Here is a 57,671-nt window from a genome sequence, read left to right on the forward strand (position 1 = left end):
GCTGGCCTGCTACATCTTCGCAGACTTCTTTTACAACTTTGCAGACAGTCCGCTGCTGGTAATCGACTATACTGATGTAGGTTTCCTGCTGCTGGCTATGTTCTTTGTGGCGCTGTATACCTTCGCCGCCTTCCTGGTAGCACTCTTCAGCTTACCTACCTCGAGTGTGTTTGAGCAAAAGAGCGAAGACCTGCTCAACTTCCAGCGCCTGAGCCAGTCTATACAGCAGGGCCAGAGCGAGAAACAGGTATACGACATGCTTTTTGAGAGCACCGTGAAGGCGGCCGATGCCAGCGCTGCCTGGCTCGAGATATTCAAAGGAGAGAAAAAAGATGAAATAGAGTTGTGCCATCAGCTCACCATAGAAGAAGAACAGATCAAGCGTATACGGCACTTGCTGCTGGCCTACAACATCCAGCACATCGACTACATCAACAATAACCTCGACCGTAACCCTGGCTTCCGGGACCTGACGCTGCCTTGGAAATCGCTGATCATTCTGCCGATCAAATCGAAGAAGCACCTCTTTGGGGTGCTATACCTGCTGAAGGACATTGAGCAAGGCTTTGACAGGGAAACGGTGAACGTACTGCGCACCTTCACCAACCAGACCATTCTCACGATCGAAAACCTGCGCCTTGTACATGAGTCACTGCAAAACGAGCGTTACAAAGAGGAGCTCAAAATTGCCTCGCTCGTACAGGATAGCCTTATCCCGAAAAAATTCCCGAGTGACAGCTGGTTCGAGATTTCCACGCATGCGAAAGCAGCCAAAGAAGTAGGTGGTGACTTTTATGACTTTCTGCAATTGAGCGAGTCACGCATTGCCATTATCATCGGCGACGTGTCGGGCAAAGGTATTTCGGCGGCCTTCCACATGGCCCAGATGAAGGGTATTTTCCATGGCCTGATGCAGCAGGATATGCCGCCTAGTGAGTTCATGAAACAAGCTAACAGCGCCCTGAGCCGATGCCTTGAGAAAACCTCTTTTATTACTTCTGCGCTATACATCATTGATTATCGCATGAAGGGCTTTATGTTTGCCCGCGCAGGCCACTGCCATACCCTGTACTACAACTCCATGATGGATGACACTTTCTATTTCCAGACGGACGGGTTGGGACTTGGTATCATTCGTGATAAAAGTTATAACAATCACGTTCGGGAAATGTATTATGACTACAACCCGAGCGATGTGATGGTGATTTACACAGATGGTATCGTGGAGGCTCGCAGCCCTGCCAACGAGGAGTATGGAGAGGACAGATTGCGCTATATGCTCACCCAGACCTACCACTTGGAGGCCGAGGATATCAAGTGTGCTATTATTAACGACCTGGAGGATTTTACCGGTCCCACAGAAAACCTATATGATGACCAGACGCTGCTTGTCATCAAGTTTAAGCCGACTCAACCTAGTGAATAGTTATACGTAAAGGATGCCGATGAAAATTACTAACCAAATCAAAGACACGACAATCATCATCACCCTGGATGGTGAACTGGACGCAAGCTCATCAGTTATGCTCGATGAAGCGCTTTCCGACCCCGAGATCATGACCTACAGCAAGATCCTGGTAGACTGCAAAGACCTGAACTACATCTCGTCTGCAGGCCTTGGGGTATTCATTTCGCACCTGCAGCGATTTGAGGATGCACAGATCAAACTCATTTTCTACAACATGCAGGACAAAGTGCGCAACGTGTTCGAAATCCTGGGCCTTGACCTGCTCATGACTATCGTTTCGGATTACGAGGAAGCCATGACCATTGCTGATGAATAATAAAATTACAGTTAGCTGTACTAAAAAAAATCTGAAGCAAATACGGGACTTCGTCACGGAGTATCTGGCAGGTTACAAACTGACAGATATCCTGATGAATCAGATCGTATTGGCTGTGGATGAGATATGCGCGAACCTCATCATCCACGCCAATCAGGAAGATCCTTCCAAATCCATTTCAATGGCCATAACGGAGAAGAGCGGGATGCTCAAATTCGAGATTACCGATAATGGCGTGGCTTTTCGCCGCTCAGAATACAAAGAGCCTAACATCGAAGAACATATCCGGATCGGCAAAAAGGGGGGCGTCGGCATCGCCCTCGTCAACCGCATCATGGATCGCGTGGAGTTCGAGTCAGACGATAGGCAGAACACCTGCCTCCTCTACAAAAAAATTAAATAGGGCTGAGCTGCACACTTTTAGCGCCCCTTGTCCGTTATCCGGAACGAAATCGCATGCAATAGGATTATAGTGGTACTTTTTGACTAATCTGTCAGAAAAATTAACTAAAATTGCATGATCTGACCTCGTCAGGACAAAACCAAGCGTTAGTTTATCATCTATTTATGCGCAGCAATCAACTACTTGTTGCGGCAGCGGCCCTCCTAATGGCTGGCTGTACCGCAACCAGGAAGAATGACAAGCAGGAACCTATCATTGCGACCATTGGCTCCCAACCTATTTACACATCCGAGTTTCAGTATGTGTATGAGAAGAACAACGGAGGCAATGAAGACGCCTATACTCGCCAGAGTGTAAGCGAGTACCTCGATCTCTATACCCGTTTCAAGCTGAAGGTGATGGAAGGCGAAAGCCGTGGCCTGGACACCACCACCGCTTTTAAGCGCGAACTGGAGGGCTATAAGGAACAACTCGCCCAACCTTACCTCACCGAAAAAAGTGTGACCGACCAGCTGGTGCAGGAGGCTTACGAGCGCCTGAAACAGGAGGTGAACGCATCGCACATACTTCTCGGTCTACCCAACGATCCAAGCCCGCAGGACACACTGGCAGCCTACAACCAGGCCCTGGAGTTGCGCAAGCGATTGGAGGCTGGAGAGGCCTTTGAAAAGCTTGCCCGTGAGTTTTCACACGACCCATCGGCAGCTGAAAACGGCGGTAACTTAGGCTACTTTACGGCCATGCAGATGGTATATCGCTTCGAAGACGCCGCCTACAAAACACCAGTTGGTCAGATCTCGATGCCGGTTCGCACCCGATTCGGCTATCACCTGATCAAGGTAAACGACAAGCGTGCCGCACAGGGCGAAGTAAAAGTAGCTCATATCATGGTACGTGCCACACCGGGTATGCCGAAGGCAGACTCGCTGGCAGCCAAGCAGCGCATCGATGCTATCTACAAGCGAGTGCAGCGCAACGAGAGCTGGGACCGCCTGGCCGCTGAGTTTTCAGAGGACGCCAACTCTGCCGCCAACGGCGGGGAGCTGCCCTGGTTCGGTACCGGCCGCATGATCCCTTCGTTTGAGGAGGTATCATTTGCCTTGAAAAAAGAGGGTGAAGTGGCCCCTCCGGTGCTGACGCCTTATGGCTGGCACATTATCAAGCTTGTCGGCAAGCAATCGCTTCCTCCGTTTGAGGACATGGAGCAGAACCTACGCAACAAGATTGCCAAAGACTCCCGCTCCGAGCTGAACAAAGCAGCCTTCCTGAAGCGCATCAAAACAGAAAACAACTTCAGCGAAGATGCCACTGTGAAAGCCGCTGCCTTGGGTAAGGCTACTGATGCCCTGATGCAAGGCAAATGGGACTATGATGCCGCTGATAGATCACTGAAGAACACACTGTTCACGATACAGGGCAAGCCTTATACCGTGGCCGACTTCTATAGCTATGTGAAGGCTGAGCAACGTCCGCGTATGGCGGGCACCCCACAGCACCACATGAGCTCGTTTTATGACAACTTCGTGCAGAAGAGCTTGTTGGCCTACGAGCGTGCCAACCTGGAGAACAAGTATCCGGATTACCGCATGCTGGTGCGTGAGTACCACGACGGCATCCTGCTGTTCCAGTTGATGGACGAGAAGGTATGGTCAAAGGCTGTAGAAGACACAGCTGGCCTCCAGGCGTACTTTGAGCAGAACCGTGATAAGTACCAGTGGAAAGAGCGTGCACAGGCCACCGTGATCAGCGCTGCCAATGCGGAGTTACTCTCTAAAGCACAGCAGCAGTTGAGTGAGCGCCGCTACGAGGTACGCAACGGCAAACCAGCCGATATTACTTTCGAAACGAACAGCGCCACCCCGGATCAGGCAAGTATAGCCCGACTGAACGAACTGGCTGACCGGTTAAGCAACAACCCGAACCTGACGCTGGAAGTGAATGGTCATGCCGATGCACGTGAAGCAGCTGGCAAGCGTGACCTTTCCGCAGAGCGCTCGCAGGCTGTAATGGCTTACCTGACTGCCCGTGGCGTAGCAGCAGACCAGCTCAGCGCCAAAGCACTGGGCAAAACCAAGCAAGCCGCCGCTGACAATACCGAAACAGGCCGCCGCCGCAACAGACGCGTGTCGTTCACGCTTTACTCTTCAGAGTTGAGTGCACTGGCTGACAACCTGAATGCTGGCAACCCGCTGGGTGTACAGATCGTCGAGAAAAAATTCCAGAAAGGCGAAAACAAAGCTGTGGACGCTGTGAAGTGGGAAAAAGGCTCTTACAACACCGAACTGAACGGACGCAAGTACCTGGTGATCGTGCACGATGTACTGGCTCCTGCTCCCAAGCAGCTGTCTGAAGTGAGAGGTCAGGTAACGGCTGACTACCAGAACTACCTGGACGAGCAGTGGGTAAAGCAGCTGCAGGAAAAGAACCCGGTTAGCGTTAACCAGACAGAGGTCGATAAAATTATCAGAAAATAAAGCGGGTCCGCAACGAGAGAACCGATAGAAGCCAACATGCATAACACAATCTATAAAACGAAAAACCTGGCCCTGCTACTGCTCAGCCTGATTACGGTATTTACAGCTACGGCACAGGCACCTACCCAGAAAAAACTGGACGGCATTATTGCCAAGGTAGACAACCATGTGATCCTGCGTTCCGAACTTGAATTCAGCTACCTGCAGTACCTGGCCCAGAACAAACAGCAGCCAAGCGAACAGAACGAGCCGTTGAAGTGCGAGATACTTAAGTCGATGGTACAGGAGAAGCTATTGCTGGCCCGTGCCGAGATTGACTCAGTTGTAGTGGAGGAAGCTGCCGTAACCGGTGAGCTGAACCGCCGAATTGATTATCTGGCCTCACAAGTGGGTGGTACCGAGCGTCTTGAGCAGTACTACAAAAAGAGCATTAAGCAGCTGCGCGACGAACTGCGCCGCACTGTTCGCAACCAGATGGTGTCTGAAAAGATGCAGCGTGATATCACTGAGAAAGTAACCGTTACCCCGAAAGAGGTGCGCCGTTACTTCAACCAGATCCCGGCTGACAGCTTGCCTTACTTCTCCAGCGAAGTACAGTTGAGCCACATCGTGAAGTATGCAGAGGTAAGCCGCCAGCAGAAGCAGGCTGCCCGCCAGCAACTGGAAGCTCTACGTGAGCGCATTGTGGCCGGAGAAGACTTTGCCACACTGGCACGCGAGTATTCGCAAGACCCGGGTTCAGCAGAAGCTGGTGGAGAACTGGGCTTCTTCAAGAAGAAAGAACTGGTACCAGAGTATGAAGCCGCTGCGCTGCGCCTCGAGCCAGGCCAGATGTCTAATGTCATAGAGTCCATGTTCGGCTTCCACCTGATCCAGATGATCGAGCGCAAAGGCCAGGAGTTCAACACACGTCATATCCTTATCAAGCCTGCCACCGCCCGTGTAGATGTGCAGGATGCCATCGCCGCCCTGGACAGTGTGCGTACGCTGATCGTGAATGACAGCATCAGCTTTGCCAAGGCTGCCAAAGATTTTTCGGACGACAAGAACACAAAAGACAACGGTGGTACCCTGATGAGCCGTATGACTGGTAGCTCTTACATCCCGATGGATGAAGTGGAACCAGGTATATTCTTCGTGATCGACACCATGAAAGTTGGTGACGTATCGAAGCCGGTTAGCTTCACAACGCCTGACGGTAGAGAAGCAGCCCGCATCATCCAGCTTCGTTACAAATCGTCTCCTCACCTCGCCAACCTGCGCGACGACTACCAGAAGATCGCCGCCGCCGCCCTGGCACAGAAAAGAGACAAAGCTGTGGATGAGTGGTTCCGAAAAAACATTGACACCGTATTCATTGAGATCGATCCGGACTACGATCGATGCAAAGTGCTTGACTTAACGCAATAGACACCCATGAAGCAGTATACCTCTGACAAAGAAGCAGCTGATGCGCTGCACCGCTCCTACCAGGACCTCACTTCCGAAATATCTAAAGTCATAGTAGGACAGGAAGAGGTCGTGCGCCTGGTGCTCACAGCCGTTTTTTGTCAGGGGCACTGCCTTCTGGTCGGTGTTCCCGGTCTTGCCAAAACCCTCCTCATCCAGACCATCGCCTCTTCGCTTGACATGTCCTTCAGTCGGGTACAGTTTACCCCGGATTTGATGCCAAGCGATATTGTAGGAGCCGAGACGCTGGACAAGGACCGCAACTTCAACTTTGTGACGGGCCCAATCTTCGCCAACATTATTCTGGCTGACGAGATCAACCGTACTCCCCCCAAAACACAGGCAGCCCTGCTGGAAGCCATGCAGGAGTATGCCGTGACAGTTGCCGGCAAGCGCTACGAGCTTCCACGCCCGTTCTTCGTACTTGCCACCCAAAACCCGATCGAGCAGGAAGGCACCTACCCCCTGCCTGAGGCACAGCTCGACCGCTTCATGTTCAACATCACGCTGGGCTACCCGAGCTACGAGTCGGAGCTGCAGATTGTGAAGAACACAACCGGCGCTGCCCGTGTGGCACTTGACAAGATCTTGCACGCTGATGACATCATGGCTTTCCAGCAACTGGTGCGCCGCGTACCTGTGGTGGACAATGTGGTGGAGTATGCTGTGAAGCTTGTTCACAAAACCCGCCCTAATACAGCGATAGGGTCAGAACGGGCCAGTCAATACCTGGAGTGGGGTGCCGGTCCGCGTGCCTCCCAGCATTTGATTATCGGAGCGAAGTGCAATGCCCTGCTCAATGGCAAGTACTCGCCTGATATAGAAGATGTGCAGGCTGTTGCACTCCCTATTCTGCGTCACCGCATCGTGCGCAACTTCAAAGCCGAGGCCGAGGGCATTACGGTTGAGCAGCTGATTCAGGAGTTGCTTTAATTGTTGATTGCTTATTGTTGATTATTTAAAATTTCTCAGGTATAGCTCAAGCCGACTAGATATTGTTTTCTAGTAAGATTGGAGGAGTGAACTTAACAAATTTTCAGTCATATAGGACGTCAACAATTCAGCAATTGAACAATTCAACCATTCAAGAGACAACAATTAACAACCAGCAATCAACAATTTACTGAACAATTTAGCAATCTAAGCTTATTGGTGTAATTTTGCGGCTGTACTGATTTTTGACACATTACCCTGAAACTTATGGAGGCGGCAGCGCTATACGTTCGCTTTAAAGACAACCTGGCCACTATCATTGGAGCCCTGAACAGCAGACTGGAAGTTCGCTCCATGCCTTACAATGTATCTATTCCGCTGGAGGTAGACCTGCTGGCTGACATCCTGCGCCTGCACGGCCTTGACTTCAAATCTGAAATAGCAGGTGCTGCTCGTCTGGAGGATTTTACCCGCTGGTTTGAGCAGAACGAGAACGCCGTAATGGATACTTTGCAGCGTGTACTGGAAGAAAAGCGAGCCTACATGAAAACAGCAGGCGGCGTTGTACTGCAAAAAGAAATGCTGATCCGAAGACTGGAGTATTTCAATGAAACGGCCCATACCCTGGAGGTGATGATGCGCCAGCAGCAACTTAACAGCCCGAAACACTTCAAGTACCCTTTCCTACTGAACCAATAGCCAGCGGCTATACCTGATAAAACAAAGCGCCCGCATACCTATACCTGCGGGCGCTTTGTTTTCTATATCAATCGAAGCTTACTTATTCCGGATGGAGGTATGCCCCTCTTTGGAGTGATCCAGGTCCAGGTCGCCTTTTGGCTGCTTCTTCATGCTGGAGTCCGCCTCCTCACCTACAGGGCCTTTGGCGACCGTGATGCCTCCATCAACCATATAAAGTGCACCCGTCACATACGAAGCCTCGTCCGAGGCCAGGAAGCAGTAGACGTTCGCTACCTCTTCCGGGCTGCCTCTGCGCCCCATGGGTGTGGCTACCTTCATGGTCTTCACCATCTTCTTATCCATCGGTCCGGTGCTTTTGTGCGTCCAGGCGGTGTCGATTGGACCCGGGCCTACAATATTGACTCGCACACCAAACTGTGCCTGCTCTACGGCCAGCCCTTTCATGAAGGCATGTATAAATCCTTTGGTTCCACCGTAGGGCGCATTCTGCGCTATACCGATCACACCGGCCTCCGATCCGGCCGACACGATGTTTCCTTTTGTTTTGTGCAGTTCAGGCAGCGCGGCCTTGCTCATGGCAAAAGCTGACTTAATATTGTTCTTGATCATGTAGTCCAGCGCCTCCTCTGTATAGTCCTGCAGCATATTCACCTCCGGAAAAACACCGGCATTGTTAATAAGGATGTCAAGTTGTCCATACTCCTTTACAGCCAATTTAACGCATTCCTTGGCATTGACTTCTGTGGAGATATCACCATTATAAGCGATTGCTTCTCCTCCTTCCTTCTGTATCTCCTTTACTACATCGTCTACGGGGTCCTCCGGAAAGCCTGCTACCACCACACGGGCACCTTCCTGCGCAAATTTCTTGCAGATGGCCTCTCCTATACCTGTACCGCCGCCTGTCACAATAGCGACCTTGCCTTCTAATCTGTTTTTCATAGTCAATTGATTAATGTTAAAGCACATGTATTGTATAAGCTTGTAACGGCCATGACCGCTGGTCGGTTAGCTCGTGACAGGACAAGGAAGATAATTTCCACATTTTTAGCTGGATAGCGTATGACAAACAAAGCAGGCGGAACAACGTCACATCTGATTCATTATAACTACACCATCGCTATGAGCTATTTATACAATACCTTGCCCGACGCCTTTGAAGAACAGCTGGAAACAGAACACCTGGTACTGAGGCCCTACGCAGAAGGAGACGAGCAGGAGTTTATGAGCCTTATTCAGGAGAACACAGCAGCCCTGAGTCCCGCCTTTACAGGTAGAGTGGCCCGGGTACGCGCACTCGAAGATGCACGCATACAGCTAGCCCAGTTGCGCAGCGACTGGGACAACCGCAAGCAGTTCGACTTTGGGGTCTGGCTTCGGGAGAGCAATACATACATTGGCGACATCACGCTCAAAAACATAGACCGTTCTGTGCCAAAAGCAGAGGCAGCCTTATACTTTACGAGTTGGTCTGAAATGCTGGACCTGGCACAGGAGGCGTTCAAAGCGGTGTTGCATTTTGCATTTGAGGACGTGAAACTCAATAAGGTATACATGCGCTGCACACACTATAATAATGTATGCTCACAGTTGGCCGAGAATTGCGGCTTCTTAAAGGAAGGGGTGCTGCGAAGCGACTTCAAGGGTGCTGACTCAGAAGAGTTGCTGGACCTGCGCTACTATGGCATGACCCGCGACGATTACGAGCAGGCAACGCAGCTCAAAGAGCGCGACACCCAGACTGCCGTGTAAACCGCTTTACTTACAGGGCTTTACTTACGGGGCTTCGCTACAAAAAAATCAGTGTCGAAAGTCAGGTATAGCGCATTCGAAAACTCCAGCTTTGGATTGTCAAGGTCGACCACAGGCTCTAACCGGAGTGTCAGGTATAGGTCTTCCATGATTTCGATGTCCTTCATCAGTCGCAGGATCAGCAGATGGCGGTCCTCCTGGATGTAGTCAGGATCTTTGTAAGTCGTGGACGCTGACTGAAAAAGCTTCCCCCCTAGCTCGGTGATATACCCGTCACCGCGCCAGTAGCTCAGCATCACATCCTGGTACTTGGTGTCTATACCTGCGTTGAGGTAGATAGCGCCTCCCTTAGTAAACGGAAGCTGGAATGTATTGGAGTAGTCGTTAAAACCCAGCAGATAATTCCTGGTGTATACCCGGTGGAGTACACGATGCGGCAGCATCCGTTCCAGCTCTATCCCCACTGCCGCATTGACCACGGTAAGCAAAGGCAACGGCGAACTATCGATCTGCCCGCCTTTGTGCTGCGCCGTAAACTGCACAGGTATAGCCAGGCGCAGGGTATCCCCTTCTGTCCTGCCAGGCCGGTTGAGCAGGCGTATGGCAGAGCTGACACCCCCAGCCACTTCTTCCCGCACAGGATCAGCCCGGTAGATCATTTTGCTCCAGTCAATCCAGGCATCCAGTTTGACACGATGCGTGTTCAGCAAAAACTGCAGCCCGTTCTCCAGCCTGTCGTTGATCACACGCTCAAAATCATAGAGCGGCTCTACATAATCGTGACTGACGTTACCTTCTAAAGTACCGAACACAAATGCCCAGTTTTCGCGCTGCCATTTTACGGTGAAGGTTGGCTGAAAGTCCTGGTAGCCCGAGCTGCCAAAGTCTTTCCATAGAAAAGCACCGGCATCTATACGCACCGAGGCAGACGGATAATAGCTTACCCGCGGCATCAGGTGGTAACCAAACAAGGTATAGCCATCGGCTATCCTGTTGAAGTACTCATTGTTTTTAGAAAAGCCAAAAGCATGCAGCCCAATTCTAATTTGATTAGCATTTTCAGGTTTGACGGGTATGGTTAGCTTGAGTGCGTCGTTGTTGAGCTGACTGTAGGCTAAAGGGCTGTAAAGCACAGCAAAGGCACAAAATAAAAGCCTGAAATATCTCATAAAAAAGGGAATAATATGGCACAAAAGCCTATCGATATATGTTGTAACAAGACGGCCATACTCAACTAAAATATTTAGCAAAATACCTGTTACTTTTTTTGCAAATTGATTTTGAACGTCGTAATTTCACATCAATATAAAGCTATTTAATTAAACACACATGAGCGTAAGCAACGAAAAACTAAAAGCCCTGCAGCTGACGATAGACAAGCTTGACAAGACTTACGGTAAAGGCACCGTAATGAAGCTAAGCGATAACAAAGTGGAAGACATTCCGGCTATCTCTACCGGCTCGCTTGGACTTGACATTGCTTTAGGAATTGGCGGTTTACCGCGCGGCCGTGTCATTGAGATCTACGGTCCTGAATCCTCTGGTAAAACCACGCTTACCATGCATGCTATTGCAGAGGCGCAGCGCGCCGGTGGCCTGGCTGCCTTCATTGACGCAGAGCACGCATTTGACAAGGTATATGCCGAGAAACTCGGAATCGATACAGAAAACCTGCTGATCTCTCAGCCTGACAATGGTGAGCAGGCCCTGGAGATCGCTGATCACCTGATCCGCTCCGGTGCGATCGACATTATTGTAATTGACTCTGTTGCCGCACTGGTACCGAAAGGCGAACTGGAAGGCGACATGGGTGACAGCAAGATGGGCCTTCAGGCTCGTTTGATGTCACAGGCACTGCGTAAGCTGACCGGTACGATCAACAAGACCGGCTGCTGCTGTATCTTCATCAACCAGCTTCGTGAGAAGATCGGCGTGATGTTCGGTAACCCGGAAACCACTACGGGTGGTAACGCCCTTAAGTTCTACGCCTCTGTGCGTCTGGACATCCGTCGTGTTGGTCAGATCAAAGAGTCTGCTGATAACATTACTGGTAACCGTACCCGTGTGAAGGTAGTGAAGAACAAAGTAGCGCCTCCGTTCAAAGTAGTAGAATTTGACATCATGTACGGCGAGGGTATCTCTAAAGTAGGTGAGATCCTTGACCTGGGCGTAGAGCTTGGCGTGGTGCAGAAGTCTGGCTCTTGGTTCTCTTACAACGGCGACAAGCTGGGTCAGGGCCGCGATGGCGTGAAGCAGATTCTGCTTGACAACCCAGAGCTGCAGGAAGAGATCGAAGCGAAGATCAGAGCGATCGTAAAAGGCGAGCCTGAAAAAGTGGCTGCTGCGCTGGAAGATCCAAGTGGCGCGGAATGAACATTATTCCCAGTTAACAAGTAATCAAAAAGGTGCTATGCTACATAGCACCTTTTTGCGTTTTAAGTTGTTGGTAGTGTGAATATAAGATATTACCTTAGTGTAAAGGCCTGAATTTGGTATAATAGTTGGATACAAACTGTAAACGACACCAGCCTTACCCGTTAGCTTATGAAAAGGATATTACCAATTATTGTGTTAGTGTTAGTTGCTCTCTCTGGCTTTGTGGCCAAGGAGTCGCTACGCACTGTCCCAAATGAAAGCTTCACAGCAGGAGAGCTGCTTAAATACAAAGTACACTACGGCCCCATCACAGCGGCCGAAGCTGTGATTGACATAGCGCCTGGCCTGCATCGCATTAACGACAGACCTACTTACAAGGCCACTGTGTACGGCAAAACAACCAGTTCATTCGACCTCTTCATCAGGATCCGTGACACCTGGCAGTCTTACATTGATACGGCTGCTATTTTGCCTCATCGCTCTTTCCGTAATATAGAGGAAGGCAGTTACCGCAAGCGTGAGACAGTGGATTTTAACCACTTCACAAACACGGCGCAGGTAGAGATGAAGAAAAAAAATAAGGACAAGAAGCAAAGCACGCATAAAATTCCAGCCGGCGCCCAAGATATCGTGAGTGGCTTCTATTACCTCCGCACACTGGATTATGACCGCTTCAAGCCGGGCGACAAGTTCACCATCAAAGGCTTTTTTGATGAGGAGGCTTTTGACATGGTGGTAACGTACCAGGGCCGCGAAACAGTTAACACTAAGGCCGGTTCTTTCAGAGCCATCAAACTGGTGCCTCGAATGCCTAAGAACAAGCTCTTTAAGGGAGAGGATGCGATCACGGTATACCTGTCAGATGACCGAAACAAGGTGCCGGTGCTGATATCGGCTGATATGTTTGTGGGCGCTGTAAAAGTGGACCTGTACGAACACAAGAACCTGAAGCATAAACCTGCCCTCGTGGCACAGAAATAAAGGACAAGCCAGCTCTAGTAGCTGGCTTTTTTTGTACATGAGCTGCCAATGTTAAGAAAATATTATGATTTGGTTATCTACGCATTCCATACCTGCCGAAATAATATCTTTGTCATGAAATGGATGCAGCCAAATGGCTTCCAACAATAGCTATACCTGCCTGTTCTGCTGACAGGCAACTCTAATCATAAACACGTGCAGACACCAACCCAAGCCCATTACAAAATACTGGTAGTTGACGATGACCCGGATATCGTGGAGCTACTGCAGTACAACCTGGCTCGCGAAGGCTACGACGTAGCCCAGGCCGAGAACGGCAAGAAGGCCATAGAGGTAGCGCATACCTTTAAGCCGAATGTGATTCTGATGGATGTGATGATGCCGGTACTGGACGGTATCGCCGCCTGCCGTCAGCTGCGCGAAGAGCAGGACTTCCGCCAGACACACATTATCTTCCTGACTGCCCGGTCAGAGGAGTTCTCCGAAGTTGCCGCTTTTGATGCCGGCGCTGACGACTTCATTACAAAACCCATTAAACCCCGTGCCCTGCTCAGCCGCCTGGCAGCCTACGCCCGACGCGATGCGCAGCAGGAAGAGCAGGAACAGGTGATCGAGATCGGGGGTTTGCGTATAGACCGCACCAGCTTCGCCGTGTACAAAGGCGAAGAAAAGATCACACTCCCAAAAAAGGAGTTTGAACTCCTGTCCTTTCTGGCAGCCACTCCCAACAAAGTATTTACACGCGAAGAACTGCTCAACAACGTATGGGGCAGTGATGTATATGTGATCGCCCGAACTGTGGACGTTCACATTCGCAAAGTGCGTGAGAAGATTGGGGAAGATCAGATCAGAACCATCAAGGGTGTTGGCTATAAGTTTAACACTGACTGATATATGAATTTAAACTCCCGTACGCTTGCCCTTTTGGTATCCCTGGCAGTGGCCCTTGTGCTTACTGCTTTTTTGGCTTTAGCCAGCTACTTTTCATCAAGGGGCCTAATGGCAGCGCTTGTACTGGTGTTCATCTGCTGCTTTCTGCTGATCTATTTCTCGTATGAGGCACTGGTGTTCCGTGAGATCAAAAACGTGTATTCCAGCCTGGAGAAAATCAAAAAACAGGAATACCGCAAAGCAGAGGGCCGTTCTCTGTTTACGGCTGACCCGCTCCGGAAAATAAAAGACGACATCTACCAGATTGCTGAGCGCAAGCAGCAGGAAATTGACGAACTCAGGCACCTGCAGGTCATGCGCCGCGAGTTTTTGGCTGATGTGTCGCACGAACTCAAGACTCCTATTTTCGCTGCGCAAGGCTTTATCCATACCTTGCTCGACGGCGCCATGGACGACCCCAACGTGCGCGATAAGTTTCTACAGAAAGCAGCCAATAGCCTTGATGGCCTTGACACCCTGGTGCAGGACCTGATCAGCATCTCGCAGTTCGAAAAGGGCGTTGTGAAAATGGAGAAGCAAGACTTTGACGCTGTGCAGCTGGTACGGGAGGTGTTTGAGCAGCTGGAGCAAAAAGCCAGTAACAGCCAGATAAAACTGCACCTGCTGGACCTGGAGCCAAACGAAAAGGTCATGCTGCACGCCGATCCCAACCGAATACGGCAAGTGTTTATCAACCTCGTGGACAATGCCATCAAGTATGGCAGGACTGGCGGTAACATCTGGGTTTCGTTTACAGAAGGTCGCAAGCGCTATACTATTACCGTAAAAGACGATGGTACAGGTATAGCCCAGGAGCATATCAACCGCATATTCGAACGCTTCTACCGCATCGACAAGAGCCGCTCCCGCGACAAAGGAGGCTCAGGCCTCGGCTTGGCCATCTCCAAACACATCATCGAAGCCCATCGCTCATTCATCGCTGTAAAAAGCGAGCTCGGAAAAGGAACTACGCTCCGCTTTAAACTACTCAAGGCGAGGGGATAGTTAGTGGTTAAATTGTTGATTTTTTTAAATAAATCAGGCATATCCTTAACTGCCTCAATAGTTAGAAAACTGCCTCAGAAGCCGCACCTTTATTCAGCATTATAAAGGAGTTTCAACAACTTAACCATTTAGCAATTCAGCTATTCAACAATTAACAATAAGTTACCAACAATCAGCTACCACCAAATTTGCGTATCTTTGCATGCTGTGTGGCTAAGGTATAGCCGCGCTTGTTAATGATACAGTTACGCATGAAATACCCGGTTTTTAAAGACCTGATCATATTTGAGAACGAGGACTTTCTGGTGGTGAATAAGCCGCCGTTTTTGTCCACTCTCGAAGACCGCACTCCCAATACCACCAACCTGCTTAAGCTCGCCAAGCAGCATAACCCGGATCTGCAAGCCTGCCACCGCCTTGATAAAGACACTTCCGGCTGCCTGGTGTTTGCCAAAAACCCGGAGGCTTACCGCCACATGTCCATGCAGTTTGAGCACCGCGAGGTGTATAAGGTATACCATGCCGTAGCCTGGGGCGTGCATAAGTTTGAAGACCAACTCGTGAACCGCTCAATACTGGCGGGTGCCAAAGGCGTAGCTAAACTTACCCCGCAGGGCAAACCAGCCGAAACATATTTCACGACGCTGGAAAGCTACAGTCGCCATACCTTGCTGGAGTGTATGCCGGTAACAGGCCGCTTGCACCAGATTCGCATTCACCTGGCTTTCCTGGGAGCACCGATTGTGGGTGATAAACTGTACGGCGGCGAGGACCTATACCTGAGCACGTTGAAACGTAAATTCAACCTCAAACAACAAACCGAAGAGCAACCGCTCATCAAACGATTTGCTCTGCACTCGCACACGATTGGCTTCAGACTCATGAACGAGGAGCCGATCAAAGTTGAAGCGCCATACCCGAAAGACATGGCCGTGCTGATCAAGCAACTACGGCAGTACAACTAGCGTAAAAAACAAAGGGGCCTGATGCGACATCAGTCCCTTTTTGCTTGTATAAGGTATAGCCTTTCTAACTCACCCGCAGCACAATCTTGCCGATATTCTTGTTGGCCTCCATGTAGCGGTGCGCCTCAGCCACATCAGACCAGTCAAATATAGAATCAACAACTGGCTTAATCGTGCCGTTCTCAAATAAAGGCATCGCAAAAGCAGCCATGTCCTGTGTGAGTTTGATCTGGTAGTCGCGGGTGCGGGAACGAAGCGTAGAGCCTATTACCTGCAGGCGCTTTACAAGTATCTGGCGCAGGTCAAACTCTTCTACCTTGCCACCGCCCAAGCTAGCCAACAGCACCATCCTGCCATCCAGGCGGAGACAGGCAATGTTTTGCTTAAAGTAAGGCCCGGCGATAAAGTCCACGATCACATCTACCCCCTCAGAATTGGTAAAGGCCAGTACCTCGTCCTCAAAAGGCACCTCCTTATAATCGATCGCTTTGTGAGCGCCTAAGTCCAGACAGGCCTTTACTTTCTTTTCAGAAGCAGTTACCAGCACCTGGGCTTGTAGGGCACGGGCCAGTTGTATACCTGCCGTACCTACCCCACTGGCTCCGGCGTGTATCAGTATGCGCTCACCTGCCTGCAACTTGCCTAACCAGGAGATCGCTTGCCAAGCTGTGAGGAATACCTCAGGTATAGCGGCGGCTTCTTCCATGCTCAGATTGCCAGGTATAGCCATGGCCATTTCTTCGTGTATCACGGCATACTCAGAATAGCCACCACCCGGTAGCAGACCCATGATTTTATCGCCTTTTTTGAAGCGGGTGCAGTTTATACCTGCTTCTACTACCTCTCCGGCTATTTCGAGGCCCAGCAGTGGACTTTCTCCCTTCGGAGGCGGGTATTTACCCTGTCGCTGCAAGGTGTCGGCACGGTTGAGCGCAGTGGCATGCACGCGCACCAGCAGTTCGTTAGGTTTAGGCAACGGCTGTTCGTATTCTCCCAGCATTAGTTGCTCTGGTCCGCCGGGCTGTTTTACAAGTATGGCTTTCATGTTGGTCAGTTTAGATAAATGGATGGCTATACCTGTAACAGGTATACCGCTACACTTTAAGACGCCTCTTAAAATTAGATGTTTCCGCATTATTCCCAAAACCGTGTCTACGGGTGGCATTAGCAGGATTGTGGAGCATTCAGAAAAATATTCAAAGAATTATATTACAAATACTTGACCTTTCTACGAAACCTTCGTAAATATACGAAAACATCGTAGAATTATGGAAAAGCTGACACAACAGGAAGAAGAAGCTATGCAGGCCATCTGGTCGCTTGATGGCGGTTTTATCAAAGAGTTTCTGGAGAAACTCGACGAGCCGAAGCCACCTTATACTACGCTGGCCTCTACGGTGAAGAACCTCGAGAAGAAAGGCTTTCTGCAGAGCGAGAAGTTTGGTAACACCTACTGCTATACCCCGAGCATCAAAGAAGAGGATTACAAGAAACGCTTCATGAAAGGCTTTGTGGGCGACTATTTTAAAAACTCCTACAAAGAGCTGGTGGCCTTTTTTGCCAAGGAAAAGCAGATCAGCGCCGAGGAGTTGAAAGAGATTATCGATATGATTGAGAACAAAAAGTCGAAATGATATGCCAGACTTGCTCCTATACCTGCTGAAAGCGAACGTGGCCCTGGTGCTCTTTTACCTGGCCTACTACTTGGTGCTGCGCAAACTCACGTTCTACCACCTCAACCGGCTTTTCCTGGTGTTCGGCATCTTGTTCTCTGCTGTATATCCATTGGTGGACCTTACCGAGTTATTCAGTAAGCACGAAGAGCTGGCCGTGGTGCAAAGCTATGCCGTGGTTATACCTGCCTGGACACCCTCCGCTATACCTCAGGAGGCTTCTGCATTCGACTACTGGCTTATACCTGTCGGGCTGTTTTGGCTCGGCTGCGGACTGATGCTGCTGCGGCTGCTCGTGCAATTTGTGTCGCTCTACAAGATTCACCGCGCCTCAGTACCCGCCTCGTATCAGGGCGTGGACTTCCGCAAAGTGTCAGGTATAAGTGAAGCCTTTTCGTTCTGGAAAACCATTTACCTGAACCCAGCACAACACCAGTCGCCCGAACTGGAGTCCATACTGCGGCACGAGCAGATACACGTGAACGGCTGGCATACTCTGGATGTGCTGCTGGCCGAGTTGAGCACCGTGTTTTACTGGTTCAACCCGGGCGTGTGGCTGATGAAAAAGGCCATGAAAGAAAACCTTGAATTTATAGCCGACCAGCATGTTGTAAATGCTGGCGTCGATAGAGTAGCATACCAATATCTCTTACTGAAAGTTGTGGGCGCCACACAACCTCAGCTTGCTAATCAGTTTAATTTCCCATTACTTAAACGACGAATTGCCATGATGAATAAAATGCCCACAAGCAAAGCCAACCGGCTCAGACTGCTGGTTGTGTTGCCCCTCGTAACTGTGTTGTTGGTTGCTTTTAGAAGCGCCTCGCAGGAGGGTATTACCACATTAACCGATGCTATACTTCCAACAGAGGAAACAGCACAGAATGAAGCAAGCCCGACTGACGAATATGCAGCCTTTTACACTCGCAATCCAGAAGTAAGCAAGTTTTCCTGGAAGTCAAACAATAAGATTGTCATAGCACTAAAGTCTGGTGACGAAGAGACCTATACCTTTGGAGACAAGCAAAGCATGGCGGCGGCTGAGAAGAAGTACGGAAAACTACCAAGCACACCGCCAGTTGTAAAACGTGATGCTCCAGACCAGGAAGCAAGAGCCAAGAAAGTAGCTGAAGAGCACAAAGCTTTCTATGCCCGCAACCCGCAGGTAAGAAAGCTCGAATGGGTGTCCAGCAAAGAGATCAGAGTACGCCTGGAGTCAACGGAAGAGATCTACAACATGGCTGATAAGAACAGCCGAGCTGCTGCTGAAAAGAAGTACGGCCCTCTCCCGTCAGGCCCTGGCCCAGCACAAGTTGTTACTAGGGCCGAGTTCGATTCTCAAAAAAATGACGCTGTACAACAACAGGATGGAGAGCGCATTTTTTCGCCGACGGACATTGGCTATTACCAGGACCGCAACAACCTGCCTGTGGAGTACACCAACTTTTTGAAAAGAAACCCAACTATCGACAAAGTGGGCTGGAAGATTCATCCAGAGAAAGGGCCACAAGCAGTAGTCTTGTTTTTGAAATCGGGGGCTACTGAAATGTATAACCTGAAGGACCAAAAAAGCATGGACAAAGCGAGAAGCAAGTACGGAGAATTCCCAGGATTGCTGCCTCCCCCACCGCCTGTGATGATAAAAGATGAATTACCTGCGCCACCGGTGAGAGCACCAGAAGCGCTACAAGCAGGCGACAATCTTCCTGACGCTGCCATGTATTTTGTTGACGGAGTAAAAACCAGCAGAGAGGCTGCTCGTAAAATTGATCCACAAACGATTCATAGCGTCCATGTAGTTAAAGGTAAAACGGCAGAGAAGACCTTTGGCAAAGGGGCTGCAAAGGGCGTGGTTTCGATCGTAACTGAGAAAAATAAAGACTCTAAACAGGTTCAGGAGTTCAACAAAAAGCTGCCAACACCACCAGCACCACCAGCTCCAGGAACACCTGCACCACCACCAGCACCAGAAGCGCCAGGTACACCACCACCGCCCCCTGCACCTGCCAAAGACGCCATACCTCCTGTGCCACCAGCACCTCCAGGAGAGCAATTGCCTCCCCCGCCACCGCCTGGTAAACCTAGCAAATACGAAGGTCCGGCTATACCTAAAGCTGGTGGTGCCCGCTTGGTAGAGAATGAAGATTACATAGTATATACTTTGTGGCCGGAAGAGATTACTAAGCGGGAGCTTGAAGTAGCAAAGCAAGCATTTAAGTCTAGCGGCTTCGATTTAAAATTCACAGAAAAGTACGTCGGCGGCAAAATAAATAGCTTAAGCATTGACTTGGCGTCTAAAAATAACGGCAACAATGCCCGTGCTACTCATACCTACAGTGCCGAAGCATTAAAAAGTGTGCAGGACGCTGATAACATTGTACTGGTAATTGGCAACAAGAAAACAGGCGAGGTTAGAATTGCAACTACACTAGCGCCGAGATAAACACAGGTATAGATAACAAACTAATTAACAGGCGGCGGTGCAGCTTTGTGCCGCTGCCTGTTTTTTTCAGTATTCCTCTGTGTTCCAGCATATTTCTACATCAAGTATTGCATATCAAATAAAGAGTTTCTATCTTTGTGACCATTTTTCAAGAACCCTCGAGAAAAAATTAATTGTTAAATAAATCGCTTACAACCACCAAAAATGGATCATTTAAGTTATAAGACCCTTACTGTCAATAAGAAGACAGCCAACAAAGGCTGGGTGATTATTGATGCAGGGCAAGGAAGCTTGGGTCGCGTGGCGTCTGAAATCGCCAAGATCCTGAAAGGCAAGAACAAGCCTTCGTACACGCCAAACGCTGACTGCGGCGACAACGTGATCGTTATCAACTCTGATAATGTACGTTTCACTGGTCGCAAGTGGGATCAGAAGTATTACCTGTCACACACTGGTTACCCAGGTGGTCAGCGCAAGACTTCTCCACGTGAGCTTAAGGCTAAATCCTCTACACTGCTTGTAGAGCGTGCTGTTCGTGGCATGTTGCCAAAAGGCCCACTAGGTCGCGAGCTATTCCGTAATCTTCATGTTTTTGCAGGAAGCGAGCATCCATTTGCAGCTCAGCAGCCTAAAGAATTAACCCTCAACATCTAATAATTAATGGAAGTTATCAATACATCTGGTAGAAGAAAAACCTCGGTGGCTCGTATCTACATGACGGCCGGGCAAGGGAATATCACTATTAACGGTAAAGATATCAAGGCGTACTTCCCTGACGAAGTACTGCAAACTATTGTGAATCAGCCGTTTCAAACCTTAGAAGTAATTGGCAAGTACGATGTTACTGCTAATCTAAAAGGTGGTGGTGTAAGCGGCCAGGCTGAAGCACTTAGACTTGCTATCGCGAAAGCACTGGTAGTAGAAAACGCCGAGACTAAATCTGCACTCCGCAAAGAAGGATTCGTAACCAGAGATCCTCGTATGGTGGAGCGTAAGAAGTTCGGTAAGCGCAAAGCGCGTCGTTCATTCCAGTTCAGTAAACGTTAATATTAAAGGTGTATCAACAACATGGCAAGTACTAATTATAAAGAATTACTTGAGGCAGGTGTTCACTTCGGTCACCTTACCCGCAAGTGGGATCCGAAAATGGCTCCGTACATCTTCATGGAGAAGAACGGTATCCACATCATTGACCTGAACAAGACACTGGTTGCCCTTGAGGAAGCTACTTCAGCTATCAAGAACATCGCCAAGTCTGGTCGCAAAATCCTTTTCGTAGCTACCAAGAAGCAGGCACAGGACATCGTAGCTGAAGAAGCTCGTCGTCTTAAAATGCCTTATGTAACTGACCGTTGGTTAGGTGGTATGCTTACAAACTTCGCTACTGTGCGTAAGTCGCTTAAGAAAATGTCTACTATCGATAAGATGGTGAAAGACAACACAGCTTATGCAGCTATCGCAAAGCGTGAGCGTCTGATGCTTTCTCGTGAGCGTGAGAAATTGGAGCGTGTACTGGGTGGTATCGCCGACCTGTCTCGTCTGCCAGCTGCTCTGTTCATCGTGGACGTGAAGCGTGAGCACATCGCAGTAAAAGAAGCACAGAAGTTGAACCTGCCTGTATTCGCAGTTTGCGATACAAACTCAAACCCTGAGACGGTAGACTTCCCAATCCCAGCAAACGATGACGCTTCTAAGTCTATCGCCCTGATCGTTTCTATCATGGGTAAGGCTATTGAAGAAGGTCTGTCTGAGCGTAAAGTGGACAAAGAAGAGACTGAGCGCAAGCGTTCTGAAGAAGAAGGCATCAAAGCCAAGCAGGAAGCTGACGAGCAATAATCTCGAATGCATATAGCATAGTAAATAAACTGAACATTGGGCCTTCAAGCTTCAATGTTCAGTTTGTTTTAGGGGAATCAGGAAGGAGAAAAGGAAATTCTGTCATAGAATTAAAGACTGCGAAAGTAATAGACCAGTTCCAGTTCTTCTCTTTGAAAAACCTCACAGTAGATAATTCTTAATTATTAATTCATAATTCTTAATTATAAAATCATGGCTATTACAGCACAAGACGTTAACAGACTTCGCCAGGAAACTGGTGCAGGTATGATGGATTGCAAAAAAGCACTTACTGAAGCCAACGGCGACTTCGAAGCTGCTAAAGATATTCTGCGTAAGCAAGGTCAGAAAATTGCCAGTAAGCGTGCTGACAACGCTACTTCTGAAGGTATCGTGCTGACGCAGGTGAGCGAAGATGGTGCTACTGGTGTAGCAGTTGCGCTGGCTTGCGAGACTGAGCCAGTATCTAAAGTTGAAGACTTCAAAAACCTGGCTAACGCCGTTCTGCAGACTGCTGTTTCTACAGGCGCATCTTCTAAAGAAGAATTGCTGGCAGCTCCTCAGGCTGACGGTCGTTCACTGCAGGACCACATCACTGACCTGATGGGTAAAATCGGTGAGAAGATCGACGTAGTTTCTTACGAGACTGTGAAGGCTGAGAAAGTTGTTGCTTACAACCACTCTAATGGTAAATTAGGTGTATTGGTAGCGATGAACAACACCAACGGTACTGATGTAACTGAAGTTGGCAAAGACATCGCGATGCAGATTGCTGCCATGAAGCCAATCGCTCTTGACAAAGACGGTGTTGATGCGGCTACCATCGAGCGTGAAATCGAGATCGGTAAAGAGCAGGCACGTCAGGAAGGCAAGCCAGAGCAAATGCTGGAGAAAATCGCTCAAGGTAAACTGAACAAGTTCTACAAGGAGAGCACTCTGCTGAACCAGGAGTTCGTAAAAGACTCTTCACTTACAATCTCTCAGCTGCTTGAGAAAACAAGCAAAGGTTTGACTGTATCTGAGTTCAAGCGTGTAGCTATCGGTTAATCCGCATTGCAACCATATTGAAAAAGGCGCTGAGTGATCAGCGCCTTTTTTTGTTCTGCCTATACCTAGAAGGTACTTCTACAACGATAAAGCCTGTTACCATACAGGCTTTATCGTTTTCATACAGCTCGAAGTCAATGCGGCTATACCTTAATCATTGCGTCTAACTGTCGACACGAAGGCATCACGCATGTCCTGAAAACGGTTGACAACAGCTTCGATAAACTCTTCGTCCAGCAGGGCGATGGCGCCCTCGTCGCCCGCCACTTCAGTTTCTTCTATTTTATAAATCTGCTCCAGGTTGGCTTTCTCTAGCTTCAGAATATACTTGCCGTTATAGGAGTGCATCGTGATTTTCACGTGCGGGTTAGGTATGTCGGCTACTACTCTCATAGGTTTATTTACTGGTTGGTTTAAATGTGTTGCTATGCTAACGTAAAATCAGACTTTAGGTACATGCCCCTACCCTGCCGCATCGGTGCGCTCCATCTCAATGCCCATCAGTTGCATAAGCTTGCTAGCATTGAAGCTGCGGCAGATGCCCCGCTGCAAGGTATAGTCGAACAGGATCTTGTCACCCTCGATGGTACTGTTAAAGCTAAAGTTCTCGACACTGCCCGGCAGTTCCTGCTCCATGGCGCCCAGTTCCAGGTCGTGCGTGGAGATGAGGCCAGAAGCGTTGCGGCGGTGCAATTGCCGAATCAGGGCCATGGCCCCGGCGTGGCGATCGCGAGAGTTGGTGCCTTTGAGTATCTCGTCGAGCAGGTAGAAGACCGGCTCCTCCCCTTCTGTCATATTCAGCAGGATGCGCAGGCGCTTGAGCTCCGCGTAGAAAGAAGAAGTATTCTCGGCCAGATTATCAGCAGTGCGCATGGCGGTGTATACCTGTGCCGGGGCTACTGTCAGGCGGCGGGCACAAACGGCTGCTCCCATAAAGGCGAGTACCATGTTGATGCCCACCGTGCGCAGGAAGGTCGTCTTGCCGGACATATTGGAACCCGTCACCACAATGGTTTTGCCTGCTCCCTGCATCTGGAAATCATTGGCGATTCGTTCTACTGTAAAGATAAGTGGGTGCGCCAGCCTTTCAGCATCAAACTGAAATGGTGTGCTGCTCAGCTCAGGTATAGCAAAGTGTGGCTGGGCATATTGGTAAGCTGCCATGCTGGTTAGAGCTTCAAAGTCTGCCAATAGCTTCAGCGCCTCTTCCACCTGATCCAGGTGCTCAGCTTTCCAGGACTCGATCCGGTAAATCCACACAAAATCCCACATCAAAATAGTGTTCAGGAAGAAGCTCATCAGCGTACTCAGTCGCCAGGAGAAATAATCGATGATGGTAGCTACTTTGCCAATAGCAGCGGAAGCGGGCGTATTGCCTCGGTAGAGCTTTGTTCGAATCTCCTCCAACATCGAAGCTTTGAAGGTATGGGGCTCAAGGTGGCGCAGCTGGTCAGTATAACTTTGCATAGCCTCGTACATGCCGATGCTCTTGTCATAGTAGTCGTCGCGTACTTTCTGGAATTTGAGCCCCAGCAAGTACTGGATAGCCAAAAAGCCCAATGCGATATAACCCGAATAGCCATAGAACCAGGCTGCAATCGATGCTAAGGTCAGCACAGGCAGTACAAACACCAACAACTTCAGCCAGGGATGCTCCTTATAAAAATGCTGTGCCCGTAGCCAATCGAAAAACTCTTTTGTGTTTTCGTTGAGGTGCTTGTAGTGCATCGGCTTCACGATCGCCTGCTGCAGCCATTCCTGCTGCTCGGGTTGGGCTAGTTCCGCCACTGCCTCCTGCCTACGCTTCACTTCCGAAGCGGGCGCTGCCTGTCGAAACCACTGTGCCAGCCGAAGCTTGCCAATGCTGGTTACGGAGCGGTTCATGAGTTGAAAGAGCGAGTCCGGACCAAAAATATCCAGGTCGGAAGTATAGGGATGATGGTCGTCTCTGAAGGCATCGCCGCCATCGAAGTTATGGAGCTTGCCATGTAGCCGGTCGATTTCCTGCAAGTTGAGCTTGCCGAGCAACTGCAACTGCTTATACCTGTAGTCGAGCCGGCTGTGCCAGCGCATGACCAGCACAAACAGAATATAAAACCCAACGATACTGATGATGCCTGCGCTGGTGTTGCCATCTCTGAAAAAGAGCCAGGCCGTAATAGCTCCCGCCACAAATACCACCACACGCAGCCACGAAACTGTTTTCGATTTACCGGCTGCTTTCTGCTCTTGTTCAGCGTAGGCTGCGGCCCGCTGCTTAAACTCGTTTTCTCTATTGTTCACGTATAGCTCTTCTGTTTGCAGGTATAGCTTAGTCGATCGTGGCGATGCACTTCAACTCAATGGCAATGGGCGTCGGCAGTTTGTTTATCTCCACCGTAGTGCGGCAAGGCTGGTTATCCTTAAAATACTCGGCATAGATGCGGTTGTAAGTGGCAAAGTCGTCTTTCATGTTCGTCAGGAAAACGGTCACGTCCACCAGGTTTGACCAGCTTGAGCCGGCATCCTCCAGGATGTAACGCACATTCTGGAACACGGAATGGCACTGCGTCTCAATGTCGTACGACGTAATGTTACCCGCCTCGTCCAGCTCTACACCCGGAATTTTCTTAGTGCCACGTTCTCTTGGTCCAACGCCGGACAGAAACAAAAGATTGCCCACACGGCGGGCATGCGGGTATAGCCCCACCGGCTCAGGGGCTTTCGATGAATTGAGTAGCTCTTTGTCGTTTGTCATACTCAAATATAAAACATTCTTGCCAGCATTCTGCGGTAAGCAGCTTCTTCCATACCTCTTAAACAAAAGAGCCGGCCTATAAACAGGCCGGCTTCTCTTATCTTAAACAAACTCTATTATTCAACCCAATCGGCGATAATAGGTTATAAATCAATTTGTTATTTTGTAAACTTCACATCGTTATACTTGGATGTGATGTTGATAGAACCTTTGGAAGTCGAGTTACCATACTTGCCCTTATACTCCGCTGAAGTATGGCCCTTCTCCAGGGTGGTAAACTTCACGAGGTTGCGATCCACTTTGAAGTCGGCAAACTGTACGTTCACATTAAAATCGAAGGCTGAATCATCCTCAAAGTGAAGCTGAATCGGAGCGAAACCGCCACTCACAGAAATGGTCTTGAAGTTTTTCTTCACATTGTCCACTCTAAACGAGCCGTATTTTATATCCATCTCCAATGCCTCAGAGAGATTGCCAATCTTCAGATCGCTGAACTTGGAGGAGCCATTTACACCATTGGTGTTGCCTAGATTTAAGGTAGAGTAAGCTAAATCTACACTGCCTTTGTTGAGGTAACCGATCGTATTCGGTGTGCTTTGGCAAAACGAGGCTTTAATGGAATTTGATGCATTCGCCAGGTTACCCACTTTAAATGCTCCATGACGCACATTCAGGTCTACTTTGCCTTTCATGTCTGGCAGGTATACGTTGCCGAAGCTGTTCTTTACCACCAGATGGTTATCTTCTGGCATGTTCACCGTGTAGTTGATCTCGAAGCTCTGGTGTCCGCTTTTGGAGTTAACAGACCCCATTTCGGTTTTAACCATGATTGTATTGCCACTACGGCTGTCGGTTACGTTGATCTTGTTGAGCATCTCCTGGGCGGTTTGCTCTGAGTTGGCACGGCTGATGATGTCTACCTTCACCTGTATCTCGTTGCGATTCCAGGTATTCACGTGCACGTTGCCGAACTTGTTGTCGATGTTCAGCACATCCGACTTGCTAACCTTATAGGTCTTGTCGAAGCTTTTACGCTTTTCTGAACTGTAGGTATAAACCTCAGCTTCCTGCCAGCCTGACTGATGCGGATGCTCCACCAGAGGAGGCGCTGGTGGCAAAGGAGGAGCAGGTGGCAGTGTCTGCTGCGCAGCTAGGGCTGGTGGCGCAGGCGGCATTTGGCTTGGACAAGGCTCTGGCGCATAAGGCTGTGCCATGGCCAGGGCTGGTAGTATCACCAAAAGCGTGGCTAGATGGTAGCGCAATGATTTAAATAGTTGTCGTTCCATTGTTCTGTGGTTCAGTAGTATCCTGTTCTTTTATAGCTTCTATTTTCTTGAGTACTTCCAACTGACGGTTCAGCACTTCGATCCGGATCTGCAGGTTCTGGATCATGGCCGCCATCACCTGGTCGGTGTTCGGCGTGGTATGTAATTGATTCTTGAGTCGGGTATAGCTGCTGTCGAGGCGGGCCAGTTCGCGGTCAATTTCACGTGTTTCGTCCAATCCGAGCACTTTCAGGTCGTATTCGCTCAGCTCTTCCCGCTTACTGTTGATTTGGCTGGTGTAGAATACCTCCACCTCGGCCAGTTCCGGCGCTACCTGGTACACTGAAGGCTGCTCACCCGCTGCGGCATTCGCAGCGATGGCGTTTGTTGCAGTCGGGCTATTCTGTTTCACTGTCCAGAGGGTAATGCCGCAAGCCAGCAAGAGCACGATGGTAGCGGCAACCCGCATGAACATGAAGTCAGCCGTGAAGTTGAGGCGCTCCCCGAAGTTGATGCTGATCACCTTCGCTTCTTTGCGGGGCTTCTCCTCTAGTGCCTTTTGTGTATTCAGCTCGGAACAGATCTCCTGCCAAAGCTCCGGTCTGGGCTCGAATACATCGAAGTCCTCCCGGTTTTCATTCACAAATTCCTTTAATCTATCTTTCATCTCTCTCTACTTTATCATTACCCATGGCTAGGCCATGGAATGTGTGTCTTTCATAATCTCCAGAAGCTTTTTGCGGGCCCGGCTATACTGCGACTTCGAAGTGGACTCGCTTATACCCAGTACCTCCCCAATCTCGGCATGATCGAAGCCTTCCAGCAGGTATAAACTCAGCACCACTCTGTAGCCGTCTGGCAGACGCTGTATGGCGCGGCGCACCTGCTCTACCTGCCACTCGGTGTCGTCATCATACTCCTCGTCAGGTATGTCACCGGCGATGCGGTCTTCGAGCGGCACCAGTTCCGAGCGACGCTTGCGCACCGCGTTAACTGAGGCATTGATCACGATCCTTTTGAGCCAGCTCCCGAATGAAGCTTCTGCTTTATAAGAATGCAGGTTTTTGAAGGCGCTGATGAAGGCTTCCTGCAGCACGTCCTCAGACTCGGCATAGTCGTTGGTGATGCGCATACTCACGTTAAACATGGCCTTGGAGTACAGTTTGTACAGTTCGTACTGGGCACGGTTATCCCCTTCCCTGCAGCGCTGCACCACCTGTGCATTTACATCCTGAAAAGTGCCTTTTTCCAAAATCGCCTCGTTTATCGTGTTCTTTGCCTTGTTAGTCGACTTATTCTCTTATTTCATCTTATATCTTTGCCTCCCCTTCCTACTTTCTGCACTAAAGACACAAGTGAATCCGTTGGGTTGCATCAAGTTGCAAAATATTTTCAAAAATTATCCGTTGCTCCCAGTTGCATTACAGCACTTCACTTATTTGTCAGGTATGGCCACAAAAAAAGCCAGCTCTGGATGGAGCTGGCTTCCTTGTCTGAATCAGGATTTTCTGGATTCCTTAGGATGAGCATGATTAGATTACCTTTTGTGGTAGATGTAACACTTATTTAATCATGAAGCAGTAATCTATCTTAGAAGACATACTCAATCCTGTCTATCTTTCGTAATCCTTGAAATCCTGATCCTTAATCCATAATATCAAACTTGATGCCTTGCGCCAGTGGCAGTTCGCGGCTGTAGTTGATCGTGTTGGTCTGGCGGCGCATGTAGATTCTCCAGGCATCGGAACCGGACTCTCGACCACCGCCTGTATCTTTCTCGCCACCGAAGGCACCACCGATCTCAGCACCGGATGTACCGATGTTCACGTTAGCGATACCGCAATCAGATCCCCAATGGCTTAGAAAGGCTTCTGTTTCGAGCATGTTGGTAGAGAAGATGGACGAAGAAAGGCCCTGCTTCACACCGTTTTGAATGTCGATGGCGATCTCTACGTCACCGCTATACCTGATCAGGTATAAGATCGGCGCGAAGGTCTCTTCCTGCACCATATGGTAGTGGTTCTCGGCTTCTACGATGGCTGGCGTCACATAGGTACCGGTTGCGTATTGCTCGCCTTCCAGCACCTCACCACCGATCAATAGCTTGCCACCTTCTTTCTGCACCTCCTCCAGCGCATTCTGGAAGGCCTTCACGGCGTCCTTGTCGATCAGCGGACCAACCAGCGTGGTATCGCTCAGCGGGTGACCGATCGGCAGGTTCGGGTAGATTTTGAGCAAGCGGTCGCGTACCTGATCAAAAATATTTTCGTGGATGATCAAGCGACGGGTAGAGGTACAGCGCTGTCCGCAGGTACCTACGGCACCGAACACCACGGCACGAAGGGCCATTTCGATATCGGCATTCTCAGTCATGATGATGGCGTTGTTGCCACCCAACTCTAACAGCGACTTGCCCAGGCGAGCGCCAACGGCCTCGCCCACTTTCTTGCCCATGCGGGTAGAGCCAGTAGCCGACACCAATGGCACGCGGGTATCATGTGCCATCAGACTGCCGATTTCAGCATCGCCGATGATCACATTGAAGATACCTTCCGGCAGTTCGTTGTCGGCCAGCACGTCGCGGATGATGTGCTGACAGGCAATGGCCGTAAGCGGAGTCTTCTCTGATGGCTTCCAGATGGTCACGTCGCCGCAAGCGGCTGCCAGCATGGCATTCCAGCTCCAAACCGCTACCGGGAAGTTGAAGGCTGAGATAACGCCCACGATGCCCAGCGGATGGTACTGCTCATACATGCGGTGCTGCGGACGCTCAGAGTGCATCGTGTAGCCATGCAGCTGGCGGGACAGACCCACTGCAAAGTCGCAGATATCGATCATCTCCTGCACTTCGCCGAGGCCTTCCTGCAGGATCTTACCCATTTCGTAACTCACCAGCTTGCCAAGCGCCTCTTTGTGCTCACGCAGCTTGTTACCGATCTCTCGTACAACCTCACCTCGTTTCGGTGCCGGTACGGTGCGCCACACCTTGAATGCTTCCTGAGCGGTGCTTACCACTTGTTCGTAGTTGTCGGCAGTGGCCATGTTCACGGTCGCAATCAGGTTGCCGTCGGCTGGAGAGTAAATGTCGCGGGTAGTGTTATTTTCGCCGCCCCAGTTCAGGCCAGTGCTGTAGGCTGGGTTCAGTTCTTTTATACCTAGCTGCTGCAGCACATCGGCAATCGCCTTCGTCAATGGCAGTTCATCTATGGTCTGTTTCATAATTTTACCTGTGTTTTGGGTTAAAGGTGTTGTAACTGTGATCTACAGCAGCGAGCTGACAGGCAGACCGCTCTGCTGCATGAAGATAGGCCTTTTTTCTCTTCTATTAAAACAAAAAAGCTTCTGCCATGCATGGCAGAAGCTTTTTATGTCGTGGTTAGGTCTTAGCGCTTCCCGATCGGGTAGTAGGCTTTCAGACCGTCAGGGTATACACCCTCAATATAAACAATGCCGGTCTCAAAGTTCTTCAGGTGGCGCTCCACATCGGAAGGCACGTTCACCGCATACTTATCGATACGGGTAATGATGAAGCCGTCTTTCATTCCAGTGTCACGGAACTTGCTTTTGGCTACATTCGCGATCTTGGCGCCACCGTCTATACCTAGTTTGTTCATTTCCTGCTTGCTTACTGCCTCAAATGTAGCACCGTCAAATGTTACGGAGTTAGCTGTGCTACGCTTCGAAATCTCGGTACTGTTATTCAGGTTCTTCAGGGTTACATTGGCTGTGCGACTCTTGCCATCACGCAGGTATTCCACCTTCACTTTATCACCAGGACGGTAGCGGGCCACCTGCTCCAGCAACTGCGAAGAGCGAGCTACTTTCACATCGTTGATCGCTGTAATTACGTCACCATTACGAAGACCGGCTTCTTTGGCACCACCTTCTTCTACTTCAGCCAGGTACACACCATTGAGCGTGCTCAGGTTTTTCTCTTTCGCCAGGGCAGCATCAATTTCCTGAATGCGGGCACCTAACAGGGCACGCTGCACTTCGCCAAACTTGAGCAGGTCGTCTACTACCTTGCTTACAATAGCTGAAGGCACAGCAAAAGAGTAACCGGCAAAAGAGCCTGTCTGCGATGCAATGGCGGTGTTTATACCCACCAGGTCACCGTTCAGGTTTACCAGAGCTCCCCCACTATTACCCGGGTTCACAGCCGCATCTGTCTGGATAAATGACTCGATGCTCAGGTCGCGGTTTTGGGTAGTGCGCAGGATGTTAATGTTACGCCCCTTGGCACTCACGATACCTGCTGTTACTGTGGAGGTCAGGTTCATCGGGTTACCTACGGCCAGCACCCACTCCCCTACCTGCAGGTCGTCTGAGTTACCGTAGCGTATTACAGGCAATTTATCCGCGTTGATCTTTAACAGAGCCAAATCAGTGGTAGGATCGGTACCAACAAGCGTGGCTTCAAACTTACGCTTGTCGTCCAGTGTCACTTCTATCTTGTCGGCACGGTCGATTACGTGGTTGTTGGTCACGATGTAGCCGTTCGAGGCGATGATCACGCCGGAGCCGGAACCCATCTGAGGGCCACGTGGCACGCGCTCTCCAAAGCCGTCGCCAAAGAACTCACGCAGAAACGGGTCCATGGGCGTATTGCTGCGTTGTGCCGTGCGTGCACTGTACTCGGTCATCACGTGTACCACGGCAGGTGTAGTTACCTGGGCTGCTTTTATAAAATTAAGACCTTCCGGCACGATCACATCGCTGCTGCGCATATCGCTCGTGTAGCGTACGGTTGGGTACTGCTGTTGAGTCTCTACTCCCTGCGGACTATCATTCTCCAGCAACTTATAGCTGCCTACTGCCACACCGCCGCCCATCAGCGCCGAAAGTGTGAGGCCAACAATAAACTGTTTCGTCTTCATGTATTGAACTCCTCCTGATTGGTGAATATCTAATATTAAGAATTATATATATAACAAACCTATAACGCTAATATACTATACGGTGGTATACAAGGTCAAGGCAATTCGCATTCTTTAACATTTCTATAACAAAAAAGAGGCCAGTTTAGGTGGCCTCTTTTCTGTGTGATGTTCTCTTATTTATCTTTGCCGTTCTCAGAGGCTGTGGCTGCCACACGCTTTTGTTTCGCTGGCTGCTTCGCTTCTTCCCCGCCTGAGATCGTGATCTGGCGCTTCATAGTTTTCTGCTCGTCTTTTGGCACGTTCACCACGAGCACGCCGTCCTGCAGTTGTGCAGAGATCTTGTCTGCGTCTACATTGTCAGGCAGATAGAAAGAGCGGGAGAAAGTACCATACTGGGTTTCCAGCATCTGGTAGCGACGGCCTTCTTCTTTCTTCTCGAAGCGGCGCTCACCTGAAATGGTCAGCTTGCCTTCCTGAAAATCAATGGCAATGTCCTCTTTGCGAATACCAGGCAGGGCTACTTCAATTTCATAACCGTTCTCAGTTTCGCAGGCATCAACATGTGGCGTAAAACCAGCGAAGCCCCTGGAGTTTACAGACTCGTTGAAGAATCTGTCTAGCATTGAGCTGAAAGTCTGAGGCATGTCATCCTGCATGCCATTATATTTTCTAAGTACCATAAAACCTCCTTTTTTTAAGTTTTTGTTTTCACTTACAATCAGGATATAGCCAAAAGTTTGCCAAGCGTTTTATTTTATAAAATCATGAAATAATGTCATTTAATAAGTCGCTTAAAACTGACGTGCCTGTCAATTTTTCAGAGATCTAATAGGTATAGCTGCCTGTAGAAACTGCTCTATTGATAGTGTACTTCAGTTCTAAACCAAAGACGGGTGAAATGCGGTTGCGCTTCGTGGTATAACCCGGCTCAACCAAAACCCCGTCTTCGTCATATTTTGGCCCTAACTCTACAAAGTAGTAATCGGTCTGACGGAGGAAGTAAGGCGTGACACGAAACCGCTCGCTAATCTCGTAAGTGGCGTCCAATCTGAGACGGGTGCGGTCGATGGTGCGTATCAACAATTCGTTTGTTTCTTCGCCGAACTCCTTCACCACAAACATCTCGTAAGAAAGTGACGGCGTGATGAAGCGCTGCCCCAGCGGAAGGCGCTTGCCCAACTCTGCCATCAGCCTGAACCGTGCGAAAGGGTCGCGCCGCTCCTGGTTCACGTAATCGAGCATCAGCTGTTTGTTGAAATATAAGCCCTTGATGTTACCGGCATGGCGGATAAAAGCCGAGGTAAAGTTACTTGTAGGCATATCTTCTTTGGCATAGCGGAACATGGCACCTGCCAACCAATGGTCGTTAAAGGCATGCTCATAGCCCAACGTGAACTCAATCCGCTCAAAACTGCCCACGCCATTGTAGCGCTCGTCGGTGTTGATGCGGTACTGGTTCTGAAGAAACAGCAGACCGCTCTCCCCTAGCCCATAACTCAGTTGCAATTCAGGCCAGATGGCGGTAGGCGCTTTTATTTTGCTTTGGGCCTTGCTCAGAATCGGCAGTGCTGCCAATGCAAGTATCAGGTATAGCTTTCTCATAAATATTATAGATTATCAGCTGCCAGTTCCTGCACGGCTATCCAGGCCATCAGCCCGATGCCGGTTTCCAGTGCTGCTTCGTCAATGTCAAATGTTGGGGTATGCACACCCGAAGTGATGCCTCGCTCCTCATTGCGGGTACCCAATCGGTAGAAGCAGGCAGCCACTTCCTGTGAGTAATAGGCAAAGTCCTCGGCTCCCATCCACAGGTCAAGGTCTACGACATTATCCGCTCCCAGGTATAGCGCTGCTGCCTCACGGGCACGACCGGTCAGGTCAGGGTCGTTCTTCAGGAAAGGGTAGCCAAACTTGATGTCGATGTCGCAACTGCCTCCCATGCTTTCGCAGAGTCCCTCGGCCAGTTTGCGTATACGGCTGTGCGCCTCTTTGCGCCATACCTCATCCATCGTCCGGAAAGTACCTTCCACCTTCACTTCATTCGGAATCACATTCGTTGCTCCCAAGGCCTCTACTTTGCCAAAGGAAAGCACCGTTGGCACCTTAGGGCTGGCATGCCGGCTCACGATTTGCTGCAGCGCCACGATCAGGTGCGAGGTGATCAGCACAGGATCTACGTTGAGTTCCGGAAGCGCCGCATGGCCGCCTTTGCCTTTTACCGTGATGTAGATTTCGTCGGCACTGGCCATGTACATACCTGACCGGAAGCCAACTTTGCCGGCCGGCAGCATCGGGAAAACGTGCTGGCCGATTATACCTGCTGGTGCTGGTTGTTGCAGCACACCTTCTTTGATCATAATGGAAGCACCTCCAGGGAATTTCTCTTCTCCCGGTTGGAAAATCAATTTTACGGTGCCTTCAAATTCATTGCGTACCTCCTGCAGAATACGGGCAGCTCCCAACAAAGAAGCCGTGTGTACATCGTGCCCGCAGGCATGCATCACACCCTCGTTCTTCGATTTGTAATCTACGGCATTCTGCTCAGTGATCGGAAGCGCATCCAGGTCTGCCCGCAGGGCGATTGTTTTGCTCTCTGGGTTTCGTCCTTCGATCATGGCTACCACTCCGGTGTTAGCCATGCGGGTAGTTTCCAGCCCATAGCTTTGCAGCACCTGCTCCACATAAGCAGCCGTATTGTGCTCTTCAAAAGAAAGCTCCGGGTTGGCATGGATATGCCGGCGTATACCTACTGTGTCCTGGGTATAGGTTGTGGCCAGCTCTTTTATTTTCTGTGCTAATTGATTCATGTAAGTAATAGGGCAACAGACCATTGGCGGTCCTGGTATCTTCTGTCAAATATAAAAAGAAAAACGTTGCAGCCGCCTGAGCAACTGCAACGCTGTATACCTGTAGCGGGTCGCTATACCTTAGTTTTTAGGAATATTGATCTGCTCCTGCACAATGTGGGCGTTGGGTATCAGGTCACTGATCTGATTGAGCACCTGCTGCGCCTCCATACGGGTGAAATAGTCGCCTATCTTGAGTCTGAAGTTTGGCTGCTGATAGGTCAGGTAGTCCTTCTCCTCCGGCACGCGGGCGATGATCGCTTTGCGCAGGTCCATCACGGTCTGGCGCTCTGAACCATTGTAGGCTAGTATGCGATAGCCCTGTGCATAGCGTATGTTCTTGTTCACGCTGGCCACCGAATCCATCAACACGGCTACCTTGGCATTGGCGTGGTTAGTCGGTTCTACCCTGGCAGCTGCCGGGGCATTGGCCGCATCGGCCGGGTAAGTCGGACGGTATACGCTGATGTCATCTACTACACGGGCACTGGTGGTTCTGTCAGGTGAGCTGGTGCGGGCCTCTGCTGACGGCTTGCAGGCCGATGATACTATCAGGGCAATAATAAAAAGAAAACTAAGCGCTCTGTTCATGCTTCACAATTTGGATACTGGCAGAGCAACCTAACCGGTCGGCTCCCGCCTCAATTAACGCCAGGGCATCGGCGTATGTTTTAATGCCACCCGATGCTTTTATTTTGATATGGCTCGGCAGCACGCGGCGCATCAGCTGCACGTCTTCCACCCGGGCACCACCTGATGCAAAACCTGTTGAGGTTTTCACGAAGTCCACACCTGCCGCCGCGCATATCTCACAGGCTTTGGTGATTTCGTCCTGCGAAAGTAAGGCCGTCTCGATGATCACTTTCAGTTCCGCCTCTTTCAGGTGGCAGAAGTTCGCCAGGTCACTCAGCTCGTTCTGTATCTCGCTATACCTGCCAGATTTAAAGAACGAGACATTCATCACGACATCAATCTCGTTGGCTCCATCGGCTATAGCCTGGTGCGTTTCCAGAAACTTTACTTTCGGATGCTGGTAACCCAACGGAAAGCCTACCACTGTGGCCACTTTCACTCTTGCGCCTGGTCCCAGTTGCTCGGCAGCTGCCTGCACATAGCATGGTGGCACGCACACTGCCGCAAAACCGTAGCTGCGGGCCTCGTCACACAATTGCATCACCTGCTCGGCTGTTGCATCAGGTCGCAGAATGGTGTGGTCTATATAAGTAGCTAATTCTTCTCCTGACATAATTCTTGACAAAAGATGTTTTAAACAAAGACAAAGGATATAAAGCCGGGCTATGCACCCGCTCTTATATCCTTTGCTTTCAGATGATCATATAAAAGAATAGCCGCCAGACTTTTCAGAAGGCGGCTATCTGGGATTAGTCTTCAATCAGTACGCAGCGGTTGTGGAGCAAATCCTCCTCTACCGTTTTGAACTTCACGTCCTTTAGCACACGGCCATCGTTGTACTGCACACTTACGCGGTCGTTACGACCGGCCACTTTTTGTGAGTGGGCAGGCATCACCTTCTCTGGTTCCGGTGCGTGCATCGGGCTGCTGTTTTGCTCCAGCGAAGAGTGTACTTCCTCTTTCTGCTCATGCAATACCGGCGGCTTTGGCATTTGCGGCGGGCGCGGCTCTTGCACTTGCTCCGGCGCCTGTACTGGTATGTAAGCATGGAACAGGAAGGATACCGTCTCCTCGTTTACCTTGCCGATCATACGCTTGAACAACTCAAAAGACTCAAACTTGTAAATCAAGAGCGGGTCTTTCTGTTCGTACACGGCGTTCTGCACTACTTGCTTTAGGTCGTCCATCTGGCGCAGGTGGTCGGTCCAGGCCTGGTCGATCGTACCCAGCGTAATGATCTTCTCCATGGCACGGATCAGCTCCATGGCATGCGACTCGTACGTCTTGGTCAGGTTCGCCACGGCGGCCAACTGGCGCTTGCCGTCTGTAAATGGCACGGCTACGTTCTCGATCATCGGTCCGCGGTTCAGGTGGATGTTCTCGATAATCGGGAATGCCTGCTCGGCTATCTGCTTGTTCTTAGTCAGGTAATGGTTCAGGGCCTCGTTGTATAGACGCTCTGCCAATTGATTGGCCTGACCAGACTTAAACTCATCTTCTGTGATGCTGGTATTGATACCGAATACACGGATGATGTTCAGCTGGAAGTTGTCGTAGTCAGCGGTGTTCTTGTAGTTCACCACCATGTCTTCGCTGATATCATAGATCATGTTCCAGATATCGAGCTCCAGACGCTCTCCGTACAGAGCATTGCGGCGGCGCTTGTACACCACTTCACGCTGGGCGTTCATCACGTCGTCGTACTCGAGCAGGCGCTTACGCTGTCCGAAGTTGTTTTCTTCCACTTTCTTCTGCGCACGCTCAATCGAGTTGGTAATCATCGAGTGCTGAATCACTTCGCCTTCTTCCAGACCCATGCGGTCCATGAGGCGGGCGATACGGTCAGAACCGAACAGACGCATCAGGTTATCCTCGAGCGACACGAAGAACTGCGAAGAACCTGGGTCACCCTGACGACCGGCACGACCACGCAACTGGCGGTCAACGCGGCGGGACTCGTGGCGCTCTGTACCGATGATGGCCAGACCACCCGCTGCTTTCGATTCAGGAGCCAACTTGATGTCGGTACCGCGACCTGCCATGTTCGTAGCAATGGTTACTGTGCCTGGCTTACCAGCCTCAGCTACAATCTCGGCTTCGCGCTGGTGCTGTTTGGCGTTCAGCACTTGGTGCTTAATCTTACGCAGTGTGAGCATACGGCTCAGGAGCTCAGATATTTCCACTGATGTGGTACCCACCAGCACAGGGCGTCCAGCTTCTGTGAGCTGCACAATCTCATCAGCTACGGCGTTGTATTTCTCACGCGTGGTTTTGTATACCTTGTCGTGCTCGTCTTTTCTGGCGATTACACGGTTGGTAGGTATAACTACCACGTCCAGTTTGTAGATGTCCCAGAATTCGCCTGCTTCAGTCTCGGCTGTACCCGTCATACCTGACAGTTTGTGGTACATACGGAAGTAGTTCTGCAGCGTCACGGTGGCGTAGGTCTGCGTGGCATCCTCTACTTTCACGTTCTCTTTCGCTTCGATGGCCTGGTGCAGACCATCCGAGTAGCGACGTCCTTCCATCACACGACCTGTTTGCTCATCAACGATCTTCACCTTGTTGTCCGGCGTCACAATGTATTCCGTGTCTTTCTCGAACAAGGTATAGGCCTTGAGTAACTGGTTAATGGTATGCACACGCTTGGTCTTCTCCTGGAAGTCAGCGATCAGTTTTTCTTTGGCGTGAAGCGTTTCTTCTTCGTTCAGCGAGGTGTTGTTCTCGATGTTGGCGATTTCCGTTCCGATATCCGGGAGGATAAACAGCTGCGGATCTTCGCCCTGACCAGTGATCAGGTCAATGCCCTTTTCAGTCAGTTCGATCTGGTTGTGCTTCTCGTCAATGGTGAAGTAAAGCGGCTCGTCGGCCTCTGGCATCATGCGCGAGTTGTCCTGCAGGTAGTAGTTCTCTACCTTCTGCATGATAGCGCGGTTACCCGTTTCGCTCAGGAACTTGATCAATGGCTTGCTCTTAGGCAAACCACGGTAGGCGCGGAACAAAGCCAGACCACCGTCCTGTGTATTTCCTTCTTTGATCAGGCGTTTAGCCTCTGTCAGGAAGTTCATCACTACTTTGCGCTGTGCGTCTACGAGTGTAGCGATGCGTGGCTTCAGCTGGTAGAACTCGTGCTCATCGCCACGTGGCACCGGACCGGAAATGATCAATGGTGTACGGGCATCGTCAATCAACACGGAGTCCACCTCATCGACCATGGCGTAGTGGTGCTTGCGCTGTACGAGGTCTTTGGTTTCGCGTGACATGTTGTCGCGCAGGTAGTCGAAGCCGAATTCGTTGTTGGTACCGTAGGTGATGTCCGCACGATAGGCGTTGCGGCGGGCTTCAGAGTTAGGCTGGTGCTTGTCGATGCAGTCGATGGTGATACCATGGAACTCGAACAAAGGCGCCATCCACTCAGAGTCACGACGGGCCAGGTAGTCGTTTACGGTTACCACGTGCACACCGCGCTTCGAAAGGGCATTCAGGAAGGCAGGCAGCGTTGCTACCAGTGTTTTACCTTCACCTGTGGCCATCTCGGCGATTTTACCCTGGTGCAGCACGATACCACCAATCAACTGCACATCATAATGCAGCATTTCCCATGTGATCTCGTTGCCGGCAGCCATCCACTTATTAGCCCATATAGCTTTGTCGCCGTCGATCTGCACGTTTGGTTTGCGGGCTGACAGTTCGCGGTCCATGTCGTTGGCGGTTACCACCAACTGACCGTTCTCTTTCCAGCGACGGGCAGTTTCTTTAACAATGGCAAAACCGACAGGCAGTACTTCCATCAGCACTACCTCCAGTTCTTTATTGCGGTCCTTTTCCAGTTCGTCGATCTCTGAGAAAATATTCTCTTTCTGCACGATGTTCAGCTCCGGCTCATCGGCCACACGCTTGTGCAGAGCAGCTATCTTTTCGTCGATCGGCTTAAGGCGCTCGTCAATGATCCCCTTGATCTCGAGTGTCTTCTGACGAAGCTGGTCGTCGGTGAGGCTATTAAGCTTTGCGTACTCCTCGTTAATTTTGGATACGTAAGGCACTACCTCCTTTATATCTCTGTCGGACTTGGTTCCGAATAGTTTCGCAACGGTTTTACCGAAAAAATCAAACATCTGTATTTGTTATTCTTAAATGAAATCCTGCGTTTGCAATATCGTCAAAAATAAGCTGTTTTTCTGATATATCTAAGGCAATGCACTAAAACAATACCAGAATGACAGCTGCATGGCGTTTCTGCCATATTTGCCGATAGGCTATACATATTTCCTCAACAAAGCTCAGGCAGTGTAAATTCCTGTGTCAGAAAGGGAAAGTAGTAAGATGAGTTGTGGCATTGTGACAGGATGAAGGTTGTTTCGTTTAGTCAATCGAGTAAGCCTCCGCGCTTTTGTCTGCTATTATAAGGGCGTGGAGCCTATGGTCCGGGTATAGCTATGGCACTATTGCAGGTATAGCAACCCGCTTTGTAGCTTCGCCTGTGCGGCTGGCACCGTATGTCCTGGCCGGACGGGCCTTACTTTTTTCCTTGATGAAAAAAGTAAGCAAAAAAATCAAGACGCTCCAAACTCGCTGAACGCTCGAACAGTGGAGCGCCGCAAAGCGCACATGGCACCTTTGTTTATTGCATAGTTTAACGTGAGTTAGTCTTGCTATACCTGTCAATGTTATGTGACAGATACTACAAGGCTTATACTTGAAAATTAGTAATGGCAGAAATTCCCCTCTCGGGGTAGGGGCCCTCGAAAAGGAAGCAGCAGGGGTGGGTTAACAGTATACATTTACAGCTACTATAGTTATACCTACCGGCTAGTAGTTATTTACTCCAGTAGTTATTTACTACATCGCTTACACCTGAGGATTGGTATTGGCTGCAAAGTCCTCCTTGGGGGCAGGGGGATGACAATCATGCACGAAAATCCTGTTGATCCTGATTCAGACAGGAAACACCCGCTGCATCTCAACCACATTATCCCAAGTCCCATCGGACCTATGCAGCCAATCCCGGCGCATACCTACCTCCTCGAAACCGGCATTTTTGAAAAGCTTGATGCTGCTATGGTTGCTGGCGGTAATGCTGCAGTATACCTGATGCAGTTGCAGGGTGTGCTGGCAGTAATCAAGCAAGAGATTTAACGCTTCGGAGGCGTGGCCTTTGCCGCGATACTGGGCCGACACTACAATGCCTATACCTGCGCGGCTGTGCAGTGGGTCGAAGTCGAAGAGGTCGATGGCGCCGATGGGCTCCTGTGCCTGGTTGCAGATGACCAGTCGGAGCTGCTTGACGGTATAGATATCGAGGGTGGCATTCTCGAGGTATTGCTCCAGCACAAACTTACTGTAGGGAGTAAGCGTGTTGCCCACATGCCATGTGGAGGTATCGTTTTCTAAGGTATAGAGAAAATCCAGGTCGGTGGGCTCGAGCGCCCGTAGGTAGGTATGTTCGGAACGGAGAAACATCTATTATACCTTCTCCGGAACCGGCACCGTACCTGTGAACACCAATTTAGCGGGGCCGATCAGGTAAATGTAGCGGAAACCCATACCGTCCTGCTCAAAAGCTACTTTCAGATTACCACCAGGTGTCTTAACCGAAACAGGGCTTCCCATACCTGTCAATCCGGCCACAAGCGCGCAAGCCGTTACGCCGGTGCCGCAAGACAGAGTTTCGTCTTCCACGCCACGTTCATAGGTACGCACATAGATTTCATTATCAGAAAGGCGCTGCACAAAGTTAACGTTGGTGCCTACTGCGTTGAAGCGGGGGCTATACCTAACCAGATGGCCTTCGGCATACACATCCAGGTTATCGACATTCTCCACGAAACGCACATAATGCGGCGAACCGGTATTGAGGTAAAAGTCATCTTCGATGCGCTCTACTCCTACCACATCAGTCATCTTTAGCTGAATTTCTTCGCGCTCGATCGTAGCCTGGTGCTCACCATCGGCAGCCAGAAAATAAGCCACGTCTTCGATTACACCCAACTGTTTGGCAAAGCGAACCGTGCAACGGGCACCGTTTCCGCACATAGATCCCAGTCGACCATCGGCATTGTAGTACACCATCTCGAAGTCGTAGTCGTCGTGGTTTTGCAGCAGGATCAGACCGTCAGCGCCTATACCTGTGCGGCGGTTGCAGAGGCTTTTGATCAGTTGCTCGTCAGTTGCCGGGAAGGTCAGCTTCCGGTTGTCGATCATCACGAAATCGTTGCCAGTGCCCTGGTATTTGTAAAAGCTAAGTGCCATATAGTAGAAACATTTAATCCGGCGCTTGCGTGCAATTTTCAGGCACGGCATATAATTCGTAATTTGCCAACCTTACACAGCCGGATATAAACAGCAAATATATGTATTCCTTTTTAACAACAGAAAACTGGTCTGACTACGAACTCGTTGACTCAGGTAATTTTGAAAAGCTGGAGCGCTTTGGCCAGTACTATGTGGCACGCCCCGAGCCGCAGGCCATCTGGGACAAACACCTGCCCGAATCGGAGTGGCAGCGCATGGCGAATGCCGTATTTACCCGCGATAAAGGTAGCCAGGAAAAAGGTCAGTGGAAGCTCAAAAAAGGAATGCCGGAGCAGTGGTATATCGATTACCAGTACAGCGACATGAAGCTGCGCTTTCGCCTGGGCCTGTCTTCGTTTAAGCACGTGGGCCTGTTTCCGGAGCAGGATAGCAATTGGAAATTCATCTACAACAAAACCCGCTCACTGAAGACTAAAACGCCAAAGGTGCTCAACATGTTTGCCTATACCGGTGCTGCTACTCTAGCTGCCAAAGCCGCCGGTGCCGATGTCACTCACCTCGACTCGGTGAAGCAAGTGAACTTCTGGGCACGCGACAACATGGAGGCCAGCGGCCTCGACAATGTGCGTTGGATCGTGGAAGACGCCATGAAGTACGCTCGCCGTGAAGTGAAGCGCGGCAACACCTACAACGGCATCATTCTCGACCCTCCCGCCTACGGCCGTGGCCCAAACGGTGAGAAGTGGCAACTGGAAAATGAGCTGAACGATCTCATCAAACTCTGCCACCAGATGCTCGACAAAACCGACTACTTTCTTGTGATCAACCTCTACTCCCTCGGCTTCTCGGCCTTGATTCTGGATAACCTGATGCGTTTGACTTTTGGGGAGCAGATTAAGAATGAAGAGTTAGGCGAGATATACCTGCACGACAGAGGTGAGCGGAAATTACCTCTAGGGACTTTCTTTCGGTTTAGTTCGGAGGGGTAGTAGGTAAAGACTTTGAATATGCTTACGAAAAGATTCAATTTCTCCTTCTTGTTAGTCCTAGTAGTGCTATTAAATAGCAGATGTAGTAACAATGAACAAAGAGTTGTTACATACTATTTTGATGATGGGAATATTGAAGCAGAGGTGCATATAAAAGGTAATAAATTAAATGGCCCAGCTAAATACTACTATCCAAATGGTAAGCAAAAGGAGCTAATACCTTATGTTAATGGAAAATTAGAAGGCGAAGGCCGTGAATACTTTGAGGATGGCAGTTTGAAATCAGCAAGAAATTACATGAATGATGAATTGCACGGTTGGGTAATGGATTATGACGAAGTGGAAATTTTAAGAAACAGGACGAAGTATAGCAACGGAAGAATAGTATTTAATGTCTCTTTCTATCCAAATGGAGATACCTCAGCTATACATGAGAACGGACGAACATTCATATTCTTTGAAACCGGAAAGGTAAAACACGTTCTTTGTGCTACTGAAACGGAAGTTTTTAGTGCGGTACAGTTTAACGATAATGGAGATATTATAAAGAGAGAGGGCCAACTAGATTGCCTTACCAGTAGAGATTCTCTACTAATAGAAACCCATTACCCGGGCTGGTGTAAAAAGGAAGCTATTTAGCTTCACTAAAATAATTTTACTTCAAACTGAAAAACACTTTATTAGCACATCGCTAAATGGTGAGCCGATTTATATTATCATTTACGAGGTTTCCTTAAATACATACTCGCTACCTATAACAAATATGATTCTACTAAAAGGGGGATTATCGATCGGCATGCTGTCTGCTTTTCTAGGGGCATTCGTAGGCGCAGTGGCAGTTTTCATTTGGTCACACATCTATGCGACCAAAACCCCATTTTATTATATGAGTTATACTAGCTACTCGGTGATACAGAAAGTTCTCGTATATCTGTTCTTTCTGCTATTTGCTCTTATATCCGCAATAGTAGCTTTTTATATTCTTTTGTTCTCGATTGCGGCCATTTTCGCCTCTTTTGATAATATTTAATGAGAAACTTACCCTCCCCTATGACCAAACGCCTCGCACTCATCGACATGGGCACCAACACCTTTCACCTTCTCATTACAGAAGTAGATGAAAATGGGAACCGTACAGACTTTGTGAAAACCAAGCTGCCGGTACGACTCGGGCAGGGCGGCATCAGCAAAGGCACCATTGCGCCGGAGTCGTACGAGCGGGCTATGAAAACACTGAAGGATTTCCGCAGGCAGATCGACGAGTACAACGTGGAGACGGTGCGGGCCATGGCGACCAGCATGGTGCGCAACGCCAGCAACGGTGAGGATTTCATCAAAGACATTTACAAGCAGACCGATATACAGGTAGAGATAATAGACGGTGGCCGGGAAGCTGAACTGATCTATTACGGTGTGCGCTCGGCCGGTGTGCTCGACGGTCAGACCTCTCTGATCATGGATATCGGCGGGGGTAGTGTGGAGTTTATCATCTGCAATGACCAAGAGATCTTCTGGAAACAAAGCTTTGAAGTGGGTGCACAGCGACTCATGGATAAGTTCTTCACCGCCGATCCTATACCTGATGCGCAGGTAGCTGCCGAGAAACAATTCCTAGCAGAGCAGCTGCAGCCGCTCACTAAGGCTGTGGAAAGGTATACGCCTGCCCGACTGGTAGGCGCATCCGGCACTTTCGACACCCTTTGTGACATCGATGCGTTGAGCCGCGGCGACAATGCCCGACAACTTTCGCAGCCTGCCACTGCTGCCTTGCAGGTCTCTGACTTCTACAAGATATACCAGGAACTGCTGCACAAAACCCACGACGAACGCCTGGCTATACCAGGTATGCTGGAGATGCGGGTTGATATGATCGTGCTGGCGAGTATCCTGGTGGATTTCGTGTTGGAGACCTATAATCTGAAAGAGATTAGGGTGTCGGCTTACGCCCTGAAAGAAGGGGTACTGCAAAAGGTGCTGCAGGAAGAGGGCTTCAACAACGCTTAAATAAGAACGCATCTCAGATTATACTTACCACCATGGTTCCTGAACGATTATTCCAGATCAGCTTCATGCTTTCGCTGGTCATGCTGCTCTCCGGCTGCAACGACCATGACAATGAAACTTCACCTTTGGCTAACCAGACTATACATGGCAAGACCATACATGTAGGAGAAGGTACTGCTTACAGTTGGGCTACTTTTGATGAAGCCGGAAATCCCGCTGCTGTCGGGGTACGCATCTCGGAACAGGCCGTTAATACGCTCCCTCAACAAGACAACTCCGAAGGGCACGGACACATGATCTACTACGAAATGGAGCTTCCGGAAGAGATCATGCAACAGACGCCTTTCAAGCATATCGTGATGGACTGGAACCCGATGGGGCACCCGCCTGCGCTGTACGAGTTGCCTCACTTTGATGCGCACTTTTACATGATCTCGTCGGCAGAGCGCAAGGCAATCGGCGACGAAGCTAGCGATCCTAAACTAATGATAGAACCTGCTCCACGCTACCTGCCAGCAGACTATATTGATGTGCAGGTGAACGTACCGCAAATGGGCAAGCACTGGGTAGACCGGTATAGCCCGGAGTTGAATGGTGAGAAATTCACCCAGACCATGATCTATGGCTCTTATGATGGCCGCGTCATCTTTTTTGAGCCGATGTACACGGTGGAGTACCTGCAGTCGAAGCCTGATGATACTTTTGACCTGAAGCAGCCAGAAGAGTTTCAGCAAAAAGGCCTCTACTACCCTACCCGCTACGGCTTCCGCTATGATGCAGAAAAGAAGGAGTATGTGATCTGGCTCGATAACATGCAGCTGAAATAAGATGCTATACCTCTCTGGAAACAAAAAAGCCTGCTGTTCAAGCAGGCTTTTTTGTTGTTGATGGTACCCTTCGGCTATACATCGAAGCTTATAAGAAGCTTAGCCCTTCGCCAGTTTCTTGCGCTCCTTTTCGTAAGCCTTACCTAGATGCTTCAGTTTTTTGTCACCTTGGGTATAAGAAGCTGCCATCACCTTGGCCGTTTCGGTCTGACCGCTAGTTACGTCTTTTATAGCTAACTGTATACCTAGCTGTTGCTGTGTTTTCTTGGTTTTGCCTTTAGAATAGCCCCTGTCGAGCAGGTTAGTGAGCAGCTGCAGAGCCGCTTTTTCTTGCCGGTTGCCCGTGAAATGATCTACTACAGTTGCGGTGAAGGCCAGCTTGCTTTGCTCCCGTGCAAAGTTGTAGAGCGAGATGTGATCCAGCCCAAAGCGAGCAATTGACTTGCTCAGGTAGTGCTGCTCGGCATCATTATACCTTTGTATGGCATCGGTATAGCGACCAGTCGCCACCATGCGATTTGCCTCTTCGAGCATACGCTGGTAAGCAACAGCATCGGCAATAGTGGCACGCCCATCTTCTGCCTTAAACGTGGCGATGGTGCAAGTTGCTTTCGCACCTGCTGCGTTGAGGGCAGCCTGATAGGCCTGATCGGCTGCGATGAATTTCTTCTCGCTCACCAATGCTTTCGCATTTTGGTAATGACGGTCATAATCAGCCTGCACATTCAGACATTCCTGCGTAAAAATGCGATCACGTAGCTCGATGTACTTGGCCTGTACCTCGGTGTCACGCTCCAGGGCATAACGGCTGCGCATATTTTCAGCTGAACTGGCCACTGCTCTGGCATCGCTCAACCGGTTGCTCATGGCCAGGGTATAACCATCTGCAAGCTGACTTAGCAGCACCGGTTTGGCAGCCTGCTGCAGCAAGTTACTTAGCTCACGCACAGGCTGAAAGGTATAGCCCTGCTCCAGCGCCAAGGCCAACTCAAATTGCTCCAGTGCATAGCGGTAGTCTTTTGACTTAATAGCTTGCCGTCCTTTGTCGATGTGCTGCACATAGTACTGGTACTTCACTTGCCCCTGTAACTCGGCAGCTTCAGTGGCATCGTGCAGCAGGTAGTCGTACTGGCGTTGGAAGGTATAGGCATCATCTGCCATCTGCTCAGCTTGTGCCAGATCGCCACGGCTCAGAGAGCGCTTGCCCTCCTCTACCATGCTGCGATAATAGCCATACACGGCGCGGCCTTCTCCGTCATTCAGCGCAGGCATGTTGCAACGCAATCCGCCCAGGGTGCTGCACAGGGCGCGGGCATCGGCATAGGCAGCTACGGCACTACGGTAGTCGCCGCGGCTGTTGTGGGCATGGCCTTCTGCCATGAACGAACTGTAGATGTCGTGCGCCAGCCCCAGCGCCATCTGCTGAGTCTCAGGGTCTACCCGCATCTGGGTAAGGATGTCGCGGGTGCGGCCGGCAGCCTCGTGCACGTTGCCGCTCATAAAGTCCAGACGGGCCAGTTGCAGGTGTGCAGGTGCAAAACGTGGGTTCACCTCCAACGACTTTACAAAGTAAGTGCTGGCAGCCGCCAGGTTGTTGCGGGCCATCAGACTGATGCCTCTGTTATAAAACTGCTGGTCAAGGGTAGCCAGGGTATGGTTCACCGCTTTGCGACGCTCTTTCAATAACTGGTTTACTTGGTTCGCCTTAGCAGTATAGCGCTGCGGATCGTACTGGTTCAGGCTCAGTTTATCAGAAAAACGCTTGTTCTGCAGCTTCTTCAGCATTTCTTCCATATCGCTTAGACGCTGATCCTGCTGCTTAATGCGGTCCACATCGTCGTGCTTGATCAGGGCGACATCCTGCAGCATTTTGTTCAGGGTGGCATCGGCTGCATAATATTCTTTGATCAGACTGATCCGCTCCTCCAGTTCCTGGACATCGGCATGGGTATACATCAACTCCAGTCCTTCCACTTTCAAGGTATAGCCTTGGCTGTTGGCGGTGTCTGGCACGGTGGTTCCCAGGGCCACGATGCCATTTGGCTTTAGGTTCAGGGCAGGAAGGCTAAAGCGCTTTACTTCTTTCTGCTGGCTGTTGAGCAAACGTACCGTCATCCTGGTCTGCTCCGGCAAGAGCACGCTGCCCAGGTCAAAGCCACGGTAATGCAAATCGCCGCTCACGCCTATTTGCTGCAGCTGTACCTTGATCTGCAATTGATCACCGGCTTTGGCAATGCGTGCCTGCTGCTCCAGTCTTACTACAAACTCAGGCTTGCGGCTCGGGCGCCCGCCGGATTTGCTGGTAGTCGTGCCTCCTTCGGTTAGCAACTGTATCAGCTTGTTGCTGTTTACCTGACTGCTGCTGCCAGCCGCCTCCTGCTTGATCAGGAAAGAGACAGGTATAGCTTCATTAAACACGAGCCGGCTCTGTGCCTGTACTGCAACAGTCGCTGTGAGTATCCAGATCAGAAGTAATGCTCTTTTCATAGTCGTATTGTTTTAGCCTGTTTTGGCCAAGTCAAAATCCATTCCACTTTTCTACCAAACTCCGAAAGTATAGAAAAAAGGGTATATAAATGATGTTCAGAGGTATAATTTCCGTGAAGGACAATCGCATGAGGAATTGCGAGGCATTGGCCTGATATTTTTTTAATTTGCGGCACTAACAAGATTGCTATGTACCCATACCGACACCTCTTTGATTTCACCCGCGAGATTTTCCTGAACATCGGCTGCTCTTTGGAAGATGCCCAGCTAGCGACCCAGGTACTGCTGGAGGCTGACCTGCGCGGCGTAGACTCCCACGGCGTAGCCCGCCTGAGCGGCTACATTCGCCTTTGGGAAGCCGGCCGCATCAATCCGAAGCCAAACATCAGCATTGTCCACGAAACACCCAGCACCGCCACAGTAGACGGCGACGGCGGATTGGGCCTGGTGGTGGCGCCGCGTGCGATGGAGATTGCCATGAAGAAAGCAGAGAACGTAGGTTCGGGCTGGGTGTCGGTGCGCAACTCGAACCACTTCGGTATAGCGGGCTACCATGCCATGCAGGCCCTGCAGCACGACATGATCGGGATGGCCATGACCAATGCCAGCCCGCTAGTAGCACCAACGCACTCAACACAACGCATGCTGGGCACCAACCCGATTGCAGTAGCTGTGCCAACCAATGAGCAGCCTCCTTTTGTAGCTGACCTCGCCACCACCACTGCTGCTAACGGCAAGCTGGAAATACTCCAACGCAAGCAAAAGCAAACGCCAAGCGGCTGGGTACAGACGGCCATCGGATTGGGCTCTACCAACCCTTTTGAAGTACAGGCTGGCGGTGCACTGCTCCCGTTGGGCAGCACCAAAAACCGCGGTAGTCACAAAGGCTATGCGCTTGGCTCTATCGTCGATATTTTCTCAGGTGTGCTGTCGGGTGCCAACTATGGCCCGTGGGTACCGCCTTTCGTCAGCTTCCTCGCTCCTCCCGCCGACCCGGTGGGCCAAGGTATAGGGCACTTTTTCGGCGCTATGCGCATCGACGCCTTCCGCCCTGCCGACGAGTTCAAGCACCACATGGACAACTGGATCAATGCCTTCCGCAACGCCCAGGTAAAACGTGGCGAAAAAGCCGTGCTTATACCTGGCGACCCGGAGCGCATCATGACAGCCAGACGTCTCCAGAAAGGTATACCATTGTTGCCGCCTGTTGAGAAGGATTTGGCAGAGGTAGGCAAGAAGTTCGGTGTAAAATTCTAAGTCATGGCGACGGACAAAGGTATAGCCTTGTTTCGGCTATTAGGCTTAGGCTCCACAAGGCGCAGTATCCTGATGCTGGTGCTATCCTGGATCCTGAATGTAGCCTGGCTCGGGTTCAACTACTTTTGGCGGCTTGTTCCGGAATCAGTGCTGATTGCTATACCTGTGCTCCTGTTATTGTATGGACTAACTGCCCTGATCGCCTATGTGTATTGGGGTGTAAAAGGTGTACGGGAACAAGATGAACCATACGCCAGTGTCATGGTGGGGGTAATTGTCGCAATCACGCTGCTATACCTGAACTATACCTTACTTGACGCGCTGCTTTCGCTTAGTCGCTAACCCTAATTGCAAAACGTAGGCTTAGTGCAAGTATAAAACTACCTCTAACCGATGCTGGAGATCAAAATCGAAGATCCAAAGAATATCTGCCAAAACTTCTTGCCTATCTGTCAAGAAACTTAGCTGAAGGGAGTTTAAGTCTATGCTAAGCTGCTACCAAGATCCTTTCAGGATGACAAAATAGAGAGAAATAGTAACTACAAAAAGAGAAGAGCTGGCCATTACGGTCAGCTCTTCTCTTTTTACGGTATAGGCAACAGGTATAGCCTACTCTATTTTCTTGCCGGCCATAGCCTGTTTGATGGAGATCTGCATCACACGCTCTGCAAACGGGCTGGTCTGCTCTTCCAATGTGTCCACTGCTTTCAATATCTGATCTTTGTCGCCGCTTGGCAGCACGTCGCGCAGCTTTTTTAAGTTCTCCTGGGTCATCTTAATTTCTTCTTCTGTCAGGTGCTGACTGTTCTTCTCCAGGAAGCGTTCCACCTGGTACAGCATCTGCTCAGCCGTGGTGCGGGCTTCGATCACCATACGCGCCGACACATCCTCACGTGCGTGCGTAATAGAATCCATCAGCATCTGCTCTACCTGAGAGTCTGTCAAGCCATACTGTGGTTTCACTTCCACCTCCTGGCGTACTCCTGAGCGCAATTCAATCGCTTCTACTTTCAGAATACCATCTGCATTCAGAATAAAGTTTACGTCTACTTTCGGGAAGCCGGCTGGCATGGCCGGTATTCCTTTCAGGTCGAACTCAGCCAGTTTGCGGTTCTCCTTCACCAGATCACGCTCGCCCTGGTACACTGATATCTTCATGTTCACCTGACCGTCAATGGAAGTTGTGTACTGACGGCCGGCTTTGGTTGGGATCTTGGAGTTACGCGGGATAATGGAGTCCATCAGTCCGCCCATAGTCTCTATACCTAACGTAAGCGGCGTTACGTCTAGCAGCAGGATGTCTTTGCGGTTACCCGACAAGATATCGGCTTGAATGGCAGCACCGAGGGCCACTACTTCATCCGGGTTGAGGGTATTGTTGGCAGGCTTTCCGAAGAACTCCGACACCGTTTCGTATACCATCGGCACGCGTGTAGAGCCACCTACCATGATCACGGCATCGATCTGCTCCGGCTTCAGCTTGGCATCACCCATCGCCTGGCGGCAACTGTCAATAGTCTTGGCTACGATCGGGGCAATCAATTCCTCGAACTTGTGACGCGTAATACCGCATTCGATATCATTTACTTTGCTGGTATAGATCTGCTGCTGGCTCAATGCCTTTTTGGCCTCCTCTGCCTTCAAACGCAGCTCCTGCTGCAGGTTCTTGTCCTCGTTCAGCGTGTCTGCTACCAATTGGTTTTCCTGAATCCAGTAGTTGATGATAGCGCGATCCATGTCGTCGCCACCTAGATAGGTATCGCCGTGCGTTGAGAGCACTTCAAATATACCCTGGTGCAGACTCAGAATAGAAATATCAAATGTGCCACCACCCAGGTCGTAGACAGCGATCGTCTTTTCTTCAGAAGGATCTATACCTATACCGTAGGCAAGCGAAGCTGCTGTCGGCTCGTTCACGATGCGTAGCACTTCCAGTCCGGCAAGTTTACCCGCGTCACGCGTTGCTTGGCGCTGGGAATCGTTGAAGTAAGCTGGTACGGTGATCACTGCTCTATTCACAGGAGTTTTCAGAGCATGCTCGGCACGCTCACGGAGCTCTTTCAAAATCTCTGCCGACAACTCGATAGGCGAATAGAATTTATCTCCCGCCCTGATTTTCACCAGTCCTTCGCTGTCATCGTCGATGATTTTGTAACCAAAGTAATCTTTGTGCTCTCCAAGGTCTTTGTAAGATTTGCCCAGCAGGCGTTTCACTGAGTAAATGGTATTGGCCGGATCAGTAGTGAGGTATTCTTTTGCCTCATTGCCTACAATCGTCTCGCCGTTCTGGGTGAAGTGCACCACAGATGGCACAATGGTACCGCGACCGAGGTCGTTTATAGCTACCGGCTTTTTGGTTTCGGGATGTATATAGGCTACCAGGCTGTTGGTAGTCCCAAGGTCTATACCTACGATCACCTCTTCCTGCTGAAGGGCTCCCGTAGAAAGGTTTATCGCAACTTTTGCCATGTTCTTATACGTTAGTGAGGCCGCCCTCTACTGGGCAACGCTATACGCAAAGTTACGAAAAAATAAGGGGAGGTATGGGAATGGGCGTGCTTTATACCTGGTACATGGGCTTATACCTTTAATACAGCCAACGAAACAGGGTACGGATCGTGTGTAGCGTCTTTGCTAACCAGCCAGCAAACCCTGATCACGTGCAGTGCATTTAGGAAGTATAGAACCAGATAGACACCCAATACATACCACGAACCAGGAAAATGCATGATTTTCATCCAGGCAAAAAGCATGACCAGTGGATAGGTAACCAACGACCAGGTGATCTGAAAGTTTAGCAGGCTTATACCTTGCTCGTGCACGTGAAGCACTTTCTTTTTCTGTGTTATCCAGATGATCAGTGGGAAAATGAGATTCCCCAGCGGCATCAACAAGTAAGAAAGCACCGATAGATGCATTAGTAGTAATACACCTTTGTCTGGTTCCTTGCCGTAGTCATACACTTCCTCCACATCTACGTCTAGTGCCTGGCAGATGGACTGCAAGGTATAGCCGCGTGGTTCGCTTTCATTTTTCTCTATACGCTGCAAAGTGCGCAGGCTTATTCCCGCCTGCTCTGATAGTTCCTCTTGGCTCAGTCCTTTTCGCTTACGGATGTCCAGTATTTTCTGTCCCAACTGTTTCATAGTGTTTCTGTTTTTTGCTCAATGTTACAGCAAAAGTTGCTTTCGGGATAGCGGTATTACTATGTCATTCATATGACATTTGTGTCTAATGTACCTCAATGGGCTATATACAGAGAAAGCTGTTCGTCAAAACAGCTTTCTGCACATCCATCATTGGATCTGTATTCTTACTTCTCTTTCTTCGGCACAACGATAAACACATCCTCGCCCGGACGCTTCATCAGGTATTTCTCTCTGGCAAATTTTTCAAGCAGTTCCGGATTACCCATCAGTTCCTCACGATCCTGCTGTACCTCGGCCATTTTTTCCAGGTAGTACTCCTTATCCTTTTCTTTATCGCGCAACTCCCTGCTCATACGGTACTGCGTGATAAAGTCGTTGGAATCAAAGAAAAGCATCCATACCAGGAAGAGCATACCTGTAATGAAATAAAAACTGCGAACAAACTTAGGTATACGTTGAAGCATATATAGGAAACTATAGATATTATTCTGAGGGCTTTACACAAAAATAAGGGTGTGAGTCATAAACCCACACCCTTATCGGTAAAATATTTTCCAGATGTTCTTTAGAACTTCTTTCCAGGATAATAAGCCACTTCACCAAGCTCCTCCTCAATGCGAAGCAACTGGTTGTATTTGGCCATACGGTCAGAACGGGAAGCCGAACCTGTCTTGATCTGTCCAGTGTTAAGCGCTACTGCCAGGTCAGCAATCGTGTTGTCTTCTGTCTCTCCTGAGCGGTGTGACATTACACTCTTATAACCGTGACGCAGACCCAGATTAATGGCGTTGATCGTCTCAGTCAGCGTACCAATCTGGTTTACCTTAATCAGGATAGAGTTGGCTACGCCTTGGTCTATACCTTGCTGCAGACGTTTTACATTTGTTACAAACAGATCGTCACCTACCAGCTGTACCTTATTACCGATAGACTCAGTCAGCTCTTTCCAGCCTTTCCAGTCGTCTTCATCCATACCGTCTTCAATAGAAGCGATCGGATACTTCTCAGTCCACTCTTTCCAGTAGCTTACCATCTCAGAAGACGTCAGCTTATCGCCGGTAGACTTCTTGAAGGTATAGAGACCAGTAGATTTGTCGTAGAACTCAGAGCTAGCTGCATCCATGGCAATCATCATGTCGTCACCCGGCTTATAACCAGCTGCTTCGATGGCCTGCAGTACTACCTCGATTGCCTCCACGTTGGAAGCAATGTTTGGAGCAAATCCACCTTCATCACCTACGTTTGTCGAAAGACCCTTTTTCTTCAGCACGTTCTTCAGGTGATGGAACACTTCAGAGCCCATGCGAAGCGCTTCAGAGAAAGAAGGCGCACCAACTGGCATGATCATGAATTCCTGGAAGTCGATGGCGTTGTCAGCATGGCTACCACCGTTCAGGATGTTCATCATCGGAACGGGCAAGGTATTAGCATTAACACCACCCACGTAGCGGTATAATGGCATACCTAGCTCCTGAGCGGCTGCACGAGCTATAGCAAGCGATACACCAAGGATTGCGTTGGCGCCAAGGTTGGCTTTGTTGTCAGAACCATCCAGCTCGATCATGATCTTGTCTAGCAGGTTCTGCTCGAACACCGGAAACCCGACAAGCTCTTCAGCTATTTTCTCGTTTACATTTTGAACGGCCTGCAGTACACCTTTTCCCATGTACTTGCCTTTGTCACCGTCACGAAGTTCTACCGCCTCGTGCACACCCGTAGAAGCGCCAGATGGCACAGCAGCACGGCCTAATACGCCGTTTTCTGTAAACACATCAACTTCTACTGTTGGGTTGCCTCTTGAATCAAAGATCTGGCGGGCTTTAATATCTGTAATTAAGCTCATCGGTTTGTTTTTATATAGTTTTACTTGTTTTGCTCCAATAGCGTGATAAAATCATCGAATAGGTAAACGGAATCATGTGGTCCTGGTGAGGACTCCGGGTGATATTGCACCGAGAATGCTGGCTTTGACTTCATGCGTATACCTTCCACGGTATTATCATTCAGGTTGATATGCGTCACTTCTACGTCCGGGTGATTCTTCAGTTGCTCCGAATCTACAACGAAACCATGGTTCTGTGAAGTGATCTCACTAAAGCCAGTGATCAGATTTTTAACAGGGTGATTCAGTCCTCTATGGCCGTTGTGCATTTTGTAAGTTGCAATACCATTGGCCTGTGCCAGCATCTGGTGCCCCATACAGATACCAAACATCGGTCTGTTCTTGTCCAGTATTTGCTTTACACTGTTGATCGCAATGGTAGTAGCTGCCGGATCACCGGGGCCATTAGATATGAAGTAACCGTCCGGGTTCCACTTTTCCATTTCCTCAAATGGTGTATCATAAGGGAATACCTTTACCTCACAGCCACGAGCTACCAGGTTGTTCAGGCTGTTACGCTTTACACCAAGATCCAGCACAGCAACTCTGTACTTCACATCTTCTGGTTTCATGTCGTATACCTCGGGCGTGCTCACATGCGAGGACAATTCAAGCCCATCCATAGACGGTACTTCGTCTAAACGCTTTTTAAGCTCTGCGACATCAGAAGTCTCAGATGAAATGATTCCATTCATAGCGCCTTTATCTCGGATATGGCGCACAAGGGCACGCGTATCGATTTCACAGATACCAACTATACCTGCTTTTTCAAAGTAGTCTTGCAAAGAACCTTCTGCACGCTTACGGGAGAAGAAGTGCGAGAACTCTTTACACACAAGACCATTGATCTGTACTTTCCCTGATTCGACTTCATCAGACTGCACACCATAGTTACCAATGTGTGAAAAAGTAGTGACAACTAACTGACCATAATACGATGGATCCGTGAAGATTTCCTGGTAGCCAGTCATACCTGTGTTAAAGCATAACTCACCACCTGTTGTACCGATGCGACCCAGGCTCTTACCTGTGAAAACGGTACCATCTTGCAATAAAAGAATAGCTTCGGAAGTTGTGTGTTTTTTCATTTTAATAATTTGATACAAAAATAAAAAAGGGACACGACTTACGTCATGTCCCTTTGCAATATTTCACAAATGAAGCTTATTCAGCATCTTTTGTTTCATCTTTAGTGCCCTCTGCTTCTGGAGTTGCTGGAGCTGAAGCCTCAGTAGACTCAGCACCTTTTTTCTTAGAAGAAGAACGACGACGAGTTTTCTTAGCACCACCGGCAGCACCAGTTGTAGTCAGCATATCCTCGTTGTAGTCAACAAGTTCGATAACGCACATTTCAGCGTTGTCACCAAGTCTGTAACCAGTCTTCAGGATACGAGTGTAACCACCCGGTCTGTTAGCGATCTTTACAGATACTTCGTCGAACAACTCTTTCACAGACTCCTTGTCTTGCAGGTAAGCAAAAACAGTTCTTCTGGAGTGAGTTGTGTCGTTTTTAGATTTTGTCAGTAGAGGCTCAACATACTTGCGTAGTGCTTTCGCTTTGGCTACTGTTGTAGAAAGACGCTTGTGCATGATAAGCGAAGCAGCCATGTTTGACAGCATTGCTTTACGGTGCGAAGCGGTTCTTCCTAAGTGATTGATTTTTTTACCGTGTCTCATTATTTTGAATTGTGCACGTGCATACCGTCGATCAACCCACCCGGGGATCGGGAATTATGCCGTAGGATTATTAATCTTCTTCTAATTTATACTTAGAAAGGTCCATGCCAAAAGTCAGGCCTTTCTCTTGCACCAGGTTCTCAAGCTCTGTCAAAGACTTCTTACCGAAGTTACGGAACTTCATCATGTCAGAGATGTCAAGCTGTACCAGGTCGCCAAGCGTTTTAATGTCGGCAGCCTTAAGGCAGTTGTAAGCTCTAACTGAAAGATCCATATCCTGAAGTGAAGTCTTCAGTACTTTGCGCATGTGCAGCAGTTCTTCATCCACAGCTTCTTCTTCTTCAGGCTTAGCTGTTTCGAAAGTCATTGTGTTATCAGAGAAGAGCATGAAGTGCTGGATCAAAATATTGGCAGCGCCTTTCAAGGCATCTTCAGGATGTATAGAACCATCAGTCTGTATGTCAAGCAATAGCTTTTCATAGTCAGTCTTCTGCTCAACACGTGTATTTTCAACGCTGAACTTTACATTCTTGATTGGCGTGAAAATGGCATCAATTGGAATAAGACCAAAAACCTGATCAGCTGGCTTATTTTCTTCAGCAGGAACGTAACCACGTCCTTTCTGAATAGTAAGCTCTACTTCCAGAGTCATGTTCTTGTCCAGGTTGCAGATTACCAGCTCAGGGTTTAGAACCTCAAAGCTTGTAGAAAATTTGCTGATGTCTCCAGCTACAAATTTATCCTGACCTGAGATAGATACAGTGACCTTATCATCAATAACTTCGCTTACTTTCTTAAAGCGAACCATTTTCAAGTTGAGGATTATATCAGATACATCCTCTACAACGCCTTCAACAGACGAGAACTCGTGCAGTACACCAGGTATGCGAACGCTAGTAATTGCGTAACCTTCCAAAGAAGAAAGCAAAATTCTTCGCAAAGCATTACCGATGGTTACTCCGTAACCTTTTTCAAGCGGCTTGAATTCAAATAAACCATGAAAGTCGTCGGCTTTTTCCATTACAACTTTCTCTGGCATTTGAAATGCTAATATTGACATACTTGCAGTGTTAAAGGTTAAAAATTGATTAAGCGGCTTACTTAGAGTAAAGCTCGACGATCAGCTGCTCCTGAATTTTCTCAGGGATCTGGTCACGCTGTGGCGCAGACACAAATTTACCAACCATCTCAGCTGCATCCCACTCTAACCAGCTGAAAGCACGTGCATTACGTACAGTCAAGCTAGTAGTAATTGCCTCAAGAGATTTTGACTTCTCTCTAACGGCTACCGTATCACCAACTTTTAAGCTATATGATGGAATGTTAACGATCTCACCGTTAACAGTGATATGCTTGTGTAGAACAAGCTGACGAGCAGCTCTTCTTGTTGGAGCAATACCTAGTCTGTAAACTGTGTTGTCAAGTCTAGACTCAAGAAGGATCAATAGGTTTTCACCAGTGATACCGCCTTTACGAGCTGCCTTGTCAAACAGGTTAGCAAACTGCTTCTCCAGCATACCATAGATATATTTTGCTTTCTGCTTTTCAGCAAGCTGAATTGCATATTCAGACTGCTTCTTACGACGGCCACGGCCGTGCTGTCCTGGAGGATAGCTTTTCTTTTTTAATGCTTTGCTTGGGCCAAAAATCTCCTCGTTGAATTTTCTGGAGATTTTGCTTTTAGGACCAGTATATCTTGCCATTGTATTTAATCTAATTTACTAATTAAACTCTTCTGCGTTTAGGAGGACGACATCCGTTGTGAGGAAGTGGTGTAACATCCTTGATAGTTGTTACTTCGATACCAGTGTTCTGTACAGTACGGATGGCGGACTCTCTACCTGCACCAGGGCCTTTAACAAATACTTCAGCTTTACGCATACCCAGGTCATAAGCAACCTTTGCGCAATCTGCAGCAGCCATTTGTGCAGCGTAAGGAGTGTTCTTTTTAGAACCTTTAAAACCCATTTTACCAGCAGAAGCCCAAGAGATAACTTGTCCTGCGTTGTTGGTTACTGAGATAATGATATTGT

General features: G+C 49.5%; 54 protein-coding genes (1 of these 54 running past the window's edge). 25 read left to right on the top strand and 29 right to left on the bottom strand.

Annotation, left to right across the window (positions count from 1 at the left end):
- From I0P70_RS15720 to I0P70_RS15750, 7 genes are all read left to right on the top strand, one after another.
- Nucleotides 1–1,426 (top strand): GAF domain-containing SpoIIE family protein phosphatase (locus I0P70_RS15720; RefSeq protein WP_196119860.1); only part of this gene is annotated, 1,426 nt, incomplete at its 5' end.
- A 19-nt stretch (nt 1,427–1,445) separates the two neighbouring features.
- Complete coding sequence (locus I0P70_RS15725; RefSeq protein ID WP_040574303.1) at nt 1,446–1,784, top strand: STAS domain-containing protein; 339 nt, start codon at nt 1,446–1,448, stop codon at nt 1,782–1,784.
- Nucleotides 1,777–2,187 carry an ATP-binding protein gene (locus tag I0P70_RS15730; RefSeq protein ID WP_196119862.1) on the top strand — a complete coding sequence of 137 codons (411 nt, stop codon included), beginning with the start codon at nt 1,777–1,779 and terminating at the stop codon, nt 2,185–2,187. The genes I0P70_RS15725 and I0P70_RS15730 overlap by 8 nt, the downstream gene beginning before the upstream one ends.
- Nucleotides 2,188–2,351: 164 nt before the next feature.
- On the top strand, nt 2,352–4,661 hold the full coding sequence (locus I0P70_RS15735; RefSeq protein WP_230392245.1) for a peptidylprolyl isomerase: 2,310 nt from the start codon (nt 2,352–2,354) through the stop codon (nt 4,659–4,661).
- 36 nt (nt 4,662–4,697) lie between these two features.
- Nucleotides 4,698–6,071, top strand: coding sequence for a peptidylprolyl isomerase (locus I0P70_RS15740; protein ID WP_196119864.1), 1,374 nt, complete (start codon nt 4,698–4,700; stop codon nt 6,069–6,071).
- Between the two features lie 6 nt (nt 6,072–6,077).
- Nucleotides 6,078–7,043 (top strand): MoxR family ATPase, encoded by a 966-nt coding sequence (locus I0P70_RS15745; RefSeq protein WP_196119866.1) that lies wholly within the window; start codon nt 6,078–6,080, stop codon nt 7,041–7,043.
- A gap of 267 nt (nt 7,044–7,310) precedes the next feature.
- On the top strand, nt 7,311–7,742 hold the full coding sequence (locus I0P70_RS15750) for a hypothetical protein (protein WP_196119867.1): 432 nt from the start codon (nt 7,311–7,313) through the stop codon (nt 7,740–7,742).
- A gap of 78 nt (nt 7,743–7,820) precedes the next feature.
- On the opposite strand, the gene I0P70_RS15755 is transcribed toward I0P70_RS15750, so the two are convergent.
- On the bottom strand, nt 7,821–8,687 hold the full coding sequence (locus I0P70_RS15755) for an SDR family NAD(P)-dependent oxidoreductase (RefSeq protein WP_196119869.1): 867 nt from the start codon (nt 8,685–8,687) through the stop codon (nt 7,821–7,823).
- A 120-nt stretch (nt 8,688–8,807) separates the two neighbouring features.
- Between I0P70_RS15755 and I0P70_RS15760 the strand changes: the two genes are divergently transcribed.
- The gene (locus tag I0P70_RS15760) at nt 8,808–9,497 is read left to right on the top strand and encodes a GNAT family N-acetyltransferase (RefSeq protein WP_196119871.1); all 690 of its coding nucleotides are present in this window, start codon (nt 8,808–8,810) and stop codon (nt 9,495–9,497) included.
- 20 nt (nt 9,498–9,517) lie between these two features.
- On the opposite strand, the gene I0P70_RS15765 is transcribed toward I0P70_RS15760, so the two are convergent.
- A complete protein-coding gene (locus I0P70_RS15765; RefSeq protein ID WP_196119873.1) occupies nt 9,518–10,630 on the bottom strand; it encodes a hypothetical protein in 1,113 nt (370 codons plus the stop codon).
- Nucleotides 10,631–10,826: 196 nt separating this feature from the next.
- Here I0P70_RS15765 and recA point away from each other — a divergent pair, with 196 nt between their 5' ends.
- The 5 genes from recA (at nt 10,827) to I0P70_RS15790 (ending at nt 15,754) form a co-directional block, all read left to right on the top strand.
- Nucleotides 10,827–11,870, top strand: coding sequence for a recombinase RecA (recA, locus tag I0P70_RS15770; protein ID WP_007657847.1), 1,044 nt, complete (start codon nt 10,827–10,829; stop codon nt 11,868–11,870).
- A gap of 171 nt (nt 11,871–12,041) precedes the next feature.
- Complete coding sequence (locus I0P70_RS15775) at nt 12,042–12,854, top strand: DUF3108 domain-containing protein (RefSeq protein ID WP_196119875.1); 813 nt, start codon at nt 12,042–12,044, stop codon at nt 12,852–12,854.
- A gap of 195 nt (nt 12,855–13,049) precedes the next feature.
- Nucleotides 13,050–13,745, top strand: a complete 696-nt coding sequence (locus I0P70_RS15780; RefSeq protein WP_196119877.1) for a response regulator transcription factor — start codon at nt 13,050–13,052, stop codon at nt 13,743–13,745.
- Between the two features lie 3 nt (nt 13,746–13,748).
- Nucleotides 13,749–14,789 carry a cell wall metabolism sensor histidine kinase WalK gene (locus I0P70_RS15785; protein WP_196119879.1) on the top strand — a complete coding sequence of 347 codons (1,041 nt, stop codon included), beginning with the start codon at nt 13,749–13,751 and terminating at the stop codon, nt 14,787–14,789.
- Between the two features lie 251 nt (nt 14,790–15,040).
- Entirely contained in the window at nt 15,041–15,754 is a 714-nt protein-coding gene (locus tag I0P70_RS15790) for an RluA family pseudouridine synthase (RefSeq protein WP_196120219.1), read from the top strand.
- Nucleotides 15,755–15,818: 64 nt separating this feature from the next.
- Here the strand turns inward: I0P70_RS15790 and I0P70_RS15795 are convergent, their stop codons facing one another.
- Nucleotides 15,819–16,799, bottom strand: coding sequence for an NAD(P)H-quinone oxidoreductase (locus I0P70_RS15795; RefSeq protein ID WP_196119881.1), 981 nt, complete (start codon nt 16,797–16,799; stop codon nt 15,819–15,821).
- A 223-nt stretch (nt 16,800–17,022) separates the two neighbouring features.
- Here I0P70_RS15795 and I0P70_RS15800 point away from each other — a divergent pair, with 223 nt between their 5' ends.
- The 6 genes from I0P70_RS15800 to tsf all read left to right on the top strand — a co-directional run bounded on the left by I0P70_RS15800 (nt 17,023) and on the right by tsf (nt 22,753).
- Entirely contained in the window at nt 17,023–17,388 is a 366-nt protein-coding gene (locus I0P70_RS15800; RefSeq protein ID WP_196119883.1) for a BlaI/MecI/CopY family transcriptional regulator, read from the top strand.
- A 1-nt stretch (nt 17,389) separates the two neighbouring features.
- Complete coding sequence (locus tag I0P70_RS15805; RefSeq protein ID WP_196119885.1) at nt 17,390–19,870, top strand: M56 family metallopeptidase; 2,481 nt, start codon at nt 17,390–17,392, stop codon at nt 19,868–19,870.
- Nucleotides 19,871–20,074: 204 nt separating this feature from the next.
- Nucleotides 20,075–20,524, top strand: a complete 450-nt coding sequence (gene rplM, locus I0P70_RS15810; protein WP_196119887.1) for a 50S ribosomal protein L13 — start codon at nt 20,075–20,077, stop codon at nt 20,522–20,524.
- A 6-nt stretch (nt 20,525–20,530) separates the two neighbouring features.
- Complete coding sequence (gene rpsI, locus I0P70_RS15815; protein WP_007657861.1) at nt 20,531–20,917, top strand: 30S ribosomal protein S9; 387 nt, start codon at nt 20,531–20,533, stop codon at nt 20,915–20,917.
- Between the two features lie 21 nt (nt 20,918–20,938).
- Nucleotides 20,939–21,706: a 30S ribosomal protein S2 gene (gene rpsB / locus I0P70_RS15820; RefSeq protein ID WP_076420834.1), complete on the top strand. Its 768-nt coding sequence runs from the start codon at nt 20,939–20,941 to the stop codon at nt 21,704–21,706.
- A 213-nt stretch (nt 21,707–21,919) separates the two neighbouring features.
- Nucleotides 21,920–22,753, top strand: a complete 834-nt coding sequence (gene tsf / locus I0P70_RS15825; protein WP_196119889.1) for a translation elongation factor Ts — start codon at nt 21,920–21,922, stop codon at nt 22,751–22,753.
- A 150-nt stretch (nt 22,754–22,903) separates the two neighbouring features.
- On the opposite strand, the gene I0P70_RS15830 is transcribed toward tsf, so the two are convergent.
- The 16 genes from I0P70_RS15830 to dapF all read right to left on the bottom strand — a co-directional run bounded on the left by I0P70_RS15830 (nt 22,904) and on the right by dapF (nt 41,363).
- The gene (locus tag I0P70_RS15830) at nt 22,904–23,146 is read right to left on the bottom strand and encodes a hypothetical protein (protein WP_196119891.1); all 243 of its coding nucleotides are present in this window, start codon (nt 23,144–23,146) and stop codon (nt 22,904–22,906) included.
- A gap of 69 nt (nt 23,147–23,215) precedes the next feature.
- Entirely contained in the window at nt 23,216–25,036 is a 1,821-nt protein-coding gene (locus I0P70_RS15835; RefSeq protein WP_196119893.1) for a DNA mismatch repair protein MutS, read from the bottom strand.
- 28 nt (nt 25,037–25,064) lie between these two features.
- Nucleotides 25,065–25,490: a RidA family protein gene (locus I0P70_RS15840; RefSeq protein ID WP_196119895.1), complete on the bottom strand. Its 426-nt coding sequence runs from the start codon at nt 25,488–25,490 to the stop codon at nt 25,065–25,067.
- A 158-nt stretch (nt 25,491–25,648) separates the two neighbouring features.
- The gene (locus tag I0P70_RS15845) at nt 25,649–26,776 is read right to left on the bottom strand and encodes a hypothetical protein (protein WP_230392246.1); all 1,128 of its coding nucleotides are present in this window, start codon (nt 26,774–26,776) and stop codon (nt 25,649–25,651) included.
- Nucleotides 26,757–27,422: a hypothetical protein gene (locus tag I0P70_RS15850; protein WP_196119897.1), complete on the bottom strand. Its 666-nt coding sequence runs from the start codon at nt 27,420–27,422 to the stop codon at nt 26,757–26,759. Before I0P70_RS15850 ends, I0P70_RS15845 begins: the two co-directional genes overlap by 20 nt.
- A 27-nt stretch (nt 27,423–27,449) precedes the next feature.
- The gene (locus tag I0P70_RS15855) at nt 27,450–28,007 is read right to left on the bottom strand and encodes an RNA polymerase sigma factor (protein ID WP_007659677.1); all 558 of its coding nucleotides are present in this window, start codon (nt 28,005–28,007) and stop codon (nt 27,450–27,452) included.
- A gap of 392 nt (nt 28,008–28,399) precedes the next feature.
- Complete coding sequence (locus I0P70_RS15860) at nt 28,400–29,974, bottom strand: aldehyde dehydrogenase family protein (RefSeq protein ID WP_196119899.1); 1,575 nt, start codon at nt 29,972–29,974, stop codon at nt 28,400–28,402.
- 164 nt (nt 29,975–30,138) lie between these two features.
- The gene (locus tag I0P70_RS15865; protein WP_196119901.1) at nt 30,139–31,632 is read right to left on the bottom strand and encodes a Do family serine endopeptidase; all 1,494 of its coding nucleotides are present in this window, start codon (nt 31,630–31,632) and stop codon (nt 30,139–30,141) included.
- 176 nt (nt 31,633–31,808) lie between these two features.
- The gene (locus I0P70_RS15870; RefSeq protein ID WP_196119904.1) at nt 31,809–32,315 is read right to left on the bottom strand and encodes an Hsp20/alpha crystallin family protein; all 507 of its coding nucleotides are present in this window, start codon (nt 32,313–32,315) and stop codon (nt 31,809–31,811) included.
- Nucleotides 32,316–32,460: 145 nt separating this feature from the next.
- Nucleotides 32,461–33,237 carry a DUF2490 domain-containing protein gene (locus I0P70_RS15875; protein ID WP_196119906.1) on the bottom strand — a complete coding sequence of 259 codons (777 nt, stop codon included), beginning with the start codon at nt 33,235–33,237 and terminating at the stop codon, nt 32,461–32,463.
- 5 nt (nt 33,238–33,242) lie between these two features.
- Nucleotides 33,243–34,442, bottom strand: a complete 1,200-nt coding sequence (locus tag I0P70_RS15880; protein ID WP_196119908.1) for a M20 family metallopeptidase — start codon at nt 34,440–34,442, stop codon at nt 33,243–33,245.
- 120 nt (nt 34,443–34,562) lie between these two features.
- On the bottom strand, nt 34,563–35,072 hold the full coding sequence (locus tag I0P70_RS15885) for a sporulation protein (RefSeq protein ID WP_230392247.1): 510 nt from the start codon (nt 35,070–35,072) through the stop codon (nt 34,563–34,565).
- Nucleotides 35,056–35,727, bottom strand: coding sequence for a deoxyribose-phosphate aldolase (deoC, locus tag I0P70_RS15890; protein WP_196120223.1), 672 nt, complete (start codon nt 35,725–35,727; stop codon nt 35,056–35,058). Before deoC ends, I0P70_RS15885 begins: the two co-directional genes overlap by 17 nt.
- A 136-nt stretch (nt 35,728–35,863) precedes the next feature.
- Nucleotides 35,864–39,229: a preprotein translocase subunit SecA gene (gene secA / locus I0P70_RS15895; RefSeq protein ID WP_196119910.1), complete on the bottom strand. Its 3,366-nt coding sequence runs from the start codon at nt 39,227–39,229 to the stop codon at nt 35,864–35,866.
- A gap of 820 nt (nt 39,230–40,049) precedes the next feature.
- Entirely contained in the window at nt 40,050–40,574 is a 525-nt protein-coding gene (locus I0P70_RS15900; protein WP_196119912.1) for a GNAT family N-acetyltransferase, read from the bottom strand.
- A gap of 3 nt (nt 40,575–40,577) precedes the next feature.
- Nucleotides 40,578–41,363, bottom strand: coding sequence for a diaminopimelate epimerase (gene dapF / locus I0P70_RS15905; RefSeq protein WP_196119913.1), 786 nt, complete (start codon nt 41,361–41,363; stop codon nt 40,578–40,580).
- A 101-nt stretch (nt 41,364–41,464) separates the two neighbouring features.
- Here dapF and I0P70_RS15910 point away from each other — a divergent pair, with 101 nt between their 5' ends.
- The 4 genes from I0P70_RS15910 to I0P70_RS15925 all read left to right on the top strand — a co-directional run bounded on the left by I0P70_RS15910 (nt 41,465) and on the right by I0P70_RS15925 (nt 45,186).
- A complete protein-coding gene (locus I0P70_RS15910) occupies nt 41,465–42,355 on the top strand; it encodes a class I SAM-dependent methyltransferase (RefSeq protein WP_196119915.1) in 891 nt (296 codons plus the stop codon).
- Nucleotides 42,356–42,373: 18 nt separating this feature from the next.
- Entirely contained in the window at nt 42,374–42,994 is a 621-nt protein-coding gene (locus tag I0P70_RS15915) for a toxin-antitoxin system YwqK family antitoxin (RefSeq protein WP_196119917.1), read from the top strand.
- 411 nt (nt 42,995–43,405) lie between these two features.
- A complete protein-coding gene (locus I0P70_RS15920) occupies nt 43,406–44,359 on the top strand; it encodes a phosphatase (RefSeq protein ID WP_196119919.1) in 954 nt (317 codons plus the stop codon).
- Between the two features lie 32 nt (nt 44,360–44,391).
- A complete protein-coding gene (locus tag I0P70_RS15925; RefSeq protein ID WP_196119921.1) occupies nt 44,392–45,186 on the top strand; it encodes a DUF5602 domain-containing protein in 795 nt (264 codons plus the stop codon).
- Between the two features lie 99 nt (nt 45,187–45,285).
- Here I0P70_RS15925 and I0P70_RS15930 read toward each other — a convergent pair whose 3' ends face one another.
- Complete coding sequence (locus I0P70_RS15930; protein ID WP_196119923.1) at nt 45,286–47,673, bottom strand: hypothetical protein; 2,388 nt, start codon at nt 47,671–47,673, stop codon at nt 45,286–45,288.
- Nucleotides 47,674–47,862: 189 nt separating this feature from the next.
- Between I0P70_RS15930 and I0P70_RS15935 the strand changes: the two genes are divergently transcribed.
- Nucleotides 47,863–48,930: an Ldh family oxidoreductase gene (locus I0P70_RS15935; protein WP_196119925.1), complete on the top strand. Its 1,068-nt coding sequence runs from the start codon at nt 47,863–47,865 to the stop codon at nt 48,928–48,930.
- Between the two features lie 3 nt (nt 48,931–48,933).
- Complete coding sequence (locus I0P70_RS15940) at nt 48,934–49,272, top strand: hypothetical protein (RefSeq protein WP_196119927.1); 339 nt, start codon at nt 48,934–48,936, stop codon at nt 49,270–49,272.
- Between the two features lie 267 nt (nt 49,273–49,539).
- Here the strand turns inward: I0P70_RS15940 and hscA are convergent, their stop codons facing one another.
- The 9 genes from hscA to rpsK form a co-directional block, all read right to left on the bottom strand.
- Complete coding sequence (hscA, locus tag I0P70_RS15945) at nt 49,540–51,399, bottom strand: Fe-S protein assembly chaperone HscA (protein ID WP_196119929.1); 1,860 nt, start codon at nt 51,397–51,399, stop codon at nt 49,540–49,542.
- A 110-nt stretch (nt 51,400–51,509) separates the two neighbouring features.
- The gene (locus I0P70_RS15950; protein ID WP_196119930.1) at nt 51,510–52,076 is read right to left on the bottom strand and encodes a helix-turn-helix domain-containing protein; all 567 of its coding nucleotides are present in this window, start codon (nt 52,074–52,076) and stop codon (nt 51,510–51,512) included.
- A gap of 167 nt (nt 52,077–52,243) precedes the next feature.
- On the bottom strand, nt 52,244–52,543 hold the full coding sequence (locus I0P70_RS15955) for a septum formation initiator family protein (RefSeq protein WP_007654253.1): 300 nt from the start codon (nt 52,541–52,543) through the stop codon (nt 52,244–52,246).
- 101 nt (nt 52,544–52,644) lie between these two features.
- Nucleotides 52,645–53,922 (bottom strand): phosphopyruvate hydratase, encoded by a 1,278-nt coding sequence (eno, locus tag I0P70_RS15960; protein WP_196119933.1) that lies wholly within the window; start codon nt 53,920–53,922, stop codon nt 52,645–52,647.
- Between the two features lie 20 nt (nt 53,923–53,942).
- The gene (carA, locus tag I0P70_RS15965) at nt 53,943–55,049 is read right to left on the bottom strand and encodes a glutamine-hydrolyzing carbamoyl-phosphate synthase small subunit (RefSeq protein ID WP_196119944.1); all 1,107 of its coding nucleotides are present in this window, start codon (nt 55,047–55,049) and stop codon (nt 53,943–53,945) included.
- 76 nt (nt 55,050–55,125) lie between these two features.
- Nucleotides 55,126–55,638 (bottom strand): 50S ribosomal protein L17, encoded by a 513-nt coding sequence (rplQ, locus tag I0P70_RS15970; protein WP_196119946.1) that lies wholly within the window; start codon nt 55,636–55,638, stop codon nt 55,126–55,128.
- Nucleotides 55,639–55,708: 70 nt separating this feature from the next.
- The gene (locus tag I0P70_RS15975) at nt 55,709–56,698 is read right to left on the bottom strand and encodes a DNA-directed RNA polymerase subunit alpha (protein ID WP_196119948.1); all 990 of its coding nucleotides are present in this window, start codon (nt 56,696–56,698) and stop codon (nt 55,709–55,711) included.
- 37 nt (nt 56,699–56,735) lie between these two features.
- Nucleotides 56,736–57,341: a 30S ribosomal protein S4 gene (gene rpsD / locus I0P70_RS15980; RefSeq protein WP_196119961.1), complete on the bottom strand. Its 606-nt coding sequence runs from the start codon at nt 57,339–57,341 to the stop codon at nt 56,736–56,738.
- 22 nt (nt 57,342–57,363) lie between these two features.
- Nucleotides 57,364–57,671, bottom strand: the 3' portion of a protein-coding gene (gene rpsK / locus I0P70_RS15985; protein ID WP_007654262.1) for a 30S ribosomal protein S11. Its footprint extends 85 nt past the window's final position; only the last 308 of its 393 coding nucleotides appear in the window; its start codon lies beyond the right edge, outside the window; the stop codon is at nt 57,364–57,366.

The sequence above is a fragment of the Pontibacter sp. FD36 genome, assembly GCF_015686655.1.
Taxonomy (GTDB): domain Bacteria; phylum Bacteroidota; class Bacteroidia; order Cytophagales; family Hymenobacteraceae; genus Pontibacter.

Excerpts from the sequence above, each read along its gene's own strand:
- rplM (WP_196119887.1), top strand. The coding sequence starts at position 20,075 with ATGGATCATTTAAGTTATAAGACCCTTACTGTCAATAAGAAGACAGCC.
- I0P70_RS15735 (WP_230392245.1), top strand. The coding sequence starts at position 2,352 with ATGCGCAGCAATCAACTACTTGTTGCGGCAGCGGCCCTCCTAATGGCT.
- I0P70_RS15850 (WP_196119897.1), bottom strand. The coding sequence starts at position 27,422 with ATGAAAGATAGATTAAAGGAATTTGTGAATGAAAACCGGGAGGACTTC.
- I0P70_RS15935 (WP_196119925.1), top strand. The coding sequence starts at position 47,863 with ATGTACCCATACCGACACCTCTTTGATTTCACCCGCGAGATTTTCCTG.
- I0P70_RS15950 (WP_196119930.1), bottom strand. The coding sequence starts at position 52,076 with ATGAAACAGTTGGGACAGAAAATACTGGACATCCGTAAGCGAAAAGGA.
- I0P70_RS15875 (WP_196119906.1), bottom strand. The coding sequence starts at position 33,237 with ATGAGAAAGCTATACCTGATACTTGCATTGGCAGCACTGCCGATTCTG.
- I0P70_RS15865 (WP_196119901.1), bottom strand. The coding sequence starts at position 31,632 with ATGAAGACGAAACAGTTTATTGTTGGCCTCACACTTTCGGCGCTGATG.
- I0P70_RS15955 (WP_007654253.1), bottom strand. The coding sequence starts at position 52,543 with ATGCTTCAACGTATACCTAAGTTTGTTCGCAGTTTTTATTTCATTACA.
- recA (WP_007657847.1), top strand. The coding sequence starts at position 10,827 with ATGAGCGTAAGCAACGAAAAACTAAAAGCCCTGCAGCTGACGATAGAC.
- carA (WP_196119944.1), bottom strand. The coding sequence starts at position 55,049 with ATGAAAAAACACACAACTTCCGAAGCTATTCTTTTATTGCAAGATGGT.
- I0P70_RS15925 (WP_196119921.1), top strand. The coding sequence starts at position 44,392 with ATGGTTCCTGAACGATTATTCCAGATCAGCTTCATGCTTTCGCTGGTC.
- I0P70_RS15755 (WP_196119869.1), bottom strand. The coding sequence starts at position 8,687 with ATGAAAAACAGATTAGAAGGCAAGGTCGCTATTGTGACAGGCGGCGGT.
- I0P70_RS15730 (WP_196119862.1), top strand. The coding sequence starts at position 1,777 with ATGAATAATAAAATTACAGTTAGCTGTACTAAAAAAAATCTGAAGCAA.
- I0P70_RS15920 (WP_196119919.1), top strand. The coding sequence starts at position 43,406 with ATGACCAAACGCCTCGCACTCATCGACATGGGCACCAACACCTTTCAC.
- I0P70_RS15775 (WP_196119875.1), top strand. The coding sequence starts at position 12,042 with ATGAAAAGGATATTACCAATTATTGTGTTAGTGTTAGTTGCTCTCTCT.
- I0P70_RS15760 (WP_196119871.1), top strand. The coding sequence starts at position 8,808 with ATGACAAACAAAGCAGGCGGAACAACGTCACATCTGATTCATTATAAC.
- I0P70_RS15805 (WP_196119885.1), top strand. The coding sequence starts at position 17,390 with ATGCCAGACTTGCTCCTATACCTGCTGAAAGCGAACGTGGCCCTGGTG.
- I0P70_RS15910 (WP_196119915.1), top strand. The coding sequence starts at position 41,465 with ATGTATTCCTTTTTAACAACAGAAAACTGGTCTGACTACGAACTCGTT.
- hscA (WP_196119929.1), bottom strand. The coding sequence starts at position 51,399 with ATGGCAAAAGTTGCGATAAACCTTTCTACGGGAGCCCTTCAGCAGGAA.
- eno (WP_196119933.1), bottom strand. The coding sequence starts at position 53,922 with ATGAGCTTAATTACAGATATTAAAGCCCGCCAGATCTTTGATTCAAGA.
- I0P70_RS15845 (WP_230392246.1), bottom strand. The coding sequence starts at position 26,776 with ATGGAACGACAACTATTTAAATCATTGCGCTACCATCTAGCCACGCTT.
- I0P70_RS15725 (WP_040574303.1), top strand. The coding sequence starts at position 1,446 with ATGAAAATTACTAACCAAATCAAAGACACGACAATCATCATCACCCTG.
- I0P70_RS15880 (WP_196119908.1), bottom strand. The coding sequence starts at position 34,442 with ATGAATCAATTAGCACAGAAAATAAAAGAGCTGGCCACAACCTATACC.
- rpsI (WP_007657861.1), top strand. The coding sequence starts at position 20,531 with ATGGAAGTTATCAATACATCTGGTAGAAGAAAAACCTCGGTGGCTCGT.
- I0P70_RS15900 (WP_196119912.1), bottom strand. The coding sequence starts at position 40,574 with ATGTTTCTCCGTTCCGAACATACCTACCTACGGGCGCTCGAGCCCACC.
- rpsB (WP_076420834.1), top strand. The coding sequence starts at position 20,939 with ATGGCAAGTACTAATTATAAAGAATTACTTGAGGCAGGTGTTCACTTC.
- I0P70_RS15860 (WP_196119899.1), bottom strand. The coding sequence starts at position 29,974 with ATGAAACAGACCATAGATGAACTGCCATTGACGAAGGCGATTGCCGAT.
- I0P70_RS15930 (WP_196119923.1), bottom strand. The coding sequence starts at position 47,673 with ATGAAAAGAGCATTACTTCTGATCTGGATACTCACAGCGACTGTTGCA.
- I0P70_RS15785 (WP_196119879.1), top strand. The coding sequence starts at position 13,749 with ATGAATTTAAACTCCCGTACGCTTGCCCTTTTGGTATCCCTGGCAGTG.
- I0P70_RS15840 (WP_196119895.1), bottom strand. The coding sequence starts at position 25,490 with ATGACAAACGACAAAGAGCTACTCAATTCATCGAAAGCCCCTGAGCCG.
- I0P70_RS15795 (WP_196119881.1), bottom strand. The coding sequence starts at position 16,799 with ATGAAAGCCATACTTGTAAAACAGCCCGGCGGACCAGAGCAACTAATG.
- I0P70_RS15800 (WP_196119883.1), top strand. The coding sequence starts at position 17,023 with ATGGAAAAGCTGACACAACAGGAAGAAGAAGCTATGCAGGCCATCTGG.
- I0P70_RS15915 (WP_196119917.1), top strand. The coding sequence starts at position 42,374 with ATGCTTACGAAAAGATTCAATTTCTCCTTCTTGTTAGTCCTAGTAGTG.
- rpsD (WP_196119961.1), bottom strand. The coding sequence starts at position 57,341 with ATGGCAAGATATACTGGTCCTAAAAGCAAAATCTCCAGAAAATTCAAC.
- I0P70_RS15830 (WP_196119891.1), bottom strand. The coding sequence starts at position 23,146 with ATGAGAGTAGTAGCCGACATACCTAACCCGCACGTGAAAATCACGATG.
- I0P70_RS15790 (WP_196120219.1), top strand. The coding sequence starts at position 15,041 with ATGAAATACCCGGTTTTTAAAGACCTGATCATATTTGAGAACGAGGAC.
- dapF (WP_196119913.1), bottom strand. The coding sequence starts at position 41,363 with ATGGCACTTAGCTTTTACAAATACCAGGGCACTGGCAACGATTTCGTG.
- I0P70_RS15940 (WP_196119927.1), top strand. The coding sequence starts at position 48,934 with ATGGCGACGGACAAAGGTATAGCCTTGTTTCGGCTATTAGGCTTAGGC.
- I0P70_RS15750 (WP_196119867.1), top strand. The coding sequence starts at position 7,311 with ATGGAGGCGGCAGCGCTATACGTTCGCTTTAAAGACAACCTGGCCACT.
- I0P70_RS15745 (WP_196119866.1), top strand. The coding sequence starts at position 6,078 with ATGAAGCAGTATACCTCTGACAAAGAAGCAGCTGATGCGCTGCACCGC.
- tsf (WP_196119889.1), top strand. The coding sequence starts at position 21,920 with ATGGCTATTACAGCACAAGACGTTAACAGACTTCGCCAGGAAACTGGT.
- secA (WP_196119910.1), bottom strand. The coding sequence starts at position 39,229 with ATGTTTGATTTTTTCGGTAAAACCGTTGCGAAACTATTCGGAACCAAG.
- I0P70_RS15885 (WP_230392247.1), bottom strand. The coding sequence starts at position 35,072 with ATGAACAGAGCGCTTAGTTTTCTTTTTATTATTGCCCTGATAGTATCA.
- rplQ (WP_196119946.1), bottom strand. The coding sequence starts at position 55,638 with ATGAGACACGGTAAAAAAATCAATCACTTAGGAAGAACCGCTTCGCAC.
- deoC (WP_196120223.1), bottom strand. The coding sequence starts at position 35,727 with ATGTCAGGAGAAGAATTAGCTACTTATATAGACCACACCATTCTGCGA.
- I0P70_RS15870 (WP_196119904.1), bottom strand. The coding sequence starts at position 32,315 with ATGGTACTTAGAAAATATAATGGCATGCAGGATGACATGCCTCAGACT.
- I0P70_RS15740 (WP_196119864.1), top strand. The coding sequence starts at position 4,698 with ATGCATAACACAATCTATAAAACGAAAAACCTGGCCCTGCTACTGCTC.
- I0P70_RS15975 (WP_196119948.1), bottom strand. The coding sequence starts at position 56,698 with ATGTCAATATTAGCATTTCAAATGCCAGAGAAAGTTGTAATGGAAAAA.